The organism is Falsiroseomonas selenitidurans, assembly GCF_012103215.1.
GTDB lineage: Bacteria > Pseudomonadota > Alphaproteobacteria > Acetobacterales > Acetobacteraceae > Falsiroseomonas > Falsiroseomonas selenitidurans.
The window spans coordinates 1-54,013 of sequence record NZ_JAAVNE010000019.1 but is presented as its reverse complement, the minus strand read 5'-3'; the positions used below and the strand labels follow the sequence as shown (position 1 = coordinate 54,013).

Genomic DNA, 54,013 nt, shown 5'->3' with positions numbered 1-54,013 from the left:
TCAGACATGGGCAATGGTGCGCTGCACCTGCTCGCCCAGCCCCTGGATCGAAAGCTTCATCGTCTGCCCGGCCTTGAGGAAGACCGGCGGCTTCTGGCCCAGGCCGACGCCCGGCGGGGTGCCGGTGGAAATCACGTCGCCCGGATGCAGCGTGATGAAATGCGAGACGTAGGAAACCAGGTGCCGCACGCCGAAGATCATGGTGCGGGTGGAGCCGTCCTGCATGCGCTGGCCGTCCACATCCAACGTCATCGCCAGGTCCTGCGGGTCCGCTACCTCATCCTTGGTGACCAGCCAGGGGCCGAGCGGGCCGAAGGTGTCGCAGCCCTTGCCCTTGTCCCAGGTGCCGCCGCGCTCGATCTGCCATTCGCGCTCGGAGACGTCGTTGCAGATCGCGTAGCCGGCCACATGCTCCATCGCCGTGTCTTCGGAGACGCATTTCGCGGTGCTGCCGATGATGACGGCCAGTTCGACTTCCCAGTCGGTCTTCACCGAATCCTTCGGGATCATCACCTCGTCATTCGGGCCGCACAGGGCGCCGAGCGACTTCAGGAACACGATCGGCTCCTTCGGGATCGCAGCACCGGTTTCCGCCGCGTGGTCGGCGTAGTTCAGGCCGATGCAGACGAAGTTCTTCATGCCCGTCACCGGCGGGCCGAGGCGCGGCGTGCCGGTCACGGCCGGCAGGCTCGCCGGATCCAGCGCCGCGATCTGCGCCAGCCCGGCGGCCGACAGCGCCACGCCGGCCAGGTCCGGCACCACGCCGGACAGGTCGCGAATGGTGCCGGAGGCGTCCAGCAGGCCGGGTTTCTCCTGGCCCGGGGGGCCATAGCGCAACAGCTTCATGGGGACTGCCTTTAGTAGATGTTCACTGATACGCGAAGGGGGGCGCCGCGCCTACAGTGTCCAGCCGCCGTCGATGACGATGGCCTGGCCGGTGACGAAGGCGCTTTCGTCGCTTGCGAGGTAGAGCGCCAGCGCCGCCATCTCCTCCGCCGTCGCCAGCCTTCCCATCGCCTGGCGGGCGACGAAGGCGGCGCGCGCCGCGGCCTCGCTGCCGGCGGCGGCCGCATTGGCGGCGATGCGCTCGCCCAGGCTCGGCGTGTCCACCGTGCCGGGGCAGATGGCGTTGCAGCGGATGCCCTGGGAGACGTATTCGGTCGCCACCGACTTGGTCAGCCCGATCACCGCGGCCTTGGTGGTGCCGTAGACGAAGCGATTCGGCGCGCCCTTGATCGAGGAACAGGCGGAGGACATGTTCACGATGGTGCCGCGCTTGCGTTCCAGCATGCCGGGCAGAACCGCCTGCACCATCTTCCACATGGCGCGGACGTTCAGCGCGAAGCCGAAATCCCATTCGGCGTCGGTGGCCGTCAGCACCGTATTCTGGTGCACGAAGCCGGCGCAGTTGAACAGGATGTCCACCGGCCCGGCCGCCGCGACCGCGGCCGCGATGGCGGCATCGTCCAGCACATCGAGGCCGCGCGTGGTCAGGCCCGGCGCCGCCAGGTCCGCCAGCTTCGCCACGTCGCGGTCGGTGGCGATCACCTCCGCCCCTTCGGCGGCGAAGGCGAGCGCGGTGGCGCGCCCGATGCCCTGCGCCGCCGCCGTCACCAGGCAGCGCTTGCCCGCCAGACGTCCTGCCATTTCGCCGCTCCTCAATGGTTGTGCCGGCTCTCGCCGCGCGTCTCCAGGATGTTGAGGAACAGCGTCGCCGGCTCCAGGCAGCCGCCGGTGCCGAGCTGGCCGACCATGCTGCGGTAGATCTCCTCCCACGGCGTCTTGTGCACCAGGTCGGGCGCCTTCCAGGCGGCGCGGCGGGCTTCCAGCTCCGCCGCCGGGATCAGCACGTCCACGCGCCGGGTCTTCAGGTCGATGCGGATGGGGTCGCCATGCTTCAGCAGCGCCAGCCCCCCGCCCACCGCCGCTTCCGGCGTGACGTTGAGGATGGAGGGGCTGCCGGAGGTGCCGGATTGCCGCCCGTCGCCCATGGTCGGCAGCGCCATGATGCCCTGCTTGATGAGGGCCGCCGGCGGCTGCATGTTCACCACCTCCGCCGCGCCGGGGTAGCCCACGGCGCCGCAGTTGCGCACCACCAGCACGGTCCTGTCGTCGATGCCGAGCGAGGGGTCTTCGATGCGGGCGTGATAGTCCTCCGGCCCCTCGAACACCGCCACCTTGCCCTCGAACACGTCCGGGTTCTCCGACAGGAAGCGGTCCCGGAAGGCCTTGTCGATGACGCTGATCTTCATCACGGCGCTGTCGAACAGATTGCCGTTCAGCACGATGAAGCCGGCATGTTCCTTCATCGGCTTGCCGAAGCTGCGGATCACTTCCCGGTCCGGCGCACCGAGCCCTTCCAGGTTCTCCGCCACGGTCTTGCCGGTGACGGTCATGACATCGCCATGCAGGATCCCGGCATCGAGCAATTCCTTCATCACCGCCGGCACGCCGCCGGCACGGTAGAAGGCCTCGCCCAGGAAGCGGCCGGCCGGCTGGCAATCGACCAGCAGCGGGACCGCCGCGCCCATGCGCTGCCAGTCGGACAGGTCGTGCTCCACGCCCATGTGCCGCGCGATGGCCACCATGTGGATCGGGCAGTTGGAGGAAGCGCCGATCGCGCTCGCCACCATCACCGCATTCTCGAAGGCCTTCTTGGTCATGACATCGGAGGGGCGGAGATTGGCCTTCACCATCTCCACCGCCCGCACGCCGGTCATGTAGGCCATCTGCGCCCGCTGCCGGTACGGCCCGGGGATGGCGGCGGAGCCGGTGAGCGTCATGCCCACCGCTTCCGCCAGTGAGTTCATCGACAGCGCCGTGCCCATGGTCGAGCAATGCCCGACCGAGGTGGAGCTGGCCGCCACCATCTCGATGAAACCCTCGTAATCAATCTCACCGGCGGCGAGCTTCTTCCGCGCCTCCCAGACGATGGTGCCGGAACCCGCCAGGCGGCCATGCCACCATCCATCCAGCATCGGCCCGCCGGGCAGCGCCACGGCGGGGATGTTCATGGTGGCCGCGCCCATCAGCATGGCCGGCGTGGTCTTGTCGCAGCCCGTGGTCAGCACGACGCCGTCGATCGGGTAGCCGTGCAGGATTTCCACGAGCGACAGGTACTGGAGATTGCGGTCGAGCGAGGCGGTCGGCCGCTTCAGCGTTTCCTGGATCGGGTGAACCGGGAATTCCAGCGGCACGCCGCCGGCATCGCGGATGCCCGCCTTCACCCGCTCCGCCAGCGCCAGGTGGTGGCGGTTGCAGGGCGAGATGTCGGAACCGGTCTGGGCGATGCCGATCATCGGCCGGCCGGACTGCAGCTCGGCCCGCGTCATCCCGAAATTCAGCTGTCGCTCGATATACAGCGAGGTCATCCCCGGATCCTGGGGATCGTCGAACCAGCGCTGGCTGCGCAGACGGAATGGCTTCTTCGTCTGGTCGTGATCGTCCATGGCACCCTCCCCCGGCTGCCGCCGTTGGAGGGAGTGAGGCGCCGCCGCGCCCTTTCGTCAACCTCTCCCCGGCCCGGCGGGGTCGCGCAGCGGCGGGAATCCCAGCGCCACGGGGTTCAGCCAGGTGGCGGGGGCCGGGGCGGGCGCGGCCGCCTGGGCCGGGTCCGGCGCCAGCCAGAGGCGGCACAGCCGCAGCCACAGGCTGGCTTCGGGGGGCCGGGGGGCGGGGCGGGGCATGGCGGGTTCCTCGGCAGCGCCCCCCGCTTTTGCCGCGGCCGGGTTTCGCGCCGGTTTCGCGCCGGATGCGCCGCGTTGTGCTTCATTTCATCACCGGTCGTCGCCATGCTGGTTCTGCAACAGCCGCGAGTCGCACCGCCCATGGCGGACCAACCCGCCATCATCGTCTGCGATGACGAGACCGATCTGCGCGAAGCGGTCGCCGAATACCTGACGCGCCGCGGCTTCGACGTGCGCCAGGCCGGCGACGGCGCCGAGTTGCGCCGCCTGCTGGCGGAGCGGATGGCCGACCTCGTGGTGCTGGACATCGCCCTGCCGGCCGAGGACGGCCTTTCGCTCGCCCGCGCCCTGCGGGCCGAATCCGACATCGGCATCGTCATGCTGTCCGCCGCCGGGGATGTGGTGGACCGCGTGGTGGGGCTGGAGGTTGGCGCGGATGACTACATCGCCAAGCCGGTGGATCTGCGCGAGTTGCTGGCCCGGCTGCGCGCCGTGCTGCGCCGGCGCGAAGCCACCGCCGCCGCGCTGGGCGCGGCCCCGGCCGCGCCGCCGGCCGCCGCCCCCACGGCCGCGCCCGGCCGGCGCATCCGCATGGGCGGCACCTGGCTCGACCTCGATGCCCGCCGCCTGACCGGCGCGGATGGGCGGGAGATTCCGCTGGGTCCCTCGGAATTCGCCCTGCTGCGCGCCTTCGCCGAGCGCCCCGGCCGTGTGCTGACGCGGGAGGCGCTGCTGGAACTGGCGCATCCGCGGGGCGAGGAGCATTTCGACCGCTCCATCGACGTGCGGATCGCCCGCATCCGTCGCAAGGTGGAGGCAGTGCCGGACCGCCCCGCGGTCATCCGCACCGTCCGCGGCTCCGGCTATGTCTTCGATCCCGCCGCCGAGGGCTGACGCCGGCTCGGCCGAGGCCGACCTGGCGCTGCTGCGCGGCGTGCTGGACGCGGCGCCGACGCGCGTCTGCGTCGTCTCCCGCGATCGCCGCTACCTCTATGTGAACCGGGACTTCGCCGACTTCGCCGGCCGCCCGGCCGAGACCATCCTGGGCCTGACGACGCGGGAGCTGGTGGGGGAAGCGGTGGCGGCGCAGCTCGACCCGCATGCCGACCGTGCCCTGGCGGGCGAGGTGGTGACGATCGAGGGCTGGATCGACTACCGCCGCAACGGCCGCCGCTTCATCGCCTGGACCTTCACCCCCTTCGCCGGCCCCCTGGGCGCCGCCCTGGCAGAAGCCGGCCGGGGGCCGGAGCAGCCGCATGGGGCCTTCATCCTGTTCATGCGCGATCTGACGGAATCGAAGCAGCGGGAGGAGGAGGCGGCGGCCAATCGCGACCGGCTGCGCGCCATCCTGGAAGGCGTCGCGGACGGGGTGAACATCGTCGGCGCCGATGCCAGGCTGGTGCTGGCCAATGCCGGATTCCTGCGGATGTACGACTTCCCGCCCGAGCTTGGCCGCCCCGGCACGCCGCTGGCCGATTTCGTCCGCAACCGCCTGCACCGCGCCGACCTGCGCCCGGACGAGGACCCCGCCGCGGCGGAGGAAGCGCTGGTGCAGGCCCGGGTCGCCGCGATCATGGCCCGCCCGCCGGGGCGGTGGGAGGAAGCGCGGCCGGATGGCAGGGTGATCGAGGGCCGCACCGAACGGCTGCCCGACGGCACGCTGGTGAACACCTACAGCGACCTGACCCTGCGGCGGGAGGCGGAGCGCGCCCGCCGCGCCAGCCGCGACGCGCTGCGGCGCCACGAGCGGCTTTCCGCCATCGCCTCGCTGCTCGGCGGCGTGGCGCATGAGATCAACAACCCGCTCGCCGTCGTCGCCGCGCAATCCCTGCTGCTGGCCGAGGAGGCGGAGGGCACGCCGATGGCCGCAAGGGCGGAGAAGGTGCGGCTGGCGGCGGAACGCTGTGGCCGCATCGTCGCCAGCCTGCTCGCCTCCGCCCGGCAGAAGCCGCCGAAGCGGGACCGGGTGGACATGGCCGATGCCGTGGAGGCGGGGCTGGACCTGGTGGCGGAGGTGGCGCAGGCGGCCGGCATCCTGGTGACGACCGAGATCGCCCCCGGCCTGCCGCCGATCCGCGGCGATGCCGACCAGCTGGCGCATCTGGTGGGCAATCTGGTGGGCAATGCCCGCGCCGCGCTGGCCGGCCAGGCCCGGGATGCGCCGCCGGCGATCCGGGTGCGGCTGCAGGAGGTGGCGAAGGGGCTGGAATTGCGGGTGGAGGATAACGGCCCCGGCGTGCCGCCGGCCCTGCGGGAACGCATCTTCGACCCCTTCTTCACCACCCGCCAGGATGGGGGGGGCACCGGGATCGGCCTCGCGCTGTGCCGGACCATCGCCAAGGCGCATGGCGGCAGCATCGCGGTGGAAGCGGCGCCCGGCGGCGGCGCAGCCTTCGTCGTGCGACTGCCAGTGGCGGGACCGGGTCGGTAGCCACAGCCTGGGCCAGGGGCCTCGGCTTTGGGGTTGTCTTCAAGGCGCCCTGAAAGCCGCGCCCATGGGGGCTCGCGGGCTGGCTGCGGCCAACCCGCGTCGCCCCCACCCCGCCCCGGTCAGCCCGCCGCTTCCTCCAGGAACACCTGCACCGCCTGGAACAGGGCGCCGCGGTTGCGCTCCATCCACATGTTGTGGGTGCCTTCCGCCAGCACCACCATGCGCTTGCCCGGTGACTGGGACAGCGCCTCGAACACCGCGAAGCCCAGCGCGGGCGGCGTCGTGCGGTCCCATTCGCCCAGCACCACCAGCGAAGGCGCCGTCACCTGCGCCGGCGCCCACCAGGGCTTGCCGGCATTCCAGAACTCCCGCCCATCCGCCACCGGCCCGTTCGGCACCCGGAGCTGGGAGGGCGAGCTGCGGATCCCCACCGGGTCCAGCGCCCAGGTCACGCCGGCGAAATGCTCGAACCAGCCGGGCGGGATCAGCCCGGCGCGCTTGCCCTCCGGCGCCTGGCTGAGGATGGAGTCGCGCACCGCGCGCTGCACCAGCGGCCGCCAGGCGCCCAGCGGACCGCCGCCGGGGTCGGTGCGGCTCGGCCCCTCGCGCAGCCAGGGCGGCGCGTACAGCACCAGGCGTTCCACCTGGCCCGGCTGTTCTGCGGCGAAGCGGCCGACCAGCTTGGTGCCCCAGCTATGGCCCAGCAGCACCAGCTTCTCGAGGCTTCGCTGCTGGCGGATGAAGGCCACCGCCGCCGCCAGGTCCACCATCGCCTCCGCCCCGCGGGCCACCGGCGGGTTCTGGTCGGCGGGCTGGGACAGGGCCGGCGGGCGGGTGGCGCGGCCGAAGCCGCGGATGTCCAGCGTCCAGACATCGAAGCCGCGGCCGGCGATGTAGTCCATCCAGGACAGGCCGGCGAAGGGCAGGTCGAAGGTGGTGCTCGCGCCGAAGCCGGCGCCATGCACCATCAGCAGGGTGCGGGAGGGGCCCGTCGTCGCGCCTTCCGGCCGCTTGTTGCGCAGGAAGACCTCCACCCCCTCCGCGCTCGGCACCGAGAACTCCTCGGTCACGATGGCGGCCTGGGCCCGCGCCGGCGCCGGCAGCGCCGCCGTGGCGGCGACCAGCGCGGGGGCGGCGAGGAGATGGCGTCGCAGCATGGGCGGAACTCCGGAGCTTCCGGCGGAAGATAGCGGCGCCAGGGGCGCGGCCCAAGGGTCTCCTTGCCTCCCGCCCTTGTGAGGGCGGAACAGCCGCGCCGGATGGTCATGCGACGGCGCCGCCGATCCGCGCTAAGGCCTGCCCGCCATGGGAACCGCCGCCACCGGAAGAATCACGCTGCGCGCCGAATGGGGGCCGGAAATCCGGACCACGCTGGCGCTCGCCTGGCCGCTGGTGCTGACCAATCTCAGCCAGTTCGCGCTGTCCCTGACCGATGCCCTGTTCCTCGGCCGCGTCTCGACCGAGGCGCTGGCGGCGGCGACGCTGGGCGGCAACCTGTTCTTCGCCACCCTGGCCCCGGCCTTCGGTCTGGCGCTGGCGGCGGGGCCGATGTGCGCGCAGACCCGCGGCCGCGGGCGCGGGCACCTGCGCGGCATGCGGCGGGACGTGCGGGCGGCCTTCTGGGCGGTGGCGGCGGCCACCGTGCCGATCTGGCTGCTGCTGTGGCACACCCAGGCGTTGCTCGGCCTGCTGGGGCAGGAGCCGGCGCTGGCGGCGCTGGCCGGCCAGTATGTGCGGGCGCTGATGTGGGGGATGCCGCTGTTCTGCGGCTTCGTGGTGCTGCGCGGCTTCCTGGCCGCCGAACAGCGGCCGCTTTCCGCCCTGGTGGTGTCGTTTGCCGGCGTCGCGCTGAACGTGCCGCTGAACTACTGGCTGATCCATGGCGGGCTGGGCGTGCCGGCGCTGGGCGCGGTGGGCGCCGGCATCGCCTCCTCGCTCTGCAACCTGGCGATGTTCGCAGGGCTGGTGGGGGTGATCGCGCGGGACCGGCATCTGCGCCGCTACCATCTGTTCGGCCGGCTCTGGCGCTACGATCTGGCCCGGCTGCGGGAGGTGGCGCAGATCGGCCTGCCGATCGCCGGCTCCATGGCGCTGGAGATCGCCGTGTTCGCCTTCGCCGCCATCGCCATGGGCTGGTTCGGCGCCATCGCCGTGGCGGCGCACGCCATCGCGGTGCAGATCGCCTCCGCCACCTTCATGGTGCCCATGGGCATCGCCCAGGCGGCCACGGCGCGCGTCGGGCTGATGACCGGGGCAGGCCGGGTGACCGCGGCGGCACGGGCCGGGTGGATCGGCATCGCGCTCGGCGCCGGCTTCATGGCTGCCTCCGCCGGCGCGCTGGTGCTGCTCTCCGGCTCCCTCGCCTGGCTGTTCCTGGCGCCCGGCAATGCGGGGGCGGCGGAGACGGCGGCGCTGGCCGCGACCATGCTGGTCGTGGCCGGCCTGTTCCAGCTGGCGGATGGCGTGCAGGCGGTGGCGTCCGGCGCGCTGCGCGGGCTGAAGGACACCACGGTGCCGATGCTCCTGGCCGGCTTCGGCTACTGGGTCATCGGGTTGCCGCTGGGCCTGGCGCTGGCGCTGCCAGGCGGGTTCGGCCCCATCGGCCTCTGGGTCGGGCTGGCCACCGGGCTGTTCCTGGTGGCGGGTCTGATGCTGGCGCGCTGGGTGCGGCTTTCGGCCAGCGGCGGGTTGACGCTGCGCCGCCGCCTGGGATGATCCTCACGGCAGGAAGGGGTCGGGCATGGGGCTGTGGAAGCGCGACTGGACGCCGGCGCAGATCAACGCCCGCATGGCGGACAACATGGCCGGGCTGCTCGGCATCGCGGTGACGGAGATCGGCGCGGAGGCGCTGCACGCGACCATGCCGGTGGATGCCCGCCACGCCCAGCCCTTCGGCCTGCTGCATGGCGGCGCCAGCGTGGTGCTGAGCGAGACGCTGGGCACGCTGGCCTGCATCATGACCCTGCCGGAACACCAGCGCGCCGTGGGCATTGAGGTGAACGCCAACCACATGGCGGGCGTGAAGCAGGGCCAGTCGGTCACCGCCATCTGCCGCCCGCTGCACACCGGCGCCCGTACCCATGTCTGGCAGACCGAGATCCGCCGCGCCGATGGCAAGCTCGCCTGCGTCTCCCGCCTCACCTGCGCGGTGGTGGACGCCTGATTTCCGGGAAGAAGATCCGACCATGACCAAGCCGAAAGTCGCGGTGATCGGCACCGGCGGCACCATCGCCTCCCAGGGGCTCCACCCGCTGGACACGCAGGACTACGCCTCCTCCGGCCGTCCGATCCTGACGGCGGACGAGCTGGTGGCCGGGGTGCCGGATCTGGCGCGGGTGGCGGAGGTGATCGCGGTGCCCTTCACCGCCATCCCCTCCACCGCCATCGGCTGGGCGGAATGGCGCGCCCTGGTGGCGAAGATCGTCGAGCTGGAGGCGCAGCACCCCGACCTGGCCGGGGTGGTGGTGACGCATGGCACGGCGACGCTGGAGGAAACCGCCTACCTGCTGTCGCTGACCCTGCCCACCGACCTGCCCGTGGTGGTCACCGGCGCGCAGCGGCCCTTCACCGGCCTGTCCAGCGACGCGGCGATGAACCTGGTGGCGGCGGTGCGCGTGGCGGGCGACCCGGCTTCCCGCGGGCTGGGCGTGCTGGTGGTGCTGAATGACGAGGTGCATGCGGCGCGGGAGGTGACGAAGACCTCCACCGGGCGGCTGCAGACCTTCCGCAGCCCGGATGTCGGCGTGCTGGGGCATGTGGATGCCGACCGCATCAGCCATTGGCGCCGCCCGACGCGCCTGCTGCCGGTGGCAGGCCGCTTCGACATCCTGGGGCAGGAGCGCGCGCCGCGAGTCGACGTGGTCTATTCCGTGGCGGGGGGCGATGGCGTCGCGGTGCATGCCTTCCTGGCCGCCGGCGCGGCCGGGCTGGTGGCGGCCGGCCTGGCCCCGGGCTTCGTCACCCCGGCGGAGCGCACGGCGATGGCGGAGGCGATCGTGCATGGCTGCGCCGTGGTGCTGTCCTCCCGCGCCGGATCCGGCCGCACCTTCCCGACCCGCCGCTATGGCGAGGAAGGCTTCATCAATGCCGACAACCTGAACCCGCAGAAGGCGCGCATCCTGCTGATGCTGGCGCTGACCCGCACCCGGGACCGGGCGGAGATTGCCGGGTTGTTCCGCACCGCCTGAAGCGGGGGCCTCAGCGCCCGTGCCCGCCAGAAGGCCGGGGGCTCAGCAGCCCCCGGGCAGCGGCGTCAGTTCCAGGGCCTGGCCGGTGACGGAGAAGTCGCCGAAATCCATCACGATCTCATCCGCCACGCCATTGTCGAAATAGCGCAGCCCCACCTCGTATTCCGGCTGCGAGGCGCCGCCGGAGGCCGCTGCGCCGCGCTCGAAGAAGGCGATGCGCATCTGGCCGGCGGCCTGGCCGTCCAGCAACGGGAAGCGCGGATTGGGGGCCCCGGCGGTCCAGGCCGTCACCACCGTGGTGGTGTCCTGCGCGCCCTCATCCGTCGTGCCGTCGAACAGCGGCGCCGCCAGGATGCGGCGGCCGGCGCGGGCGGCTTCCACCGCCAGCACGGTGTGGCGCATCGGCAGCAGCGTGCCGGGGGGCAGCGTCTCCTCCTGCCCCGCCGGTTCGGAGAAGCGGACCGTGCCGGACCCATCCGGCTGCAGCGACGCCTCGCCCGAGACGCGCTGGCTGACGGCGCCCTGGGTGGATTGGGTCAGGGAGAAGCGGAGGCTGGAATTGTCCTTCGCCTCATAGGTCGCATAGTCGGAGACGGTCTCGATCTCCTGCCCCTCGCGGTCCGTCACCGTCATGGTCATGCGCTGGCGGGTGGCCCAGCCCTCGCAGGCATCGGCGATGTCGAACACCATGGCGCCGCGCACCGCGCCGATGCCCGAATTCCGCGCCTCGCCCAGGTCCAGCCGATAGGCCGCGCGGTGCGACGCCATGCGGGCGATGCCGGCCGAAAGCGCCGCCTCCGGCAGGCCGGCGCGCGGCCCCGCGGTCACCGGCTCCGCCGCCGCGGCCGGCAGCGCGAACAGGGCGAAGGCGGCGGCAAACTGGATCAGGCGACGGTTCGGCTGCATGAAGGCTCCGGTCCCAGGGATCAGACCCATCTAGGAAGCCTTGGCGCCACCTGCACCACCTTTCGGCGGCGGCAGGTCCAGCTTGATCGAAAGTTCCTTGAGCCGCGCCGCGTCCACCGGCGCCGGCGCCCCCATCATCAGGTCTTCCGCCTGCTGATTCATGGGAAACAAAATGACTTCACGAATATTCGGCTCATCGGCAAGCAGCATGACGATGCGGTCGATGCCGGGGGCGGAGCCGCCATGGGGCGGGGCGCCGTAGCGGAAGGCGTTCAGCATGCCGCCGAAGCGCGCTTCCACCACATCGGCGCCGTAGCCCGCGATCTCGAAGGCGCGGAGCATGATGTCCGGGCGGTGGTTGCGGATGGCGCCGGAAGAAAGCTCGATGCCGTTGCAGACGATGTCGTACTGGTAGGCCTTGATCTGCAGCGGATCCATGGTGTTCAGCGCCTCCAGCTCCCCCTGCGGCATGGAGAAGGGGTTGTGGCTGAAGTCGATCTGGCCGGTATCCTCGTTCAATTCATACATGGGGAAGTCGGTGACCCAGCAGAACCGGTAGGAATCCTTCTCGATCAGGCCGAGTTCATGGCCGAGCCGCGTGCGGGCCTGGCCGGCCAGCTTGGCGGCGGCGTCCACCTTGTCGGCGGCGAAGAACACGGCGTCGCCGTCCGCCAGGCTGCAGGCGGCCTTGATCGCGGCCACGCGCTCCGGCTGCAGGTTCTTGGCGATCGGGCCGCCGGCCTCCCCGTTGGCGAAGGTGATGTAGCCCAGGCCGCCGGCGCCCTGTTCGCGGGCCCATTCGTTCATCTTGTCGAAGAAGCTGCGCGGGTTGCCGGCGGCACCCGGCGCCGGGATGGCGCGGACCACCGCGCCCTTGTCCACCGCGCGCGCGAACAGCCCGAAGCCGCCGCCGGCGAAATGCTCGGTCACGTCCGCGATGCGGATCGGGTTGCGCAGATCCGGCTTGTCGGAGCCGAATTCCAGCATGGACTGGTCATAGGGGATGCGCGGGAAGGGCGCCGGGGTGACCGACCGCCTGGTGCCGGAGAAATCGGCGAATTCCTCGAAGACGCCGGCCAGGACCGGCTCGATGGCGGCGAAGACATCTTCCTGGGTGACGAAGCTCATCTCGAAGTCGAGCTGGTAAAATTCGCCGGGCGAGCGGTCGGCGCGGGAGGCTTCGTCGCGGAAGCAGGGGGCGATCTGGAAATAGCGGTCGAAGCCGGCCACCATCGCCAGCTGCTTGAACTGCTGCGGCGCCTGCGGCAGGGCGTAGAACTTGCCGGGATGGTTGCGCGCCGGCACCAGGAAGTCCCGCGCGCCTTCCGGGCTGCTGGCCGTCAGGATCGGGGTCTGGAACTCGGTGAATCCCTGGTCGATCATGCGGCGGCGGATGCTGGCGATGACCGCGCTGCGCAGCATCAGGTTGCGGTGCTGGCGTTCGCGCCGCAGGTCGATGAAGCGGTAGCGCAGGCGCAGATCCTCGGGGAATTCCTGCTCCCCGGCCACCTGGATGGGCAGCACCTCGGCGGCGGATTGCACGGTGACGGCCTGCACCCGCAGCTCGATCGCGCCGGTCGGCAGCTTCGGGTTGATGGTCGCCCCTTCGCGCGGCACCACCTCCCCGGTCACGGTCACCACCGATTCGGGGCGGGCGCCGTCCAGTGTCGCGAAACTCGGCGAACCCTGGGCGACAACGCATTGCGTCAGCCCGTGATGGTCGCGCAGATCGACGAAAAGCAGCCCGCCATGGTCGCGCTTGCGGTGCACCCAGCCCGAGAGGCGAACGGTCTTGCCGGCGTCGGCGGCGCGGAGCGCGCCGCAATGGTGGGTGCGGTAGGCGTGCATGATATAGGGCCTGCGGGGGTTCTGAGAGGGGTCAAACCGCCCGAGCCGGCGCCCGATGTCAAGGCCGCGCCTTTCGCCAAATCCCGCCGGGCGCTACAGACGGGGCATGAGCCGCCGCAACGCGGGCGCCGAAGCGGTGCCCTACCTGATCACCGACACCGAGGCCCTGGCCGCGCTGTGCACGCGGCTGCGCGCGGAGCGCTTCGTCACCGTCGATACGGAGTTCATGCGGGAGCGCACCTACTGGCCGGAGCTGTGCGTGGTGCAGCTGGCCGGGGAGCGCGAGGTGGCGGTGGTGGACGCGCTCGCCCCGGGGATCGAGCTGGACTCGCTGGGCGAATTGCTGGCCGACACCGCGGTGATGAAGGTGTTCCACGCCGCCCGGCAGGATGTGGAAATCTTCCTGCTGCGCTTCGGCGCGGTGCCGACGCCGATCTACGACACGCAGATTGCCGCGACGGTTGCCGGCTTCGGCGATCAGGTGAGCTACGACCAGCTGGCGCGGTCGCTGGCCAATGCGCAGATCGACAAGGCGCACCGCTTCAGCGACTGGGCGGCGCGGCCGCTGTCCCCGGCGCAGATCGCCTATGCGGCGGCGGATGTGACGCATCTGCGCCGCATCTACACCGCGCTGACCGGGAAGCTGGAACGCGAAGGCCGCGGCGCCTGGGTGGCGGAGGAGATGGCGGCGCTGGCCGAGCCCGCGACCTATCGCCAGGACCCCGAGACCGCCTGGGAACGGTTGCGCCCGCGCACCAGCAACCGCCGCTTCCTCAGCCTGCTGCGCGCCGCCGCGGCGTGGCGGGAGCGCGAGGCGCAGCGGGTGAACATCCCCCGCCAGCGGCTGGTGAAGGACGAGACGCTGCTGGAGATTGCCGCCACCGCGCCGGACAGCATCACCGAGCTGGCGCGCGCCCGCGGCATCAGCGAGGGCTTCGCCAAGGGCAAGTCCGGCGTCTCCCTCCTCGCGGCCATCGAGGCGGCGAAGGCACTGCCGGAGGAGGCGCTGCCGGACGCGCCGAAGGAGCGTGCGAACGGCGCCAACCCCTCCCCCGCCCTGGTGGCGCTGCTGAAGGTGCTGCTGGCGGCGAAGAGCGAGGAACACCAGGTGGCGCCCCGCCTGCTGGCCAATGCCGAGGAGTTGGAGCGGCTGGCGGCCGGGGAGACGGAACTGGCCGCGCTGCAGGGCTGGCGGCGGGAGGTGTTCGGCGCCGCGGCGCTGGATCTGCGCGCCGGGCGCGTGGCGCTGGGCGTCGATGGGCGGCGGGTGCGGCTGATCCAGGCCTGAACGCGCCCAGGGCAAGGCGGCGGCGTGAAAGCCGCGTGGCAGTCTGCAACCGCGGTGGCGACGCCGCGTTCCGGCCGCATCCACCGATGCGGAGACACCAGACCATGCCGATCGATCGCCGGACCCTCGCCCGCCACGCCGCCCTGGCCATGACCGGGGGCAGCCTGCTGTCCACCCTGCCCGTCGTCGCCCATGCCGCGACGCGGGCCGAGATCGCCGCCAATGTGGAGTCCGCGCTGGGGCTGCTGCGCAGCCAGCCGGGCCTGGCGCCGCTGTTCGACAACGCCAAGGCCATGCTGATCTTCCCCCGCATCGTCAGCGGCGGGCTGATCGTCGGCGGGCAGTATGGCGAGGGCATCCTGTTCCGCGGCAATGAACGCCAGGGGTTCTACCAGATCGCCGGCGCGTCCTTCGGCCTGCTGGCCGGGGCGCAGGTGGCGGGGCTGGCGATGTTCTTCATGACGGACGAGGCGCTGCGCGCGCTGCAGGCCGCCAATGGCTGGGAGATCGGCACCGGGCCTTCCGTGGTGGCGCTGGACCGCGGCCTGCAGGCGAATGTGACGAGCACGACGCTGCGCGAGCCGGTCTATGCGGTGACCTTCGGGCAGCAGGGGCTGATGGCGTCGCTGTCCATCAACGGGACGAAGATCACGCCGATCAACCCGGTCTGAGATGCCGCCCCGCCCCGCGGCGCCCTGTGCGGCGCGGGGCCATTTCCGATATCGATCGAGCCCGAACCCGGCCGGGCGGCGCCACAGCGCCGTCCGGTGGGAAGAGGGTCAGGCAACCAGAGTGGGCTGAGGCGGCATGGGGTTCTGGGGCGCGACATTCCCTGGGCCGGCAGCGTCGCCACCCTCCCCCAACCCTCTCCCCCCGCTGGGGGGAGAGGGCTTTTGGCCTCAGACCGCCGCCACCTCCACACTCGCCACCAGCCCCAGCGCGGCCGCCAGCACGTCGAGCCGCCGCTGCACGCTTTCGCCGGCGAAGACGCCGCTGCCTTCCACCAGGCGCAGCACCAGCTCCTCCCCCCGCCGGTGCAGCGCGGTGCCGGCCAGCAGGATGGGGGTGCCGCCCGAGAGGGTGAAGGCCAGGCGCAGCGCGGCGCCGAGTGCCTCCGCCCGCTTCACCGCCGTGGCGTCCAGCAGGGATCGCGCCGTGGCCAGGCAGGGGGCGAGCGGCTCGGCCTCGTAGCGCAGCGCCACCACCAGGGCCAGGAAGGCGCGCTGGTGGTGGTCCAGCCCCACGCCGGGCTGGCGCAGAACCCGGAAAAAGGCCTGTTCGGCGCGGTAGTCCGGGTGGTCGTGGCTGCCGATATCGGCGATCCAGCAGCACGCCTCCCGCAGCGCCGCCTGGTCCGGGGGCTCGGCCTCGAACAGCGGGGCGGTCCAGGCCTGCAGGGCCGTGGGCAGGTCCGGGTCGCGGCCCCAGCGCAGCGCCAGGTCGCGGCCGGCTTCCAGCATCGGGTCGGCGCGGCGCACCGCTTCCGGCAGCAGGCGGGCATACCAGCCCTCCCGCAGCCCGTTGGCGGAAAACACCACGCGGCGGGCGCCGGTGGCGCGCAGCAGGCGGCGCAGCACCACGGCGGCAAAGGGCATGTCCCCCAGCCGCTTGGCCGGGGCGCCGGGCATGCGTTCCAGCATCCGCCGTTCGGATTTCGCCACGACCCCGGCGAGGTCCCGCGCCTCCTCCCGCCGCAGCACGTAGTGGTGGACGATGGAGAGCGGGTAGTCGGTCTGGGCGATGTGCATCCGCGCCAGGGCCCGCCAGGCGCCGCCCACCAGGTAGAGGTCCCGCCCCTCGCCGCGCTTCAGCCAGGGCACGCGGGCCAGGTCCGCCTCGACGATGGCGCGGGCGCGCGCCGGGTCGCCGCCGGCGCGGTCGGCCAGGCGGATGGCGCCGATGGGCAGCGAGGCGGCGGCCCCGGCGCGGCCGCGGTCCAGTTCCACCACCTCCAGCGAGCCGCCGCCGAGGTCGCCCAGGATGCCGTCGGCGTCCGGGAAGCCCAGCAGCACGCCATCGGCGGAGAGGTTGGCCTCCTCCTCCCCCGTCAGCACGCGCACCGGCATGTCCGGGTGGCGGTCCCGCAGGGCGGCGATGAAGTCCGGGCCGTTCTCCGCATCCCGCGCCGCGGCGGTGGCCACCACCTCCACCGTCTCCGCCCCCATGGCGCGGGCGACGGCGGCGTAGCGGCCCATCACGGTGAGCGCCGGGCCGATCGCGGCCTCGTTCAGCAGGCCGGTGTTCTGCAGGCCGCGACCGAGGCCGAGCACCGCCTTCTCATTGAAGATGGTCAGCGGGTTGCGGGACAGGCCCTCGAACACCACCAGCCGGACGGAGTTGGAGCCGAGGTCGACCACCGCCAGGCGCGGCGGCGGCTCGGTGATGCGGGTGCGGGGCATGGAGGAAAGGGGGAGGTCCAAAACGGGGGGCTAGTCCTGCAACACGCGGTCCTGCCGGCGCCGGGCAGGGCCCGCCTGCCGCTGCAGCGCACTGCCGCGGCCGGAGAGCGAGGGGTTGGTCATGAAGTACTCATGCGCCGAGACCGGCTTCGTGGCGCCTGATTTGCCACCGGTCGCGTGGCGGCGATAGGTGCCATCGGGCTTCAGGTGCCAGCTTTGCAGCGTGTCCTGCAGGTTCACCGCCATCACCTGGTCCAGGATCTGGGTGTGCACGGTGGGATTCTCGATCGGCACCATCGTCTCCACCCGCCAGTCCATGTTGCGCGCCATCAGGTCGGCGCTGCTGATGAAGACGCGGGCGCGGCGGGATGGCAGGCGGTGGCCGTTGCCGAAGACATAGACGCGGCTGTGCTCCAGGAAGCGGCCGACGATGGACTTCACCCGGATGTGCTCGGACAGGCCGGGGATGCCGGGGCGCAGGCAGCAGATGCCGCGCACCACGCATTCCACCCGCACCCCGGCCTGGCTGGCGCGATAGAGCGCGTCGATGATCTGCTCATCCACCAGGGAGTTCATCTTGAGCCAGATGCCGGCCGGTTTGCCTTCCTGCGCGAAGGCGATCTCGCGCTCGATCAGGCCGAGCAGGGCGGGGCGGATGGTGAGCGGGGCGAAGGCCAGGCCTTCCATCGTCTCCGGCCGGGCATAGCCGGTCATGTAGTTGAACAGCTTGGCGGCATCGCGGGTCAGCGCCGGATCGGCGGTGAAGAAGGAGAGGTCGGTGTAGATGCGGGCCGTGATCGGGTGGTAGTTGCCGGTGCCGAAATGCGCGTAGCTGCGCAGGATGTCGCGTTCGCGACGGACCACCAGGGATACCTTGGCGTGGGTCTTCAGCTCGACGAAGCCGAACACCACCTGCACGCCAGCGGCCTCCAGCTCCCGCGCCAAGGCGATGTTCCGTTCCTCGTCGAAGCGGGCCTTGATCTCGACGATGCCGGTGACGGATTTTCCGGCCTCCGCCGCCTCGATCAGGGCGCGGGCGATCGGGCTGTCGCGGGAGGTGCGGTACAGCGTCTGCTTGATGGCGACCACGTTCGGGTCGCGCGCCGCCTGGCGCAGGAACTGCACCACCACGTCGAAGCTCTCATACGGGTGGTGGACGACGATGTCCTTGGCGGCGATGGCGGCGAAGCAGTCGCCGCCGAAATCCAGGATGCGTTCGGGGAAACGCGGCGTGTAGGGGGTGAACAGCAGGTCGGGCCGGTCATCCACGATCAGCTGGCGGATGTCGGCGATGCCGAGCAGCCCGTCCACCTTCACCACCCCGGCGCGGTCCGAATCCAGCTCCTCCGCCACCAGATCCACCATGTCCGCGGCCATGCGCACATCGACGGTCAGCAGGATGGCGCGGCCGCGGCGGCGGCGCTTCAATGCGGTCTCATAGGAGCGGACGAGGTCCTCCGCCTCCTCCTCGAACTCCACGTCGGTGTCGCGGATCAGGCGGAACAGGCCGTGTTCGGCGGCGATGAAGCCGGGGAACAGGCGGTGCAGGAACAGGACGATCAGGTCCTCCAGCATCACGAAGCGGATGCGGCCGCGCTGGTCTGGGTCTGCCGGCAGGCGGATGAAGCGCTCGATCTGGGGCGGCAGGGGCAGCAGGGCGCGCATGGTGCCGCCATCCTCCTCCCGCACCAGTTTCAGGACCATGCACAGCGCCAGGTTGGCGATGAAGGGGAAGGGGTGCGCCGGGTCCACCGCCAGCGGGGTGAGCACGGCGAAGACCCGGTCCATGAACCAGCCTTCCAGCCAGCTGCGGTCGGCTTCCGTCAGGTCCTTGATGTCGCACACCGTCACGCCGGCGCCGTCCAGCAGCCCGCGCAGCTCGTGCCAGGCGGCCTGCTGGCCCTCGATCAGCGCCTGCGCGGCGGTGTTCACGGCGGCGAGCTGCTGGCTCGGGGTCAGGCCATCGGGCGAGGCGGCGGTGATGCCGGCGCGTTCCTGGCCGATCAGGCCCGCCACGCGCACCGAATAGAACTCATCCAGGTTGGAGGCGGAGATCGCCACGAAGCGCAGCCGCTCCAGCAGCGGGTGGCGGCGGTTGGCGGCTTCCTCCAGCACGCGGGTGTTGAAGGCGAGCCAGGATAGTTCGCGGTTGATGAAGCGCGCCGGGCTGTCCGGCGCGATGGCGGGCGGGCGCGGTGGCTCCGGACGGGCGGGCTTCGGCACGGGCGGGGCGGGCGCTTCCTGGGGCGGGGGCAACGTTTCCATCCGCGCAGCCTAGCCCGGCGCGGGCCGGGTGGGGGAGGCGGTTTGCGGCGCCGTCGCCGAAGGATCATCCGCGCCGGGATCCTCCCGGACCTGCAGGGCCAGGACCTGGCGGGCGAAAGGCCGGGTGATGGCGCCGCCGCCGGCGAGCGAGGCGGCATCGAGCGCGGCCACCGCCGCGGCGATGGCCGCGGCCTCACGCGGCAGGCGGGCCAGCAGGAAGGCCTGCACCCCGGGCTCCACCCGCAACTGCCGGTCGGCGATGTGCTTGGCCAGCAGCGCCGCCAGCAGCGGCGCCTCCGGCCGGGCGATGGCCACCGCCTGGGTGGCGCGCAGGCGGCTGGCGAGGTCGGGCAGCGCCGTGGCCCAGCGGGCGGGCGGCGCGCGGGCGGCCAGCAGCAGCGGCGCGCCGCTGGCGGCGGCCTGGTTGATCAGGTGGAACAGCGCCACCTCCGGCGCCGCATCGGCGCGGTCCAGCGCGGTGCCGGCGGCTTCGGCCAGCGCCGCCTCCATCACCAGCCCCGGCCCCTGCAACAGGCGCCAGCCATGGCGCTTCGCGGTGGCGTGCAGCATGTGCGACTTGCCCACCCCCTCCGGCCCATGCAGCGCCAGGCGGCGCTGCGGCCAGTCGCCCGGCCTCTCCAGCCAGGCGAGCGCCGCGGCGTTGGAGGCATCCGGCACCAGATCCGCGGCATCCGCGGAGGGCAGCGGCGGCAGCGGCAGGGACAGCTGGACGGGGTGCGGCGACATGGCCGCCCCGGCATAGCGGAAGCCCGGCGGCAGCGCGAATGCCGGGACGCGACGGCGGGGCTGATCCGCCGGGCCTGCTCCCCCGGGCCGTCTCCGGCGGCCGGGTCCCGGCGGTTCGGCCCGCCCGGCTCAGCTGCCGCTCCCCGTCCGCGGCGGGTCCAGGTAGAGCGGGCTTTCCAGGTAGCGGCGCAGCCAGAAGCGGGCCAGCACGCCGATGGCGGCGGCCATCGGCACCGCCAGCAGCACGCCGAGGAAGCCGAAGGCGACGCCGCCGGCGAACAGGGCGAAGATCACCCACACCGCATGCAGCTCCACCCTGTCGCCCAGCAGGCGGGGGTAGATGACGTAGCCCTCCACCACCTGCCCCACCACGAAGACGGCAACCACCAGCCCGACCTCGTTCCAGGTGCCGAACTGCGCCATGGCCAGCACCACGGCGGTGACGAAGCCGGTCATGGAGCCGACATAGGGGATGAAGGAGAGCAGCCCGGCCATCAGCCCCACCGTCAGCCCCAGCTCCAGCCCCACCGCCGACAGCCCCGCGGCATAGAAGGCGGCCAGGATGGCGCAGCACAGCAGCTGGCCGCGCAGCCAGGCGGACAGCACGCGGTCCGTGTCATGTGCCAGTTGCCGCAGCACCTGGGCGGAACGCCGCGGCAGCCAGCTTTCGATCCGCGCCATCATCCGCTGCCAGTCGCGCAGCAGGTAGAAGCCGACGATCGGCGTCACCACCAGCAGCGCGAAGACATTGAACAGCGCCACGCCGCCGCCGATCAGCCGGGCCACGGCGGTGCCGAGGAAGGTGACCACCTGCCCCGCCTGGCCGATCACCAGGTCGCGCAGCTGGGCGTCCACCACCTCCGGCCCGAAGGCGTTCTGCGCGGCTTCCAGCGCCTGGCGCACCGCCTGGCCGATGCCGGTGACATAGGCCGGGGTGCGCACCACCAGCACGCCGATCTGCGCCACCAGCAGCGGGTACAGCAGCAGCATGGCGAGCAGCGCCAGCGCCGTCAGCCCCAGCACCAGCAGGAAGGCGGCCACCGCCCGCGGCACGCCCAGCCGCGCCAGGCGGGTGGTCGGCGGGTCCAGGAAATAGGCGATGCAGGCAGCCAGGACGAAGGGCGTCAGGATGGCGGAGAACAGCCAGATGCAGAACAGCAGCGTGGCCAGCCCGCCGGCCACCAGCGCCCAGCGCTCCCCGCGCGTCGCACGCCGGCCGGGCTGCACCGGCGGCGGCAGCGGCTGGATGGCGGGCGGGCGCGGCGGCGGCAGCGGGCCCTTCGGCGGCGGCACCGCGGGCGGCAGGGCGGGTGGCCGGCCGCTCATCGCCGCCGCGCCGCCTGCACGACATACAGCCCGCCGGAGGCGAGCGTGGTGGCGGTGACGACCGCGATGCCGGCCTGCAGCGCCCAGGCCGGGCCCAGCCCGTAGCCCGCCTGCAGCAGCGCGCCTGCCGCCAGCACGATCTGCGCCGCGGTGTTGAGCTTGGAGATGAACAGCGGCTGCAGGAAGGGCCGCAGCCCCAGCATGTACAGCACCAGCACCCCGCCGACGATCACCAGGTCGCGGAACACCACCAGGATGGCCAGCCAGTCCGGCAGCACGCCGAGCACGGCCAGCGTGATGTAGACGGACACCAGCAGCGCCTTGTCCGCCGCCGGGTCCATCAGCGCCCCGAGGGCGGAGCGGCTGTTGCGCACCCGCGCCAGCCAGCCATCCAGCCCGTCCGAGATGCCGGCGGCGACGAAGACCCAGAAGGCGAGGTCGAGCCGCGCCTGCAGCATCAGCCAGATCGCCCCCGGCACGGCGCAGAGCCGGGCGAAGGTGATGGCGTTGGGCAGGGTGAACAGGCCGGCATCGGGCGGCGTATCCCCGCCCCCGTCACCGGCCGGCTTCGGGTCAGCGCGCCCCGGCAAGGCTGAGGCGCCATCCTTCGCCAGGACGGGGCGTGCCGAAGCGCGGGTCGGGCGGGCCCGGCTGGGCAGGGCTGAGAGACAGGCCGCCGGCCGCCAGTTCCTGCGCCGCATCCGGCGCCGGGCTGCGCAGCGCCAGGCGCAGCCGGGCGCGGTCGCCGGCCACGGTCAGCACATCCACCCGCGCCACCGGCGCCGCAGAGCCCAGGCGGCGGGTGATCTCCACCCATTCGCCAAAGCTGCGGTAGCTGGCCATCGCGTCCACGGTGGTGACCGCCGGGCCGGTGGCGGCAGCCGGCGGGGCCGGCGCGCCAGGGGCCGCCGGCGCGGCATCGGGCGCGGCGGGCAGCCGGCCGCCGGCGGCGGCGACCCGCTGCGGGTTGAAGTTCACCGTGATGCGGGCGGTGTAGGCGCGGGCGGTGATCCGCTCCGACTCGATGACCAGGGAGCGCACCAGGGATTCGATCTGCGCGGCGGAGGCGTTGGGGTTGAGCCCGAGGGTCGCGGCCATGCGCTCATAGGCCAGGCGCTGCCCGGCGTTCAGCGCCTGCTCGCGCGCCAGCACCGCGCTCTCCGCCGTGGCTTCGGCCGGCACGCCGCGCTGCACCAGCGGATCCTCGCCGGTCTGCGCAAGGGCGGCGGCGGAGCAGGCCAGCATCAGCGCGAGCGCCAGGGCACGCATTGCCGCGAACCCGGCCGCGTGGTTGTTTCCGCGCCTCATCATGCCGCACATGGGGGCGGGCCGCAGGCTGACCGGCATCGCACCATCCTTTTCCATTCTCAGCCGAATACCCGATCGGGGGCCGCCATGACCAGCCTGACCTACCGTGACGCGGGGGTGGATATCGAAGCCGGCGATGCGCTGGTGGAGGCCATCAAGCCGCTGGCACGCCGCACCGACCGGACCGGAACGATGGGCGGGCTCGGCGGTTTCGGCGCGCTGTTCGACCTCAAGGCCGCGGGCTTCCGCGACCCCATCCTGGTCTCCTCCACCGATGGCGTCGGCACCAAGCTGAAGCTCGCCATCGATTCCGGCATCCACGGCTTCGTCGGCCAGGACCTGGTGGCGATGTGCGTGAACGACCTGGTGGTGCAGGGGGCGGAGCCGCTGTTCTTCCTGGACTACTTCGCCACCGGCAAGCTGGAGGTGGCGCAGGCCGCTTCCGTGGTGGGGGGCATCGCGGAAGGCTGCCGGATCGCCGGCTGCGCCCTGGTGGGTGGCGAGACGGCGGAGATGCCGGGGCTCTACAGGGGCGGCGACTACGACCTGGCCGGCTTCACCGTGGGCGCGGCGGAACGCGACGCGCTGCTGCCGCGACCGGATGTGGGCCCCGGCGACGTGCTGCTGGGGCTGGCCAGTTCCGGCGTGCACTCCAACGGCTTCTCCCTGGTGCGGCGCATCCTGGAAGGCACCAACCTGAGCCTGGCCGCGCCCGCGCCCTTCGCCCAGGGCCAGTCCGTGGCGGAGGCGCTGCTGGTACCGACGCGCATTTACGTCAAGCCGGTGCTGGCGCTGCACAAGGCGGGGCTGGTGAAGGCGGCGGCCCACATCACCGGCGGCGGCCTGCCCGGCAACCTGCCGCGCGTGCTGCCGGATGGCGTGGTGGCGGCGCTGGATGCCGGGGCCTGGACCCTGCCGCCGGTCTTCGCCTGGCTGGCGCGCCACGGCAACGTGGCGGCCGAGGAGATGCTGCGGGTGTTCAATTGCGGGCTCGGCATGGTGCTGGTGGTGGACCCGGCGCAGGCGGAGGCGGCGACGGCGATGCTGGAGGCGGATGGCGAGACGGTGTTCCGCATCGGCACGCTGGAAGCCGGCGAGGGCCGCGCCGCGGTGCGGGTCGACGGAATCGGCGCCGGCTGGCCGGGATGAAGCCGCGCACCGCCATCCTGATTTCCGGCCGCGGCAGCAACATGGCGGCGCTGCTGCACGCCGCCGCCGACCCGGCCTATCCGGCCGAGGTGGCGCTGGTGCTGTCGAATCGCGCCGATGCCGCGGGGCTGGCGGTGGCCCGGGCCGCCGGGGTGCCCACCGCCGTGGTGGAAAGCCGCGCCTTCAAGGGCGACCGGGCGGCGTTCGAGGCGGCGATGATGGCGGAGCTGGTGCGCCACGAGATCGGCCTGGTGGCGCTGGCCGGCTTCATGCGGGTGCTGACGGAAGGCTTCTGCGCGGCCTGGCGGGACCGGATGATCAACGTCCACCCTTCCCTGCTGCCGTCCTTCCGCGGGCTGGACACCCATGCGCGGGCGCTGGCGGCAGGCGTGCGGCTGCATGGCTGCACGGTGCACCTGGTGCGGCCGGGGGTGGATGAGGGGCCGATCCTGGCCCAGGCCGCCGTGCCGGTGCTGCCGGGTGACGATGCCGGCAGCCTCGCCGCGCGGGTGCTGGCGCAGGAACACCGCCTGTATCCCGCCGCGCTGGCCTGGCTGGCCGCCGGGCAGGTGGCGGTGGAGGGCGAGGTGGCGCGGATTGCGGCGCCGGCGGCGGCCGGCGCGCTGGCCAACCCCTTGCCGCTGGCCGCGCCGCTTTCTACAAGCGGCGACTGAGTTTGGATGCGGATGGAACAGCCATGGCCGAGCAGGCGCCGACCTACGAAATGGTGGAAGTGAAGGCCGAGGACATCATGGCGGAGCGCCAGGCGCTCTACGCCGGCTTCATGGGCGCCACGAAATGGGCGATCGGGGTGACCGCGGCGCTTCTGGCGCTGATGGCGATCTTCCTGGTCTGAGCACGGCGCGGGGGGCGCCCGGCCCCCTGCCCCGGCTTCATCCCGCCGCGGAAGGGGTTCGCCCCTCCGTGGCGGTCGGCCTTCGTCAGTTCAGCCGACGATCTCGGTGCCGGCGAAGAAGTAGGCGATCTCGATCGCGGCGTTCTCCGGGCTGTCGGAGCCGTGGACGCTGTTGGCCTCGATGCTCTCGGCGAACATCTTGCGCACGGTGCCTTCCGCGGCATTGGCCGGGTTGGTGGCGCCCATGACTTCGCGGTGCCTGGCCACGGCATTCTCGCCTTCCAGCACCTGCACGACGACCGGGCCGGAGATCATGAAGCTGACCAGGTCGTTGAAGAAGCCGCGCTCACGGTGCACGCCGTAGAAGGCCTCGGCCTGGGCGCGGGACATCTGGATGCGCTTCTGCGCGACGATGCGCAGGCCGGCATCCTCGAACACGGCGTTGATCTTGCCGGTCAGGTTGCGCCGCGTGGCGTCCGGCTTGAGGATGCTGAAGGTGCGCTCGATGGCCATGGGCATGATCCTTGGTTGATGGCGCGCCGGATAGGCGGGGATGGGCCGTGGCGCAAGGGTCGCGCCGGTTACGGCGCGGTGGCGCGCCGGTTCAGGGCCGTGCCGCCCAGGCCTCCAGCACCCCCACCGCTTCCGCCACCAGCGCGCGGCGCGCCTTCATCCGATGCGTGCCGATGGGCGCGGAGGTCTCCAGCCGCAGCGCCGCGCTGTCCACCCGCACGCGGCGCGCCGGCCCGACCCCGGCCAGCACGCGGGCGCTGTCGGCCATGGCCGCGGCATAGACCACCGAGTCCACCTTCGCGATCTGCATCGCGGCCACACACAGCGCGCAGGGCTCGCAGGAGGTGAAGACGGTGCAGCCGCTGAGGTCCAGCGTGCCAAGCCGGTTGCAGGCATCGCGCATCGCTTCCGTCTCGCCATGCGAGGTGGGGTCGAGCTTGCCGAGCGCCTGGTTGAACCCCTCCCCCACCACCGCGCCATCCTTCACCACCACGGCGCCGAAGGGCTGCGCGCCGGGGGTGGCGGCGGCCTGGGCCGAGAGCGCGATCGCGCGGCGCATGAAGGTTTCGTCGTCCATCGGGTTCTCCATGGGGGTCTCGCCTCCAGGCGTGAGCACCCGCACAGAGTGAGGCCCCTACGCCGCCGGGGAAAGCCCGGCTATGAAGCTCTCCATGACGGTCCTCCTCATCCGCGACCTCACCATCCGCTTCGGCGGGCGGGAGCTTCTCAACGGCGCCGAGCTGACGCTCGACACCGGCCACAAGCTTGGCCTGGTGGGGCGCAACGGCGCGGGCAAGTCCACCCTGCTCAAGGCGATCACCAGGGAACTGATCCCGGATGGCGGGGAGATCCGCCTGGCCGCCCGCGCCCGCATGGGCGTGGTCGCGCAGGAGGCGCCGGGCGGCGAGTCCAGCCTGCTGGAGGCGGTGCTGGAGGCGGATACGGAACGCGCCCAGCTGCTGGCGGCGCTGGAGCGCGACGACCAGGCGCATCGCGCGGCGGAGATCCATGAGCGGCTGATGGCGATCCAGGCCGATGCCGCGCCGGCCCGCGCGGCGACGGTCCTCGCCGGCCTCGGCTTCGATGCGGAGGCGCAGGCGCGGCCGCTATCCTCCTACTCCGGCGGCTGGCGGATGCGCGTGGCGCTGGCCCGGGCGCTGTTCCTGGAGCCGGACCTGCTGCTGCTGGACGAGCCGACCAACCACCTCGACCTGGAAGCCACGCTGTGGCTGGAGGGCTGGCTTTCCCGCTTCGCCGGCGCCGCCATCATCGTCAGCCATGATCGCGGGCTGCTGGACCGGGCGGTGGACGGCATCGCGCATCTCGATCGCGGCAAGATCCTGTACTACCCGGGCAATTACGAGCGCTTCGTCCGCGTGCGGACCGAACGCGCGGCGCAGGTGGAGGCGCAGCGCGGCAAGATCGCCGCCCAGCGCGCCCACATGCAGGCCTTCGTCGACCGCTTCCGCGCCAAGGCCAGCAAGGCGAAGCAGGCGCAGTCCCGCATCAAGGCGCTGGAGAAGCTGCCGGTGCTGGATGCGGTGATCGAGGATGCCTCCACCACCTTCGCCTTCCCGGAGCCGGAGGAGCTGGCGCCGCCCGTGCTGGCGCTGGAGCAGGTGGATGTGGGCTATGGCGGCGCGCCGATCCTCAGGGGCCTGGACCTGCGGATCGACCAGGACGACCGCATCGCGCTGCTCGGCGCCAATGGCAACGGCAAGTCGACCCTGGCCAAGCTGCTGGCCGGCCGGCTTGGTCCCTCTCGCGGCACGGTGAAGCGGGCGCCGCGGCTGCGCGTCGGCTTCTTCGCGCAGCACCAGTCGGAGGATCTGGACGCCTCCGGCACGCCGCTGACGCATATGCAGGCGGCGCTGCCCAATGCCACCGTCAGCCAGTGCCGCAGCCAGCTGGCGCGCTTCGGCCTGACGGTGGAACGCGCCGAGACGCGCATCGCCAATTGCTCGGGCGGCGAGAAGGCGCGGCTGCTGCTGGCGCTGTGCACGCGGGACGCGCCGCAATTGCTGATCCTGGACGAGCCGACCAACCACCTGGACATCGATGCGCGGGAGGCGCTGGTGCGCGCGCTGGCGGACTACCAGGGGGCCGTGCTGCTGATCACCCACGACCCGCATCTGGTGGAGCTGGTGGCGGACCGGCTTTGGCTGGTGGCGGATGGCCGGGTGCGCAGCTTCGACGGCGACATGGATGAATACCGCACCCTGCTGGCGGACCGCGCCCGCGCCCCGGGACGGGCGGCGGAAGCGGATGCCGGCGGCGGCAAGGGCCCGCCGGAACGCCGCCGCACCGCGGCATCCCGCGCCGCGCTGGCGCCGATGCGCACCCGGCTGAAGGAGATCGAGAAGCAGATCGAGAAGCTGGCGCTGGAGGCGAAGCTGATCGAGAAGCGGCTGGCCGATCCGGAGACCTACGCCAGGCGCAAGGCGGAGGACATCGCCTGGGCCACCACCCGCCAGGTGGTCATCGGCCGCCAGACCGCGGCGCTGGAGGAGGAATGGCTGCAACTGTCGGAGCAGTTGGACGCGGCATAGCCGTGCCAGGCGGCGGCGCCAGCGTTTCCTCGGCCAGCGTCCGGCGCAGGAAGGTCGGCCAGAGCGCGCGCGCGGTGCCCGGCTCCATGGTCGTCCTTTCGGATGCGGTCTGAACTTCGGCAGGCATGATCTTGACCTGAAGGGATTCCGGGGTGGGTGGGCTTCAACCGGAGGTACCCTGGACCGGGGCGCCCCCGGGATGCAAAAGCCTTCCGTCGCGGTGCCGCAGAGGTGATCGCTTGACGGCCCCGGAAGCCGTTGCGACACCTGCCGGACCAAGGGGGAAACCAAGATGATCCGTCGCCGCAGCCTTGCCGCCGCCCTGCCCGCCCTGCTCGCCGCCCCGGCCCTGGCGCAGTCCGACCGGCCGATCCGCCTGGTGGTGCCGGCGCCGCCCGGCGGGCCGACCGACATCCTGGCCCGCGTCACCGGCGAACGCGCCGCCGCCGCGCTGGGCCAGCCGGTGGTGGTGGACAACCGCGCCGGCGCCGGCGGGGTGATCGGGGCGGAGGCGGCGATGCGCGGCGCGCCGGACGGGCTGACCCTGATCCTCGGCCACAACCAGACCCATGCCTCGAACCAGGCGATGATGCCGCGCCTGCCCTATCATGTGGTCAACAGCTTCACCCCGGTGGCGAAGCTGGCGACGGTGCACCATGCGACGGTGGTGCCGGCCGGTTCGCGGGCCCGCACCATGGCGGAGCTGGTGGCGCTGGGCCGCGACGGCGGGCGGCTGAGCTATGCCTCCTCCGGCGCCGGTTCGGCCAGCCATGTGATCTCGGAGACCTTCGTGCGGCGCTCCGGCATGAGCGCCACGCATGTGCCCTATCGCGGCGCCGCGCCGGCGGCGACGGACACGGTGGCGGGGGTGGTGGATTTCTACACCTCCACCTTCCCGACCGTGGCCGGGCTGATCCGCGACGGGCGACTGCGGGCCTTGCAGGTGGGCGCCCCGGCGCGGCTGGCGGGCTTCCCGGACCTGCCGACCTCGGCGGAGGCGGGCGTGCCCTTCATGGCGGTGGATGCCTGGTTCGGCCTGTTCGCCCCGGCCGGCCTGCCGGCGCCGATGGCGCAGCGCATCGCCGATGCGTTCCTGGGCGCGCTGCGCGATGCGGAGGCGCAGCGCCGCCTGGCCGCCGCCGCCTTCACGCTGGACCCGCTGGGCCCGGAGGCCTTCGCCGCCTTCCAGCGGGCGGAAGTGGCCCGCTGGGCGGAGATGGTGGACCTGACCGGGGTGAAGCTGGAAGGCTGAGGCGGCCGCGCCCCCCTTCCGCCAGCCCTCTCCCGCCGAAGCGGGAGAGGGCCTTTGTTCCGAGGCGTTTCCCGGGTCGTCAGGCGGTTCCGCCTGAGCTGGGACGGCGCCGGGTCACGCGGCGATGCGCCGCAGATAGGCGCCGTGGACGAAGCCGTCCGGCACCGCGTCGCCCTGCAGATCCACCTGGCGCCAGGCCCCATCCTCCCACAGCACGCGCAGCCTGGTCCGCGGCGGCAGCGTCGCCTTCACCTCGAAGCCCGGGCCGGGCCCGCCGCGCAGGTTCAGGCCGTCCCGCGCCACCACCTCGAACAGGCCGAGGTCGTTGTCCGCCAGCGTGCCGGAGCCGGCCGCGCCGCCCAGCTGCTGGAAGCGGGCGACGGGGAAGGCCGGGCCGGGGTCCTGCTTGCGGCGCGGCGCGATGTCGTCATGGCCCACCACCTCCTGGATCGTCGGATAGGCGGCGCGGATCGCCAGGGTCAGCGCCGCCACCGCCTGCAACTGCGCCTCCGGATAGGCTTCCCAACCCATCACCGGGCCGCCCTGGCGGTGGGCGCAGACCAGCACCTGGTCTTCCGCCAGGCTGCGGCCGAGCCCGGCCCGGGTCCAGCCGCCGGCCTCACGCCGGTCCAGCCAGCCGAGATTGGCGATCTCGACGCCGATGGAGCAGGTGTTCAACCCGACATGGCCGCGCCATTGCGACGGCCCGGCATGATGCGCCAGGCGGTCGCAGGGCACCGTCTGGATGATGGTGCCGTCGCGGTCGACGAAGAAATGCGCCGAAAGGCCGCGGTCGCGGATCGCCCGCACCGAATTCAGCGCGGCGCCGCCCGCCGTGTAGTGCATGACCAGGAAGCGCGGGATGATGACGCCACCCAGATGCGGGCTGGCGTCGAAAGGCACGTCATCGAGCCGATGATCCGTGATGTGCATTGTCCGGTTCCTCCGCAGGACCCGAACACAATAGGAACATTATCCGCACACGGCAAGGATTTTCCCCGTCAGGCCTTCTTCTCCCAACCCCGCGCGCCCTGTTGCCAATAGGTCAGGGCATGGCCGGCGGCCTTCGCCTGGCGCCAGCGCTCCCGCGCCTTCGCCACGGCCTCGGCGTCGCCGCCATCGAAAAGGTCCAGCACGCGGTCGAAGGCCGCCAGCTGTGCGCTCTGCGTGTTCTCCAGCAGGAACAGGAAGCGCGCCCCGTTCGGCGCGCCCTCCGGCCCGGCATCCTCCGTGGTCAGCCAGATCGGCTGCAGGGCGGCGTGGCCGCTGCGCGGCGTGCCATGCGGCAGCCAGTCCGGGTCCGGGCAGGTCCACAGCGCGGCATCCAGCGCCTCCAGCCGCGCCGGCTCCGCCACCCGCACCATCGCCCTGCCGCCGCCGGCCAGCACCCGGCCCAGCAGCTTCGGCAGCGCCTGTTCCAGCGGCGTGCGCGTCAGGTGGTAGAAGCCGTATTCCGCCATCAGGCGCGCCCCGCCGGCGGCTCCGGCGGTTCCTCGAACTGGGTCGCCACCAGCCGGTCCAGCAGCCTCGCGCCGAAACCGGTGGCCCCGGCCGGACCCAGCGCATGCGGCCGCGCCTGCGTGTCCACGCCGGCAATGTCCAGATGCGCCCAGGGCACCGCCTCCGGCACGAATTCCGCCAGGAAGGCCGCGGCATGGCTGGCATCCGGCTGCAGCCGCCCGGTGCCGGCCGGCACGCATTGCCGGATGTCGGCGATGTCGGAGGCCAGGTCCGCCCGATGGGCGGCGCCGATCGGCATCGGCCAGACCCGCTCGCCCACCGCCTCCCCCGCCGCGGCCACGGCGGCCAGCAGCGCCGCATCGCGGCCGAACAGCCCGGCCCGGTGATGCCCGAGCGCGGTGACGATCGCGCCCGTCAGCGTCGCCGCATCCACCACCGCCCGCGGCCGCAACACCCGCACCGCATGGTGCAGCGCATCGGCCAGCACCAGCCGCCCCTCCGCATCCGTGTCCACCACCTCCACCGTGCGGCCCGAGCCGGTGCGCAGCACATCGCCCGGACGATAGGAGTCCGCCCCCGTGGCATTCTCGGCAATCGCCAGCACCGCCGCCGCCGGCGCCGGCGAGCCCCGCAGCGCCAGCGCCAGCAGTGCCCCGGCACAGGCCGCCGCGCCCGCCATGTCCGCGCGCATCGCCTCCATGCCCTTGGCCGGCTTGATCGAGATGCCGCCGGTGTCGAACACCAGCCCCTTGCCGACGAAGACCACCGGCGGCGCATCGAAACTGCCGCGCCAGCGCAGCACCGCCAGCCGCGGCGGATGCGCCGCCCCGCCACCCACCGCCAGCAGCGCCCCATACCCCGCCCGCGCCAGGCGCTTGCGGCCCAGCACATCGACATGGATGCCGAACTCGGCCAGGCCCTCCAGCCGCCTGGCGAAGTTGCGCGTCGTCAGGTGGTTCGCCGGCTCCGCCACCAGGTCACGGGCGAACAGGCAGCCGCGGACCGCCGGCTCCGCCATTGCCCAGGCCGCACGGCAGGCCGCCGGATCCGCCACCAGCAGCGTCACCCGCTCCAGCCCCGGCGCCACACCCTGGGTGCGATGCGCGTCGAACCGCCAGGCGCGCAGCGCCATGCCGGCGATGAACCCCGCCACCACCGCCGGCGCCAGACCCTCCGCCATCACCACCACATGCGGCACAGCGCCCGGGCCCGACCCCAGCGCCGCCACGGCCGCCGCCCCGGCCTCCTCCGGCACGCCGAGCCCCACCAGCAGCCGGTCCGGCCCCAGCCGCAACACCTCCGCTGGCCGCGCCCGGAACCCGGCCGCCTCCGCCACCCCGCGCCAGACCTCCGGCACCTCACCCGGCACCGGCCAGACCTGGGGCAGCGCCGGATCGGCCGGGGGGCGCTTGAAGCGTGGCTTCAGCATGGGGGGGGTGCGAGTGGCCCGCCGGGAGGGCGCCGCCCTGCCCGCACCCTCCCGCCAAGGGCCAGCGGGCCCGCGGAACCCAGGCATTGAGGGGTGGGAGGGAGGAGGGGCATAGCCGCACCGCCGGACCAGCGCGCGCGCGGTGCCCCTCCTCCCTCCCGCCCCTGACCGGGTTTCCAAAGGGCCGCCGCCCTTTGGCAGGGGGTGCAGGGGGACAGCGTCCCCCTGCAAGCCACCCGCGCCACCTTCATGCTCAGGCCTCGTCCCAATCCGCCACCAGCCGGTCGAGCAGGCGAACGCCCCAGGCGGTGGCGCCCTTCGGGATCGTGGGGTGGTCCTTGCTGGTCCAGGCCGTGCCGGCGATGTCGAGGTGGGCCCAGGGCATGGGCCCGTTCTTGATGTTGACGAAGCGCTGGATGAACTGCGCGGCGGTGACGGCGCCGCCGGGGCGGCCGCCGACATTCTTCATGTCCGCGATCTCGGAGCGCAGCGCCTTGTCGTAGGCGTCGCCGAGCGGCATGCGCCAGGCGGCCTCGCCGACCATCTGGCCGGCGGCGAGGATGCGCTGCGCCAGGTCCTCGTCATTGGCGAAGAGGCCGGCATGTTCGTGGCCGAGCGCCACGATGATGGCGCCGGTCAGCGTCGCCAGGTCGATCATGCAGCGCGGTTCGAAGCGTTCCTGGCAGTACCAGAGCAGGTCGGCGAGGACGAGGCGGCCTTCGGCGTCGGTGTTGATCACCTCGACGGTCTGGCCGGAATAGGTCTTCACCACGTCGCCGGGGCGCTGGGCGGTGGCGGAGGGCATGTTCTCCACCAGGCCGAGCAGGCCGATGGCATCCACCTTGGCGCGGCGCCCGGCCAGCGCCGCCATCAGCCCGGCGACGGTGCCGGCGCCGGCCATGTCCCATTTCATGTCCTCCATGCCGCCGGCCGGCTTGATGGAGATGCCGCCGGTGTCGAAGGTGACGCCCTTGCCGATGAAGGCCAGCGGCTTGCGCGCCGCTTCGCCCTTGCGCGGCTTCGGCGCGCCCTTCCACTGCAGCACCACCATGCGCGGTTCCTGGGCGCTGCCCTGGGCGACGCCGAGCAGGGCGCCGAAGCCCAGCCGCTTCATTTCCTTCGGGCCGAGGACTTCCACCTCCACCCCCAGCTTTTCCAGCCCCCGGCAGCGTTCGGCGAATTCGGCGGGGTGCAGGATGTTGGCCGGCTCGCTGACCAGTTCGCGGGTCAGGAAGACGCCGTCGGCGATGGCGCGCAGCGGCGCGAAGGCCTGCTTGGCGGCGGTCGGCTCGGCGGTGGCGAAGGCCAGGCGTTCCAGCTTCGGCTTGTCTTCCTCCTTTTCCTTCGTCCGGTAGCGGTCGAAGCGCCAGGCGCGCAGCAGGGCGCCCATGGCGAGGGAGGCGACCAGCGCCGGGGCCAGGGTATCGGCGGCGACGGTGGCTTCGCGGTCCTGCGCCAAGGTGGGGATCATGGCGCCGCCGGCGGCCTCGGCGGCGAGCGCGGTGAGGTCGACGGGCTTGCCGAGGCCGATCGCGACGATCTTGGTGAAGCCGCCGCCGGGCGCCCAAAGCGTGGTGGCCTGGCCCTTGCGGCCCTTGAAGCCCGCCGCCTCCAGTGCCCGGGCCAGGGCGCCGCCGGTCGCGGCATCGGCCTCGGCGAACAGGCCGGCCCAGGGCGAATCGGCTTCGGGAAGCGGCAGGACCAGCGTGCCGTTGCGCGGCAGGGCGGGCTTCACGAAGGCGATGTCGGGCATGGGGCGCGTGATCCGTGTTGCTGGCCTGCCAGCCTATCACCCGCGATGGCCGGCGCCGCAACTGCGGCGCGCCCGGCGCGGCCGGGGGCCTCGCCTCCCGGGGGTGCAGACGCTATGCCCGGGGCATGGACCAGGATGCGCTGATGGCGCTGGCGGAGCGGCTGGCAGGGGCGGCGGCGGCGGCGATCCTCGCCGTGCGCGCGGCCGGCTTCGTGGTGGAGCGCAAGCGCGACCATTCGCCGGTGACGGTGGCCGACCGGGTGGCGGAGGCGCTGATCGTCGAGGGGCTGCGCCAGGCGGCGCCCGCCATTCCCGTGGTGGCGGAGGAAGCGCATGAGGCTGGTGCCCTCGCGGTGCCGGCCGGGATGTTCTGGCTGGTGGACCCGCTGGACGGCACGCGCGACTTCGCCGCGGGGCATGACAGCTTCGCGGTCAATATCGGCCTGGTGGCGGAGGGCCGGCCTGTGCTGGGGGCGGTGGCGCTGCCGGCGCATGGCGAGGTCTTTGCCGGAATCGTCGGCCGCGGTGCCTGGAAATCCGATGCCGCCGGTCGCCGGCCGATCGCGGTGCGGCCGGTGCCGGCCTCGGGCGCGGTGGCGATGGTCAGCCGGCAGCATGACCGGGACCCGCGCATCGGCGATTTCCTGGCCGCGCGCGGCGTGGCGCGGGTGGTGTCGCTGGGCTCGGCGGAGAAGCTGTGCCGGGTGGCGGAGGGCGCGGCGGATCTCTATCCGAGCCGCGGCCCGACCATGGAATGGGACACCGCGGCGCCGGAGGCGGTGCTGCGGGCGGCCGGCGGCGCGATGGCGGATTGGGAGGGCGCGCCGCTGCGCTACGGCAAGGCGGGCTGGCGCAACCCGGGCTTCCTGGCGACGGGGCGCGCATGACCCGGCTGCTCGATGATCCGGCGGAAGCCGCGGCGCTGCTGCGCGATGGCGCGCTGGTCGCCTTCCCCAGCGAAACGGTCTACGGCCTGGGCGCCGATGCCTGGAACGGCGCGGCGGTGGCTGCCGTGTTCGCGGCCAAGGGGCGGCCGCATTTCAACCCGCTGATCTGCCACTTCGCGAGTGCCGATTCCGCCTTCGCCGAGGTGGTGGCGGATGCGCGGGCGCAGGCGCTGGCAGAGCGGTTCTGGCCGGGGCCGCTGACGCTGGTGCTGCCGCGCCGGCCGGAATGCCGGGTGAATCTGCTGGCAGGCGCGGGGCTGGATACGCTTGCGGTGCGGGTGCCGGCGCATCCGCGCACGCTGGCGATGCTGGGCCTGGCCGGCCGGCCCATCGCCGGCCCTTCCGCCAACCGATCGGGGCAGGTGAGCCCGACCAGCGCGGCGCATGTGCTGGCGGGGCTGGAAGGTCGGATCGCGGCGGTGCTGGAGGGTGGCGACTGCCCGGTGGGGGTGGAGAGCACGGTGCTGGACCTGACCGGGCCGGGGGCCGTGCTGCTGCGCCCGGGCGGCGTGCCGGCGGCGGCGATCGAGGCGGTTGTCGGCCGCCTCGGCCGGCCGGTGCCGCTGGCTGCCGCGGCGGCGACGCAAAGCCTGCGCAGCCCCGGGATGATGCTGTCCCACTACGCGCCCGACCTGCCGCTGCGGCTGGCGGCGCAGGCGGTGCGGGCGGATGAGGCGCTGCTGGCCTTCGGGCCGCGACCGCTGCCGGGCGCGGGGGCGCTGTGGAACCTCTCGCCTGCGGGGGATGTGGCGGAAGCGGCGGCGCGGCTGTTTGCCGGCCTGCGCTGGCTGGATGCGGCGGGCCGGCGGCTGGGGCTGCGCGGCATCGCGGCGATGGACGTGCCCGCGGAGGGGCTGGGCGAGGCGGTGCAGGACCGGCTGTTGCGGGCGGCGGCGCCGCGGGGCTGACATCCTGTCGCGCGCCGTTGCGCGCCCATGGATGCGCCGCCGCACGCGGTCAGGCGGTGCTGCTGCTATACGCCTTCAGCGCCCGTTCCAGCATGGCGCTGAGCTGGCCGGCGACATCCGCGGCCTGCTCCCCTTGCAGTGGCGTCGCGCCACCGGCGGAATCCTGGGCGGCGAACAGGACGCCCAGCATCGCGTCGCTCAGGCTGCCGGCCGGCTGTGGCCCAGCCTGTGGTCCAGGCGGTGGTCCACCCGGCGGCGGACCGGGCGGGCGGCCCGCCCGCTCGGCAGAAACCGCCCCCTGCCCGGCAAGGTCTGCCGGGCCTCCGGCAGGGGCTGCCGGGCCGGCCGGCCCCTCCTCCTCCTGCGCCGGGCCGGCGCGAGAGGCTGTTTCGGCGCGGGACATCAGCCTGTCCCGCCATGGTTGCGGCAGGGCGGCGTTGCCAGCGCCGCCTGCCCCTGACATCTCCATCATGGAGTCCCTATCCGCCCGCCGGCATAGCGCCGGACGGGTTGTCCGCCCGCCGGCGGGATTGCCGGCGGTGCGGCGGCCCGTTCAAGCGGTGTGCCGCGGCGGCGGCCGCCCCTCGCCGGGCGCAAGGCTGGCGCTATGAGGACCAGAGGCAGGATCTTGTCCCTGCCCCTGTCGCAATGCTGCTACTGCGGGCGGACCAGAAGGAGGATGCCCATGGCCGACAGCAAGATGATGCCTCTCGACGAATCCGCCCTCACCAAGGTGACAGGCGGCGCCTTCCAGCAGGGCACGGCCGGCAACGACACGCTCGGTGGCAGCACGAATGCCGATGTCATCTTCGCGGGCGGCGGCAACGACCAGGTCGCCGCCGGCGCGGGCAACGACCAGATCTACAGCGAGGGCGGCAACGACTACATCCAGGCCGGGTCCGGGAACGACTTCGTCTACGGCGGCACCGGGCAGGACACGCTGTACGGCGGCGCGGGCAGCGACCAGCTGCACGGGGAAGACGGCAATGACCACCTGGATGGCGGCGCGGGCGATGGCGCGGCCGATCTTGCCCTGGGCGGCGCCGGCAGCGACAACTTCATCTGGGGGCCGGGCGACGGCAATGACGAGTTCCGCGGCGGCGACGGGACGGACACGCTGCAGGTCGTCGGGATGAGCATGGAGCAGCTGGTGGCGTCGCTGGCGCTGGACGCCCAGGGCCTGCAGATGCAGGTCAGCGACAACATCGTCAGCTTCGTGGATGCGGCGGGCAACCCGGCGACGCTGAGCGGCACCGTGACCTTCGGCGGCGAGACCCTGCGCTTTTCCGAGGTGGAGCGGATCCGGCTGGGCTGAGGCGCCGCCGGGCCACCCTCTCCGCCCGACCGGCGGAGAGGGCCTTGCCGACTGCCTGGACGGCGCCAGCCTGGACGACCGGCGCCGGGATTACCGATGCAGGCCCTTGGCGGCCAGCCAGTCCTGCACCAGCTGGGCGACCCGGTCGCTGTTGCGGTCCATCATGACCATGTGGCTGTTGCCGCGGATGCCGCGCTCCGGCAGGTCCACCACATCGACGCTGCCGCCGGCCGCCCGCACCGCCTCCGCGAAGCGCACGCCATTGCCGCGGATGGTCGGCCAGCGGCTGTCCTGGGCGATGTAGTCGCCATAGACCATCAGCACCGGGATGTTGCGCAGCGCCGCCACCTTGGCGATGTCGCCGATCGCGGCGGGCTCGATCAGCACCAGGGCGCGCACCTTGTCCGGGCGTTCCTGCGCCGCGCGCCAGCCGAACAGCCCGGCCTGGCTGTGGGCGACGACGACCGAGGGGCCGACGCGGTCGAGCAGGGCGAGGTAGGCTTCCAGCGTCAGCCCGTCCGTGGTGGTGAAGCGCGGCACGATCTGCCGCATGAAGTTCATGTAGCTGTCGCGTTCGGCGGGGAACTGGTTGCCCGGCAGCACCTCATTCCGCTGGAAGCTGCCCTGGCCGGCGCCGATGCGGAAACGCTCGAAGGGGTTGTCCACCGTCAGCAGCAGGGGCTGGCCGCCGGTCTGCTCCGGGATCATGGTCCAGCCGGCGCGGCCGCGCTCCACCGCGTCCGAGACATAGGTGGGCCAGCCCTGGCGCAGGAAGAAGTTCTGCCAGCCTTCGCGGCCATCCGGCGTCGTCTCCCAGGTCACGCCGGTCAGGCCGCCGCCGTGCCACAGCAGCAGCGGCGCCTGGCCGCGCGGATTCGCGGGGATCATGTACTGGGCATACATGCCGCCCATCAGGTAGGTGCCGTTGGGATCGACGCGGGCGGGCACGCCGCCGGGGGTGAACAGCACTTCCCGCACCGGCTGGCCGGAGATCACCACCTCCCGCCCCCCGACATGGAAGCTGCCCCAGCTCTGCAGGCTGACGGGCGGCGGGGTGGGGGCGGATGGCTGGGCGGAGGCCGGCATGGATGGCCCCGCCACCACGGCGGCGAGCGCCATGGCGAGGATGGTCTTGTGCATGGTTTTCTCTCCCTCGAGTCCCGGTCGTGCCGGGTGCGGGAGTGGATCATGCGGCGCGGCGTCGCACCATGTGCCGGCCCGACATGGCAGGGTGCCGCTTCGGGCGGACTCACGGCCCGGCGGGCCGCGTCGCCTCCCGCACATAGCGCCCCGGCGCGCATCCCATGCGGCGGGCGAAGGCCGTGCTGAAGGCATTCTCCGAGGTATAGCCGAGCGACAGGGCCACCTCCGCCACGCTGCGGCGGTCCTGCACCAGGCGCTCCGCGGCCAGGGTCATGCGCCAGCGGGTCAGGTAGCCGATGGGCGTCTCGCCGACCCTGTCGCGGAACCGCCGGGCGAAGACCGAGCGCGACATGCCCGCCCGCCGGGCCAGATCCGGCAGGGTCCAGGCGAAGGCGGGGGCCGCGTGAATCGCGACGATCGCGGCACTGATCTGCGGATCGGCCAGCGCGGCCAGCCAGCCGATCTCCCTCTGCGCCCCGGACGCCAGGTGCAGGCGCAGCGCCTGCACCAGCATCATGTGCGACAGCTGCTGCGCGATCAGGAAGGCACCGGGCCGTGCCTCCCGCATCTCCTGCATCATCAATTCGATGGACCAGCGCAGCCGCGCCTGGTCGCCGGAGGTTTCGACCTTGATGATCGGCGGCAGGCTCCGCAGCAGCGCCCCGGCGTGGCGGCCATCGACGTCGAAGCGGCTGCCCGCCAGGTAGACATCGCCGCCGCCATTGCAGGTGACGACCGCGCCGCTTCGGTTCGGATCCAGCACCTCCCGCGCCGGTCGCGCCGGCACGGCGGGATCGCTGCCGATGCAGACGGGCCGGCCGCTCGGCAGCACGAAGCAGTCGCCCGCCTGCAGCCGGACCGGCGCCGCGCCACCCTCGAGCCAGAGCCAGCAGGCGCCGCGGATGACCGCGTAGCATTTGATGCGGCCGGCAAGGTCGTCCAAGGCCAGCGCCCAGGCGCCGCCGGCATCGAACCCCGCGGTGATGGCGCTGCGCGGCTTGAGCAGCGCCAGGATCTCGGAGAGCGGGTCCATGGGCACCCCGGACGATCACGGAGGAATTCGGGATGATCGCGCATAGATCATCCCCGCCCCCGGGTCTATCCCGCGCCCCGGCCGGTCTCGCGGCGGGACCGGCCTGGCAGGCGGAGAAGTCGGATGAAGGCAGCGATCATACAGGCTTTCGGCCAGGCGCCGGCGCTGGGCAGGTTCCGGGAGCCCGAGGCGGCCGAGGGCGAGACCCTCGTGACGGTGACCGCGGCGCCGCTGAGCCCGATCGTGAGGATGCTGGCCGCCGGCCGGCACTACACGAGCGGCGGCACGGCGGGCTTCGTGCCGGGGGTGGATGGCGTGGGCCGCACGGCGGATGGCCGCCGCGTCTATTTCCTGTTTCCCCGGGCGCCCTTCGGTTCCATGGCGCAGCAATCGGTCGCCGCGCACGGCTCGACGGTGCCGGTGCCCGAGGCAATCCCGGACGACCTCGCCGCCGCGATCGCGACCGCCGGGCTCGCCGCCTGGGTCGCGCTGACGCGGCGGGCGAGGCTGCGGGCCGGGGAGACGGTGCTGGTGACCGGCGCGAATGGCGCCGCGGGGCGGATGGCCCTGCAGGTCGCCCGCCACCTGGGCGCCGCCCGGACCATCGCGGTCGCCCGGAGCCGGGCGAAGCTGGAGGGCATCGCGGCAGATGCAAGGATCGCGCTGGACGAGGACGGGGACACCGACCTGCGCGCGGCCTTCGACCGTGGCGTCGATATCGTCCTCGATTTCGTCTGGGGCCCGCCGGCCGGGCGCATCCTGCGGGCGGCGGCCGCCAACCGGGGCGCGCGGACGGGCGAGCCGCGGCTGCGCTACGTGCAGATCGGCACCGTGGCGGGCGAGGAGATCCCGCTGCGCGGCGACCTCCTGCGCGGCTCGGGGCTGGAGCTGATGGGCAGCGGCCTCGGCAGCCTCGCCCTGGCGGCGCTGGTGGCCGGGGCCGGCGAATTGCTGGCCGCCGCCCCGGAAGCCGGCTTCACGCCGGCCTTCATCAGCCTGCCGCTGGACCGGATCGCGGAGGCCTGGAACGGCAATCCGGCGGTGCGCTACATCCTCCAGCCCGACCAGAGTTGAACCGCCGGTCGGGCCGGAGCCGGCGGCTGTCAGTCCACCGTGATGCCGGCCTGGCGCACCACGGTGGCCCAGCGCTCGCGCTCCCACTTGATCAGCGCGGCGAAGCCGGCGCCGTCGAGGCTGGAGGGCTCGGCGCCCTCGTCGCGCAGGCGGCGCACCACGTCGGGGTTGGACAGCGCGGCGCGCATGGCGGCGAAGATGCGCGCGCGCACCGGCTCCGGCGTGCCCTTCGGCGCCAGGACGCCGTACCAGGCGGTTGCCTTGTAGGTCGGGATCGTCTCCGCCACCGTCGGGATGGCGGGGAACAGCGCCATGCGCGCCTCGCCGGTCACCGCCAGCGGCCGCACCGCATTGCTGGTCATCAGCCCGACCACGGAAGGCAGGGTGGTGACCATGAAGTGCAGGTGGCCGGCGACCACGTCGGTCAGCGCCGGGGCGGCGCCACGGAACGGCACGTGTTCCGCCTGCAGCCCGGCCATCTGCAGCATCAGCGCCGCCGCCAGGTGGCTGGCGGAGCCGTTGGAGGCGCTGGCATAGGTGATGTCGCCGCGCGCGGCGCGGATCTCGGCCAGCAGTTCCGGCAGGGTGGTGGCCTTGGAGCGCGGGCCGACGACGACGATCAGCGGCGCATCCGCGACCAGGCCGATCGGCTCCAGCGCCGTCTCCGGGTTCACGCGCATGTTGCGGAACAGGGAGACATTGACGCTCATCGGGCCGTGATTGCCCATCAGCAGGGTGTAGCCATCGGCCCGGGCGCCGGCCACGACCTCCGTCGCAATGTTGCCGCCGGCGCCGGGCCGGTTTTCCACCACCACGGTCTGGCCCAGTGGCTGGGTCATGGCCGCGGCCAGGGTGCGGGCGATGAGGTCGGTGCCGCCGCCGGGGGCGAAGGCCAGCACCAGGCGCACCGGGCGCTGCGGGTAGGCTTCCTGCGCCCGGGCGGGGCGGTGGGCGAGCAGCGGGGCGGCGAGGCCCGCGGCGATCAGGGTGCGGCGATGTGTCATGCGGCAAGTCCGGTGGCTGGGTCCGCGCCTTCTCCCGCCGCCGGGGCCGCCGCACAAGCGGCGAATCCGGCGGGGCTGCCACGGCGGGAACGGGGGCTTGATCCGCCGCGCCGGCGTGGCCCCTATGCGGGAATGGCAGACAATCCGCCCCAGGAGTCGGAACCGGCCCCGCCCGCGCGCCCGCGGCCCGGGGTGGCGGCGCTGTTCCTCACCTACCTCAGGATCGGCCTGATCGGCTTCGGCGGCGTCAATGCCTGGGCGCGGCGGGTGCTGGTGGAGGAGAAGCGCTGGGTGACGGAGCAGGAATATGCCGAGGTGCTGGGCCTCGGCCAGGTGCTGCCGGGCCCGAACGCGCTGAACGTCGCCATCCACCTGGGCGAGCGCTTCCGCGGCGGCCCCGGCGCGCTGGCCGCCAGCGTCGGGCTGTTCGGCGGGCCGATGCTGGTGCTGCTGGGCCTGGCCATGCTGCACGACCAGTATGGGGAGGTGCCGGTGGTGAAGGCCGTGCTGGCCGGCATCGCCGCCGCCGCCGCCGGGATGATCCTCGGCACCGCGGCCAAGATCACGGAAAAGCTGCGCCCGGCCTGGCCGATCCTGGCCGTCGGGCTGGCGGCGCTGCTGGCGGGGGCCGTATTGCGGCTGCCGCTGCCGGCCATCGTGCTCGGCCTCGCCCCCTTCGGCATCGCCGCCGCCTGGTGGACGCGGCGATGAGCGAGGATCCGCTCTGGCAGCTCGCGGTGGGCTTTGCCGGCATCTCCATGATCGCCATCGGCGGCGGCATCGCCGTGGTGCCGGAGATGAACCGGCTGGTGGTGGACGTGCATGGCTGGATGACCGATGCGCGCTTCGCGCAGCTGTTCGCCCTGGCCCAGGCGGCGCCGGGGCCGAATGTGCTGGTGGTGGGGCTGATCGGGTGGCATGTGGCGGGGCTGGCCGGCATGCTGGCGGCGGTGCTGGCGATGTGCGGCCCGGCCGGGCTGCTGGCCTACGGCTTCGCGCGGCTGCGCACGCGGCTGGCGGGGGCTGCCTGGCTGCGGGTGGTGGAGCGGGGGCTGGTGCCGGTGGCCGTCGGCCTCATCTTCTCCTCCGGCATCATCCTGGCGCAGGCGGCGGCGGTGCGTTGGCTGGCGGTGGTGGTCTCCGTCGGCTCCACCCTGTTCGTCTGGCGCACCGAAGCCTCGCCGCTCTGGGTGCTGGGGGTGGGGGCGGTGCTGGGGGCGCTCTTCCTGTAGTGTAGCAACCTTGTTCGTGAAGCGGGACCATGCCTGACACCTCCGCCACCCCCTCCCCCGGCCTGATCGAGGCGCTGGGCAACCTGCTCGGCCCGCGTGGCCTGCTGACGGCGCCGGAGGATCTGGCGCCGCACCTGTCCGACTGGCGGGCGCTGTACCGCGGGGCGACGCCCTGCGTGGTGCGCCCGGCGGATACGGCGGAACTCGCCGCGGCGGTGAAGCTGTGCGCCGCCGCCGGCGTCGCCATGGTGCCGCAGGGGGGCAATACCTCCATGGTCGGCGGCGCGGTGCCGGACGAGACGGGGCGGCAGGTGGTGGTCAGCCTGGCCCGGCTGAACCGCATCCGCGCGCTGGATCCGGTGGACCTGACCATGACGGCGGAAGCCGGCGTGGTGCTGAAGGCGGCGCAGGTGGCGGCGGCAGAGGCCGGCTGCCTGTTCCCGCTGAGCCTCGGCGCGGAAGGCACCGCCACCATCGGCGGCGTGCTGTCCACCAATGCCGGCGGCAACACCACGGTGCGCTACGGCAATGCCCGCGAATTGATGCTGGGGCTGGAGGTGGTGCTGCCGGACGGGCAGGTGTGGGACGGGCTGCGCCGGCTGCGCAAGGACAATACCGGCTATGCGCTGCGCCACCTGTTCGTGGGCGCGGAGGGCACGCTGGGCTTCATCACCGCCGCCGTGCTGCGGATGTATCCGCGCCCGCGCGACACTGCGCTGGCCTTCTGCGCCGTGGCCGACGAGGATTCGGCGCTGGCCCTGTTCCGCCGCTTCCGCGACCGCGACGAGAGCGCGGTGCGCGCCTTCGAGTACATGTCCGGCACCGGCGTGGATTTCTGCCTGCGGCACATCGAGGGGGTGACCCTGCCGGTCTCCACCCGCGCCGACCACTACGTGCTGGTGGACCTCGCCTCCCCCCGCCCCGACGCGGCGCTGCGCGACATGGCGGAGGCGCTGCTGGCAGAGGCGATGGAGGCGGGCGAGGTGCTGGACGCCGTGCTGGCCGAATCCGAGGCCCAGGCGCAGAAGCTGTGGAAGATCCGGGAGGAACATCCGGAAGCACAGAAGCGGGAGGGGGCCTCGGTGAAGAACGACGTCTCCGTTCCCGTCTCCCGCGTGCCGGAGATGATCCGGCGCTGTTCCGAGGCCCTGGTGCGGATGATCCCGGGCAGCCGGCCGGTGCCCTTCGGGCATATCGGCGACGGCAACATCCACATGAACCTGGAACAGCCACCGGGCATGGACGCTGGCGCCTTCCTGGCGCGCAGCCACGATATCATGGACTGCGTGAACGACATCGTCCGTGAGATGGACGGGTCGTTCAGCGCGGAACACGGCATCGGCCGGCTGAAGACCGACATGATGCCGGCATGGCGCGGCGGGGCGGAGCTGGATGCGATGCAGCGCATCAAGGCGGCGCTCGACCCCTGGGGGCTGATGAACCCGGGCAAGGTCTTCCCCGCGGGCGGCAACCACCGCGCTTGAAGGCCGGCCTGGCCCTCGCGGCGCTGCTGGCGCTGGCCGGCTGCGCCGCGCCGCGGCCGCGCGCCGTGGACCCGGCGCTGGCCGCGGCCGGCGCGGTGGCAGCGGTGCAGTCCGGCGAATCGGTGCGCTGCCGGGCCACCGGGGGCGCGGTGCATCTGGGTGGCGGGCGCTTCGTGACGGCGGCGCATGTGGTGGATGGCTCCGTCCAGCTGTCCCGCGGCGTCTGCCCTGCGGGGGCGGGGCCGCTGGTGCTGGCGGTGGCCGGCAGCCCGGCGCCGGCCCGGCTGGTGCGCGCCGGGCAGGACCGCATCGATCGCGGCATCGGCCAACGCTATCTGGGCGGGGAAGATGTGGCGCTGCTGCGCCCGGCCCGCGCCCTGCCCCGGCTGGGCGCGGCGGCGCTGTGCCCTGCCCTGCCGCCGCCCGGCACGCCGGCCCTGCTGGTGACGCCGCGGCGCTCGCTGCGCACCCGCATCCTGGCCCCGGTGGCGGACCCCGATGCCCGATTCGGCGCCTATCTGGAGATTCCGGAGAGGCTGATGCCCGGCGAATCGGGCGGCGCGGTGTTCGAGGCAGGGTCGGGCTGCCTGGCCGGGCTGGTCAGCCACCGGGATGAGGGGCCGGGGCCGGCGCGAACGCGGCTGGTGCCCGCCCCCGTCATTGCCCGCTTCCTTGCCGCCATTGTGGGGCCATGAGGGTGGGCCGCTTTGCAGGGGATGCCCCCGGGCTGGTAGAAGCCAGCGGATGACCCGCATCGACCGCTACATCCTGCGCCAATTGATCGGTGGGCTGCTGGCCGTGACCTTCGGCCTGGCGGCCCTGGTCTGGCTGACGCAGTCGCTGCGCTTCATCGAGCTGGTGCTGGACCGCGGCCTGTCGCTGGCCGTCTTCGTGCAGCTTACCGGGTTGATGCTGCCGGGCTTCTTCGCCGTGATCCTGCCGATCACCACCTTCGTCGTGGTGCTGTTCGTCTATGTGCGGATGAACACGGATCGGGAGCTGGTGGTGATGCGCGCGGCCGGCCTGTCCCAGCTCCGCCTCGGCCGCCCGGCCTTCCTGCTGGCCCTGGCCTCGGTCGGCATCGGCTACCTGCTGAACCTGTGGCTGGTGCCGATGTCGCACACCGCCTTCCGCATCTGGCAATACGAGATCCGCAACGAGATGGCGGCCATCCTGGTGCAGGAAGGCGTCTTCTCCTCGGTCGGCGGGGATCTGACGGTCTATGCGCGGCTGCGCGACCGGGACGGCACGCTGCGCGGGATCCTGGTGCATGATGCGCGCGAACGCGGGGCGCCGGCCACCATCCTGGCCGAGGTCGGCCGCATCACCAACGGCCCGCACGGCCCGCGCGTGACGCTGCAGAACGGCGTGCGCCAGCAGATGGAGCGGGTGCCGCCGCCGGCCGATGCGCCGCCGGGCACGCCCCCGCGGATGCGGCTTTCGGTGCTGAGCTTCCAGGAAAACAGCGTCGACCTGGCCCGCGCCACGCGGCAGGAGGAGGTGCGGTTCCGCGATTCCCGCGAACGCAGCGTGGCGGAGCTGCTGCATCCGGACCCTGAGGAGCATTTGCGGCCGCGGGAGATCGCCCGCTTCGTGGGCGAGGCGCATCAGCGCCTGTCGGCGCCGCTGACGGCGATGACCTTCGCCCTGGTCGGTCTGGCGGTGGCGCTGACCGGCCAGTTCCGCCGGCATGGCGGCGGGCTGCGGCTGGCCTCCGGCGTCGGGCTGGTGGTGGGTCTGCTGGCGGTGGGGCTGACCATCGGCAACCTGGCGACGCGCGACAACAGCTTCGTCTGGCTGATCTGGCTGCATGCCACCCTGCCCGGCGTGGTGGCGGCCTGGTGGCTGGTGGGCGCGCCGGGCCTGCCGCGCTTCCGCGCCCACAGCCCCGCCGCGGCGGGCTGAGCCCGTGCGGATGATTGCCCCGAAGGGCCCGAATCCCCCTACCATCCCGATCATGCCGACGGGTCTTGATTCCCAAGCCCGATCCTTTCACAGGCCCTGAGGCGCATGGTCGTCACCCCCACCCTGACGCTGTATGTGGCGCGCAACTTCCTGGCGAGCACGCTGATCGTCATGGCCGGGCTGATCGGGCTGGTGGCGCTGTTCGACTTCATCGAGCTGCTGCGCCGCGCCGCCACCCGCCCCAATGTCGGCTTTTCCATCCCGCTGGAGATCGCGGCGATGCGGCTGCCCTTCGTGGCGCTGCAGATCCTGCCCTTCGCCATCCTGCTGGGCGGCATCGTCGCCTTCTGGCGGTTGACCCGGTCCTCCGAGCTGATCGTGGCGCGGGCCGCCGGAATCTCCGCCTGGGGGTTCCTGACCGGGCCGCTGACGGTGGCCGTGCTGCTCGGCATGCTGGGCACCTTCGGCATCTCGCCCATCTCCTCCGCCCTGCTGGCGCGGGCGGAACGGATGGACCAGAATTTCCTGCGCACCGGCGGCGGGCTTTCCTCCCTGGCCGGTGGGCGGCTTTGGCTGCGCCAGGCGGACCGGGCGTTGGACCCGCAGGGGGTGGCCATCATCTCCGGCCGCCCCGTCGCGATGCGCGACAGCGAGCCGGTGCTGCGCGGCGCCCCCCGATTCGAGCTGCAGGAGGTGACGGTCTGGCGGCTTTCCGCCGATGACCGGCCGCTGGCGCGGATCGAGGCGCCGGTGGCACGGCTGGTCGATGGGCAATGGGTGATGGAGGCCGCCGTCAGCTTCGGCGCCGACCGCCTGGCCCGCCCGCCGATGCGCCTGGCGCTGCCGACGGAGCTCACGCCGGACCGCATCCAGGACAGCTTCGCCTCCCCCGAAACCCTGGATTTCTGGGCGCTGCCGCGCTTCATCGCGGTGCTGGAGGAAGCCGGCTTCTCCGCCGTGCGGCACCGCATCCAGTTCCAGTCGCTGCTGGCCCTGCCGGCGCTGGCACTCGGCATGGCGCTGCTGGCCGCCGGATTTTCCATGCGCCAGACGCGGCGCGGCGGCGTGGCGCAGATGATCGGCGGCGGCGTGGCGGCGGGATTCGCCCTGTTCGTCCTCGACAAGGTCAGCAATGAAATGGGCGAAGCCGGCTCGCTGCCGGTGATCCTGGCGGCCTGGGCGCCGACGCTCGCCGGGCTCCTGCTGGCGCTGGCCCTGCTGCTGCACCTGGAGGATGGCTGATGCCGCCGACCGCGCCGTCCCGGCCCGGGACCCTGCCGCCGCCGCGGCCGCGCGGCAAGCTGCCGCCGGCCCTGCGGCCGGTGCTGCAGCCCGTCGCCCTGGCCCCGGCCAGGCCCCGGCGCGCCCGCCACGGCGCGCTGGCGCTGCTGCTGGCGCTGGCCGCCGGCGTCCTGGTGCTGGCCCCGGCCGGGACCAGCGCCCAGCAGGGTCTGCCCGGCCTCGGCAACCGCGCCGTGGGCGACGGGCCGGTGACCTTCACGGCGGAGGAGGTGGAATACGACCAGCGCAGCAATGTCGTCACGGCCCGTGGCCGGGTGGAGGCCTGGCAGGGCGACCGGGTGCTGCGCGCCGATGAGTTCACCTATGATCGCGATACCGGCATCGCCACCGCCACCGGCAATGTCGCGCTGATCGAGCCCGATGGGCAGACGCTGTTCGCTGACCGGGTGGAGCTGGCCGGCGGCATGCGTGACGCGGCGATCGAGGGGCTGCGCGGGCTGCTGACCTCCAACGCCAGGCTGGCCGCAGCCGGCGCAAGGCGTACCGGCGGCACCGTCACCGACCTGGCGCGGGTGGTCTATTCCTCCTGCGACCTTTGCGCCGAGGACCCGACGCGGCCGCCGCTGTGGCAGTTGCGCGCCCGCATCGCCACGCTCGACAGCGTCGAGCAGCGGGTGCGCTACCGTGACGCGGCCGTCGAATTCGGCGGCTGGCCGCTGCTCTACACGCCCTATTTCAGCCATGCCTCGCCGGATGCGCCACGCGCCTCCGGCTTCCTGTCGCCCACCTTCGGCACCACCCGCTTCCTCGGCGCCTTCCTGGAGGTACCCTATTACTGGGCGATCGACGACCATTCGGATGCGACCATCAGCGTCACCGCCTCCTCCGAGCAGGTGCCGAACCTGGGTGGCGTCTATCGCCGGCGCTTCAACAATGGCGAGGTCAGCTTCGAGGGCTCGCTGGGCAGCCTGGAGGGGACCGACGCGGACGGCTTCGGCGGCCACATCTTCTCCCGCGGCCGGTTCACGCTGGATGAGAACTGGCGCGCCGGCTTCGCGCTGAACCGCGCTTCATCGCGCGAATACGTCCAGGCCTGGCGCTACGGGGCGCCGCGGGTGCTGACCAGCACCGCCTATGCCGAGGGGTTCTGGGGGCCGGAGGGCTATGCGCGGATCGACACGCTGCTGTACCAGGGCCTCGACGCGGCCAATTCCACGGCGCTGACGCCCTTCGTGCTGCCGCGCTTCTTCGCCGACTACGTTTTCCCGAATGACAGCCTGGGCGGGCGCTTCAGCATCGACGCCTCGGCCTACAGCCTGTTCCGCAGCGCCGGCACGGATACGCGGCGCGCCGGAACCCGTGCCGCCTATGAATTGCCGCTGGTGGGCGACCTGGGCGAGATCTGGACCTTCCGCACCCATGCCGACCTGATCGGCGGCTGGGTGGACGGGCTGGCCCTGGCGCCGACCTATGGCGATGCGGCCGGCGACGGCTTCTACGGCCGCGCGCATCTCCGCAGCGCGCTGGACTGGCGGCTGCCGCTGGTGCGTGGCGCCGGCGAATACGGATCGCAGTTGATCGAGCCACGGGTGCAGTTCGTCACCGGGCCCTCCACCGGGTCCCAGGTGCGGTTCCCGAACGAGGACAGCCTGGATTTCGAGTTCACCGACGCCAACCTGTTCAGCCTGAACCGCTTCCCCGGCCGGGACCGGCTGGAAGGCGGCACGCGGGTGGACTACGCGATGCGCAGCGCCTGGCTGTTCCCGAATGGCGGGCAGGTGGAAGGGCTGGTCGGCCAGTCCGTTCGCATGGCCACCGACGAGACCTTCGCCGAGGGGTCCGGCCTGGAAGGCCGTCGTTCGGACTATGTCGGCCGGCTGCGGCTGGCGCCGGTGCCGTGGTTCGAGATGGTCGGGCGGGCGCGGCTGGACAAGGAATCCGGCGAGGGCCGTCTGTGGGACGGCACCGCCACCGTCTATGGCGGGCCGTTCAGCCTTTCGGGCGGCTATCTGCTGACCAACCCGGCGCCCAACGTCACCACCAGGAAGCGGGAGGAGTATTCGCTCGGCGCCAATGTCCGGGTAAACGAATACTGGCGCGTCGGCCTGTTCGGCCGCTACGACATCGGCCTGGACCGCCCGGTTTCCGCCCAGCTTTCCGCCACCTACGAGGATGAGTGCTTCATCTTCGAGACCCGCTTCGTGCGCAGCTGGGCGGAAGACCCCACCACGCTGGCGGACTACACCGGCGGCACGCTGCTGCTGTTCCGCATCGGGCTGAAGACCATCGGCGATTTCGGGCTGCGGGCGCTGTGACGCGGGCAAATCCGTTGCGCGCCGCGATTGCCGGCGGCCGGGTGATTTCGCCCCGGCCGGCTTTGCTCTAGGAAAGCGCGATGCGTCATCCCGCCCGTGCCCTGCTGCTGCTGTCCGCCCTGGCCGGCAGCGCCCTCGCCACCCCGCCGGCCCTGGCCCAGGGCAGCGCGCGCCCGGCCGTGCAGGGCGCCGCCGGGGCGAACGCCCCCTGGGTGAATTCGATCGTCGCCGTGGTGAACGGGGACATCGTCACCCGCGCCGATGTCGATGGCCGGCGCCGGCTGTTTGCCCTCAATGCCGGGCTGACCATCACGCCGGAGGTGCTGCAGCGCCTGACCCCGCAGGTGACCCGCCTGCTGGTGGATGAACGCCTGCGCATGCAGGAGATCCAGCGCCGCCGGATTCCCGTGCGGGACGCCGATATCGCCCAGGCGGTGGAGGAGCTGGAACGCCGCAACGGCCTGCCCGCCGGCGGGCTGGTGGCGCAGCTGCGCCGCGCCGGGGTGGAACCGCGGGTGCTGTATGACCAGATCCGCGTGCAGATCGGCTGGGCGCGGCTGATCCGCCAGCTGCTGGGCCCGCAGGCGAACCCGGCGGAGGCCGCGGTGGCGGAGCTGATCGCCAGCCAGCGCGCCCGCACCGGGCAGCCGGAATTCCTGGTCAGCGAGATCTTCATCCCCGTCGACGACCCGGGCGAGGAGGCGGAGGTCCGCAGCTTCGTGGACGAGGTGGTCAGCCAGCTGCGCCGCGGCGTGCCCTTCCCCGTGGCGGCGACCCAGTTCAGCCAGGCCCAGACCGCGCTGCAGGGCGGCGACCTGGGCTGGGTGGGGGCGGAGGCGCTGGACCAGGAGGTGGCGGCCATCGTCACCCAGATGCCGCCCGGCGCCGTCAGCAATGCCATCCGCGTGCCCGGCGGCTTCCAGATCGTGGCGCTGCGCCAGCGGCGGGAAGTGGGGCGCGACATGGCGACGATCCTGACGCTGCGCCAGGCCTTCTTCCCGTTCAGCCAGCCGCTGAACCCGAACAGCCCGACGCCGCAGCAGGTCCAGACGGTGGAACGCGCCCGCAACCTCGCCGGTTCGGCGCGGGGCTGCGAGGCGGTGGAGGCCGCGGCGCGCGCCGCCGGCAGCGGCCGGGACCCGAATCCGGGCGAGGTCCGGCTGGAAGCGATCCAGCCGCCGCCGCTGCGCCAGCTGATCGCCGGCCTGACCCCCGGGCGCGCCAGCCAGCCGGTGATCGCGCCGGACGGCGTGGCCGTCATCATGGTCTGCACGCGGGAAACCCGGAACCAGGCGGAGCTGACGCCGGACGCGGCGCGCCAGCAGCTGGTGCGGGACCGCGTGGAATTGCTGTCGCGCCAGTTGCAGCGCGACCTGCGGCGACGCGCCCAGATCGAGATGCGTAGTTGAGGCTTCTGCCTGGATCAGCCTTTCCAGACCCTCGGGCGCCGGGCGCCGCCTCCGGCCGCCTGGCTCGCCGCCCTGGCGGCGGGCGCCGTTCGGCGCCCCGGCGGCCCATGGCCGCCGCAGGGCCGTCCATGGCTGCCGCGAGGGCGGGCGTGGGCCGGCATGTCTGAGCTTCCCCCGCTGCCCTCGCTCCGCGACACGGTTCGCGAATACGGGCTGGATGCGCGCAAGTCGCTCGGCCAGCATTTCCTGCTGGACACGGCCATCTGCACCCGGATCGCAGCGCTCGCCGGGGATCTGACGGGCCGGCATGTGCTGGAGGTGGGGCCCGGACCCGGCGGGCTGACGCGTGCCCTGCTGGCGACGCCGGCCGCGCAGGTGCTGGCGGTGGAGCTGGACCGGCGGGCGATCGCGGCGCAGCAGGCGCTGGCCGCCCACCACCCCGGGCGCCTGACGGTGCTGGAAGGCGACGCGCTGGAACTGGACCCGCTGGCGGCCCTGCCGGCCCCGCGCCGCATCATCGCCAACCTGCCCTACAATGTGGCGACGCCGCTGCTGGTCGCCTGGCTGCGCCAGGCTGCGGGCATCGAGGGCATGACCCTGATGTTCCAGCAGGAGGTGGCGGAGCGGATCTGTGCCGCCCCGGGCAGCGACGCCTACGGCCGGCTCGGCGTGCTGGCGCAATGGCGGTGCCGCGCGCAATTCCTGCTGAGCCTGCCGCCCGGCGCCTTCAGCCCGCCGCCCAAGGTCTTCTCGGCCATGGTCGGCCTGACGCCGCACGCCGAAGACCCGGGGCCGGCGCTGTTTGCCGCGATGGAACGCACCACCGCCGCCGCCTTCGGGCAGCGGCGCAAGATGCTGCGCGGGTCCTTGAAGCAGCTCGGCCAGGCGGAGGCGCTGCTGGACGCCGCCGGCATCGATGGGGAGCGGCGGGCGGAGACGCTGACGATCGCGGAGTTCGACCGCCTGGCCCGCGCCCTGCTGGCCCGCGAGGCCGCCGACGGGGTTGCCTGACGGCGCGGCTGGCTGTCTTGTCGCCTGCCCAACCCGGAGATTGACCGATGCTGCCGCCGGACGACCAGCTCACCCTCTGCTTCGCCCATGTCGCCTACCGCTTCGCCGAGCGGTACGCGCAGCGCGGCGGCCGGCTGCAGCATTTCGAGGTGCGCAGCCTGGACGAGCTGGAAGCGCGGATCGGCGAGGCGGATGTGCTGCTGGTCTCCGGCATGTGGCGCAACCACCTGGCGGCGAAGGCGCCGCGGCTGCAATTCATCCAGTCCATCAGCGCCGGCGTGGACCAGTACGACAGGGCCGTGCTGGGCAGCGCCGGCATCCGCCTGGCCTCCGCGCAGGGTGCCAACGCCAATGCGGTGTCGGAACACGCCATGGCGCTGATCCTGGCGCAGGCCCGGCTGCTGCCGCAGGCGCGCGACAACCAGGTGCGGAAGCATTGGCGCGGCATGATCGGCGACCTGACGCAGCGCGAGGATGAACTCGGCGGCAAGACGCTGCTGGTGGTGGGCATCGGCCGCATCGGCGGGCGGCTGGCGCGCCTGGCCAAGGCCTTCGGGATGAACGTGATCGGGCTGCGCCAGGACCCGGCCAAGGGGGCGGAAGGGGCGGATGAGATCCACGGCATGGAGGCGCTGATGGCACAGCTGCCGCGGGCCGACATCGTCGCGCTGACCTGCGCGCTGACGCCGGAGACGCGCGGCCTGATCGGCGCCGCGGCGCTGGGCGCGATGAAGCCGGGGGCAAGCCTGGTGAATGTGGCGCGCGGGGCGGTGTGCGACGAGGCGGCGCTGGTCGCGGCGCTGGCCTCCGGCCAGCTCGGCCAGGCGGCGCTGGACGTGACGGCGGAGGAACCGCTGGCCGAATCGAGCCCGCTCTGGAGCCTGCCCAACGTCCTCATCACGCCGCATACCGGCGGCGAGACGCGGGCCTATGAGGGCAATGTGCTCGACCTGCTGGAAGCCAACCTGCCGCGGCTGCGGGCCGGGCAGGCGCTGGTCAACCAGGTGGTGTGACGGCGCGGCGCCTTCACCCGGCCCTCTCCCCCCATTGGGCGGAGGGGGCTTTCAGTCCAGGTTGGTGCTGCCGCGGGGGCGGGCGCTGGCGTTCCAGGCGGCGCGGATCGCCTCGCTGACCGCGACCGGGTCAGGCACGCCGCGCAGCGTGTGCGTCTCCTCCGCCCTGCCTTCGGTCGCCTTGATGACGACGTCGCCGATGCCCAGCAGCCGGTGCCAGATCGCCTGCTTCGAGACCACGTCGCGGATGCGGAAGACCTCCACATCGTCGCGCACCTTGGTCCAGAAGCCTTCCTCCACGATCACGCGCTCCGACGTCACGCGGATGCGCTGGCGGCCGAGGAAGGGCAGACCGAGCATCAGCAGGGCCAGCCCACCGCGCAGCAGGCCGAAGGATCGGCGGGATTCGCGGGTCACCAGGATATCGGTCTCGGCCATCGCCATCTCCTCAGGCAGGGTCATGCTGCGGCGCCGCCAGGGCGGGGGCAAGCCAAGCGTGCAGCAGAGCGTTCACCGCCGGAGGATCCTCCATCGGCGGCAGGTGGGCGGTGCGCGGGATGCGGTGCAGGCTGGCGCCGGGGATGCCGGCGGCGATCTCCGCCGCCAGTTCGGGCGGCGTCAGCACATCGGCCTCGCCCACCGCGACCAGGGTGGGCACGCGGATCGCGCAGAGGCCCGGGCGGCTGTCCGGGCGCGCCAGGATGGCGCGCTGCTGGCGGGCGAAGGCCTCGCGGCCCAGGCGCTCCGCCATCGCCCGCACCTCCTCGCCCAGCGGGCCCGCCAAGTGCTCCGGGTGCAGCAGCTGCGGCAGCAGGCGGGGGGTGACGCCGCGGAACTGGCCGGACCGCGACAGCGCCAGCAGGCCGCGCCGGCGCCGCGCCTGTTCCGGCGTGTCCGGCCGGGCGGAGGTGTCCATCAGCGCCAGGCGGGCGATGCGCGACGGCGCGCGGCGCATCACCTCCAGCGCCACATAGCCGCCCATGGACAGGCCGAGGAGGCAGATGGGCGCGTCACCCGGCACGGCATCCAGCGCGCGGGCCGCCATCGACCCGAGATTGTCATCCAGCGCCAGGTCGGCGACGACGCAGCGCAAGGAAGGGGAGAAGGCCGCGACCTGGTCGCGCCAGAGCCTGGAATCGCAAAGCAGTCCGGGAAGCAGCAGCAGCACGGGCGGAGCGGTCATGCGCCGTCCCTATGGCGGGGCGGCGGCGGCGTCCAGGCCGTCTTGCCTTGATTTCCGGCGCATTGCGGCGCATATGGCCTGCATCCCGCCCGGCCCCGCCAAGCGCCTGTTGCCGCGCCTGTGGGGCGCCCCCGCCGAGTACGCGTCCCGGTTCATCCGGGGGGCAAGCAGGTGGCGGGCTGGTCCGAGGCATGCAGAGAACCAAGCACGTTGAGCGATCATAGCGACGCGACCGCCCCGCGCGCGGCCGAGACCGAACACACCGAGGCTCCGACGGACGCCGCCCCCGCGGCGGTGACGGCGGAGGCATCGGCCGAGACCGCGCCCCCCGCCGAGACCGCCGCGCCGGCGCCGCGCCGCAAGCGGGCGCCGAGTGCCAAGACGCTGGCGGCCCGTGCCGCCAAGGCCGAGGCGGCCAAGCCGAAGCTCCCCAAGGCCAAGC

At 72.9% G+C, this 54,013-nt stretch carries 51 protein-coding genes and 1 pseudogene; 27 read left to right on the top strand and 25 right to left on the bottom strand.

The annotated features are described in order from the left end of the window. The 4 genes from HEQ75_RS13255 to HEQ75_RS13240 are packed head-to-tail and all read right to left on the bottom strand — an operon-like array spanning position 1 to position 3,686. On the bottom strand, positions 1-846 hold the full coding sequence (locus tag HEQ75_RS13255; protein ID WP_168031246.1) for a fumarylacetoacetate hydrolase family protein: 846 nt from the start codon (positions 844-846) through the stop codon (positions 1-3). 51 nt (positions 847-897) lie between these two features. Further along, positions 898-1,647 carry an SDR family oxidoreductase gene (locus HEQ75_RS13250; protein WP_168031244.1) on the bottom strand — a complete coding sequence of 250 codons (750 nt, stop codon included), beginning with the start codon at positions 1,645-1,647 and terminating at the stop codon, positions 898-900. Between the two features lie 11 nt (positions 1,648-1,658). Beyond that, positions 1,659-3,449: an IlvD/Edd family dehydratase gene (locus tag HEQ75_RS13245; RefSeq protein WP_168031242.1), complete on the bottom strand. Its 1,791-nt coding sequence runs from the start codon at positions 3,447-3,449 to the stop codon at positions 1,659-1,661. A 57-nt stretch (positions 3,450-3,506) separates the two neighbouring features. Continuing rightward, positions 3,507-3,686, bottom strand: coding sequence for a hypothetical protein (locus HEQ75_RS13240; protein WP_168031240.1), 180 nt, complete (start codon positions 3,684-3,686; stop codon positions 3,507-3,509). A 141-nt stretch (positions 3,687-3,827) separates the two neighbouring features. Between HEQ75_RS13240 and HEQ75_RS13235 the strand changes: the two genes are divergently transcribed. Both HEQ75_RS13235 and HEQ75_RS28785 read left to right on the top strand, forming a co-directional pair. After that, positions 3,828-4,580, top strand: a complete 753-nt coding sequence (locus tag HEQ75_RS13235) for a response regulator (RefSeq protein ID WP_168031238.1) — start codon at positions 3,828-3,830, stop codon at positions 4,578-4,580. Next, a complete protein-coding gene (locus HEQ75_RS28785) occupies positions 4,552-6,117 on the top strand; it encodes a sensor histidine kinase (protein ID WP_168031236.1) in 1,566 nt (521 codons plus the stop codon). The genes HEQ75_RS13235 and HEQ75_RS28785 overlap by 29 nt, the downstream gene beginning before the upstream one ends. Before the next feature lie 119 nt (positions 6,118-6,236). Here the strand turns inward: HEQ75_RS28785 and HEQ75_RS13225 are convergent, their stop codons facing one another. Beyond that, positions 6,237-7,274 (bottom strand): alpha/beta hydrolase, encoded by a 1,038-nt coding sequence (locus tag HEQ75_RS13225; RefSeq protein ID WP_168031234.1) that lies wholly within the window; start codon positions 7,272-7,274, stop codon positions 6,237-6,239. Between the two features lie 148 nt (positions 7,275-7,422). On the opposite strand from HEQ75_RS13225, the gene HEQ75_RS13220 reads away from it, so the two are divergent. From HEQ75_RS13220 to HEQ75_RS13210, 3 genes are read left to right on the top strand one after another with little or no spacing between them, the layout of a single operon-like run. After that, entirely contained in the window at positions 7,423-8,832 is a 1,410-nt protein-coding gene (locus HEQ75_RS13220) for an MATE family efflux transporter (protein ID WP_168031232.1), read from the top strand. Positions 8,833-8,857: 25 nt separating this feature from the next. Beyond that, positions 8,858-9,280 (top strand): hotdog fold thioesterase, encoded by a 423-nt coding sequence (locus HEQ75_RS13215; protein ID WP_168031230.1) that lies wholly within the window; start codon positions 8,858-8,860, stop codon positions 9,278-9,280. 22 nt (positions 9,281-9,302) lie between these two features. Continuing rightward, positions 9,303-10,304 carry an asparaginase gene (locus HEQ75_RS13210; protein ID WP_168031219.1) on the top strand — a complete coding sequence of 334 codons (1,002 nt, stop codon included), beginning with the start codon at positions 9,303-9,305 and terminating at the stop codon, positions 10,302-10,304. A gap of 42 nt (positions 10,305-10,346) precedes the next feature. On the opposite strand, the gene HEQ75_RS13205 is transcribed toward HEQ75_RS13210, so the two are convergent. Continuing rightward, positions 10,347-11,210 (bottom strand): EipB family protein, encoded by an 864-nt coding sequence (locus tag HEQ75_RS13205; RefSeq protein WP_235961580.1) that lies wholly within the window; start codon positions 11,208-11,210, stop codon positions 10,347-10,349. Between the two features lie 30 nt (positions 11,211-11,240). After that, positions 11,241-13,058: an aspartate--tRNA ligase gene (gene aspS, locus HEQ75_RS13200; protein ID WP_168031217.1), complete on the bottom strand. Its 1,818-nt coding sequence runs from the start codon at positions 13,056-13,058 to the stop codon at positions 11,241-11,243. Positions 13,059-13,164: 106 nt separating this feature from the next. On the opposite strand from aspS, the gene rnd reads away from it, so the two are divergent. Both rnd and HEQ75_RS13190 read left to right on the top strand, forming a co-directional pair. Beyond that, positions 13,165-14,346: a ribonuclease D gene (gene rnd / locus HEQ75_RS13195; protein WP_168031215.1), complete on the top strand. Its 1,182-nt coding sequence runs from the start codon at positions 13,165-13,167 to the stop codon at positions 14,344-14,346. A gap of 104 nt (positions 14,347-14,450) precedes the next feature. Then, positions 14,451-15,017: a lipid-binding SYLF domain-containing protein gene (locus HEQ75_RS13190; RefSeq protein ID WP_168031213.1), complete on the top strand. Its 567-nt coding sequence runs from the start codon at positions 14,451-14,453 to the stop codon at positions 15,015-15,017. Between the two features lie 228 nt (positions 15,018-15,245). Here HEQ75_RS13190 and HEQ75_RS13185 read toward each other — a convergent pair whose 3' ends face one another. The 6 genes from HEQ75_RS13185 to HEQ75_RS28260 form a co-directional block, all read right to left on the bottom strand. Beyond that, positions 15,246-16,745 carry a Ppx/GppA family phosphatase gene (locus tag HEQ75_RS13185; protein WP_168031211.1) on the bottom strand — a complete coding sequence of 500 codons (1,500 nt, stop codon included), beginning with the start codon at positions 16,743-16,745 and terminating at the stop codon, positions 15,246-15,248. Between the two features lie 30 nt (positions 16,746-16,775). After that, positions 16,776-19,010 (bottom strand): RNA degradosome polyphosphate kinase, encoded by a 2,235-nt coding sequence (locus tag HEQ75_RS13180; RefSeq protein WP_168031209.1) that lies wholly within the window; start codon positions 19,008-19,010, stop codon positions 16,776-16,778. 9 nt (positions 19,011-19,019) lie between these two features. Further along, on the bottom strand, positions 19,020-19,757 hold the full coding sequence (locus tag HEQ75_RS13175; protein WP_168031207.1) for an HdaA/DnaA family protein: 738 nt from the start codon (positions 19,755-19,757) through the stop codon (positions 19,020-19,022). A gap of 129 nt (positions 19,758-19,886) precedes the next feature. After that, positions 19,887-21,083, bottom strand: a complete 1,197-nt coding sequence (locus HEQ75_RS13170) for an AI-2E family transporter (RefSeq protein ID WP_168031205.1) — start codon at positions 21,081-21,083, stop codon at positions 19,887-19,889. Beyond that, on the bottom strand, positions 21,080-21,673 hold the full coding sequence (locus tag HEQ75_RS13165; RefSeq protein ID WP_235961576.1) for a CDP-alcohol phosphatidyltransferase family protein: 594 nt from the start codon (positions 21,671-21,673) through the stop codon (positions 21,080-21,082). The genes HEQ75_RS13170 and HEQ75_RS13165 overlap by 4 nt, the downstream gene beginning before the upstream one ends. Then, positions 21,657-22,352 carry a hypothetical protein gene (locus HEQ75_RS28260; RefSeq protein ID WP_235961574.1) on the bottom strand — a complete coding sequence of 232 codons (696 nt, stop codon included), beginning with the start codon at positions 22,350-22,352 and terminating at the stop codon, positions 21,657-21,659. The genes HEQ75_RS13165 and HEQ75_RS28260 overlap by 17 nt, the downstream gene beginning before the upstream one ends. 126 nt (positions 22,353-22,478) lie before the next feature. Here HEQ75_RS28260 and purM point away from each other — a divergent pair, with 126 nt between their 5' ends. The 3 genes from purM to HEQ75_RS13150 are packed head-to-tail and all read left to right on the top strand — an operon-like array spanning position 22,479 to position 24,396. Next, positions 22,479-23,540 (top strand): phosphoribosylformylglycinamidine cyclo-ligase, encoded by a 1,062-nt coding sequence (gene purM, locus HEQ75_RS13160; protein WP_168031200.1) that lies wholly within the window; start codon positions 22,479-22,481, stop codon positions 23,538-23,540. Then, positions 23,537-24,214, top strand: a complete 678-nt coding sequence (gene purN / locus HEQ75_RS13155) for a phosphoribosylglycinamide formyltransferase (RefSeq protein ID WP_168031198.1) — start codon at positions 23,537-23,539, stop codon at positions 24,212-24,214. The genes purM and purN overlap by 4 nt, the downstream gene beginning before the upstream one ends. 23 nt (positions 24,215-24,237) lie before the next feature. Beyond that, positions 24,238-24,396, top strand: coding sequence for an aa3-type cytochrome c oxidase subunit IV (locus tag HEQ75_RS13150; protein ID WP_168031196.1), 159 nt, complete (start codon positions 24,238-24,240; stop codon positions 24,394-24,396). 90 nt (positions 24,397-24,486) lie between these two features. Here HEQ75_RS13150 and ndk read toward each other — a convergent pair whose 3' ends face one another. Then, positions 24,487-24,909, bottom strand: a complete 423-nt coding sequence (gene ndk / locus HEQ75_RS13145) for a nucleoside-diphosphate kinase (protein WP_168031194.1) — start codon at positions 24,907-24,909, stop codon at positions 24,487-24,489. A 91-nt stretch (positions 24,910-25,000) separates the two neighbouring features. After that, positions 25,001-25,486, bottom strand: coding sequence for a nucleoside deaminase (locus HEQ75_RS13140; RefSeq protein ID WP_168031192.1), 486 nt, complete (start codon positions 25,484-25,486; stop codon positions 25,001-25,003). A 94-nt stretch (positions 25,487-25,580) separates the two neighbouring features. Between HEQ75_RS13140 and HEQ75_RS13135 the strand changes: the two genes are divergently transcribed. Both HEQ75_RS13135 and HEQ75_RS13130 read left to right on the top strand, forming a co-directional pair. Next, the gene (locus HEQ75_RS13135; protein ID WP_168031190.1) at positions 25,581-27,458 is read left to right on the top strand and encodes an ABC-F family ATP-binding cassette domain-containing protein; all 1,878 of its coding nucleotides are present in this window, start codon (positions 25,581-25,583) and stop codon (positions 27,456-27,458) included. Between the two features lie 292 nt (positions 27,459-27,750). Continuing rightward, entirely contained in the window at positions 27,751-28,710 is a 960-nt protein-coding gene (locus tag HEQ75_RS13130) for a Bug family tripartite tricarboxylate transporter substrate binding protein (RefSeq protein WP_168031187.1), read from the top strand. 114 nt (positions 28,711-28,824) lie between these two features. Here HEQ75_RS13130 and HEQ75_RS13125 read toward each other — a convergent pair whose 3' ends face one another. From HEQ75_RS13125 to HEQ75_RS13110, 4 genes are all read right to left on the bottom strand, one after another. Beyond that, a complete protein-coding gene (locus HEQ75_RS13125) occupies positions 28,825-29,643 on the bottom strand; it encodes an N-acetylmuramoyl-L-alanine amidase (RefSeq protein WP_168031185.1) in 819 nt (272 codons plus the stop codon). A 68-nt stretch (positions 29,644-29,711) separates the two neighbouring features. Beyond that, positions 29,712-30,170, bottom strand: a complete 459-nt coding sequence (locus HEQ75_RS13120) for a DNA polymerase III subunit chi (RefSeq protein WP_168031183.1) — start codon at positions 30,168-30,170, stop codon at positions 29,712-29,714. Beyond that, positions 30,170-31,600 (bottom strand): leucyl aminopeptidase family protein, encoded by a 1,431-nt coding sequence (locus HEQ75_RS13115; RefSeq protein ID WP_168031181.1) that lies wholly within the window; start codon positions 31,598-31,600, stop codon positions 30,170-30,172. The genes HEQ75_RS13120 and HEQ75_RS13115 overlap by 1 nt, the downstream gene beginning before the upstream one ends. A 253-nt stretch (positions 31,601-31,853) precedes the next feature. Beyond that, complete coding sequence (locus HEQ75_RS13110; RefSeq protein WP_168031179.1) at positions 31,854-33,353, bottom strand: leucyl aminopeptidase; 1,500 nt, start codon at positions 33,351-33,353, stop codon at positions 31,854-31,856. A 125-nt stretch (positions 33,354-33,478) separates the two neighbouring features. Here HEQ75_RS13110 and cysQ point away from each other — a divergent pair, with 125 nt between their 5' ends. Together cysQ and HEQ75_RS13100 are read left to right on the top strand one after the other, a co-directional pair. After that, entirely contained in the window at positions 33,479-34,240 is a 762-nt protein-coding gene (cysQ, locus tag HEQ75_RS13105) for a 3'(2'),5'-bisphosphate nucleotidase CysQ (RefSeq protein ID WP_168031177.1), read from the top strand. Beyond that, positions 34,237-35,208 (top strand): L-threonylcarbamoyladenylate synthase, encoded by a 972-nt coding sequence (locus HEQ75_RS13100; RefSeq protein ID WP_168031175.1) that lies wholly within the window; start codon positions 34,237-34,239, stop codon positions 35,206-35,208. Before cysQ ends, HEQ75_RS13100 begins: the two co-directional genes overlap by 4 nt. A 49-nt stretch (positions 35,209-35,257) precedes the next feature. On the opposite strand, the gene HEQ75_RS13095 is transcribed toward HEQ75_RS13100, so the two are convergent. Continuing rightward, complete coding sequence (locus HEQ75_RS13095; RefSeq protein ID WP_168031173.1) at positions 35,258-35,398, bottom strand: hypothetical protein; 141 nt, start codon at positions 35,396-35,398, stop codon at positions 35,258-35,260. A gap of 495 nt (positions 35,399-35,893) precedes the next feature. Here HEQ75_RS13095 and HEQ75_RS13090 point away from each other — a divergent pair, with 495 nt between their 5' ends. After that, positions 35,894-36,523, top strand: coding sequence for a calcium-binding protein (locus HEQ75_RS13090; RefSeq protein ID WP_168031172.1), 630 nt, complete (start codon positions 35,894-35,896; stop codon positions 36,521-36,523). A 90-nt stretch (positions 36,524-36,613) separates the two neighbouring features. On the opposite strand, the gene HEQ75_RS13085 is transcribed toward HEQ75_RS13090, so the two are convergent. Together HEQ75_RS13085 and HEQ75_RS13080 are read right to left on the bottom strand one after the other, a co-directional pair. Continuing rightward, positions 36,614-37,663 (bottom strand): alpha/beta hydrolase family protein, encoded by a 1,050-nt coding sequence (locus HEQ75_RS13085; RefSeq protein WP_235961572.1) that lies wholly within the window; start codon positions 37,661-37,663, stop codon positions 36,614-36,616. Positions 37,664-37,772: 109 nt separating this feature from the next. After that, positions 37,773-38,699 (bottom strand): AraC family transcriptional regulator, encoded by a 927-nt coding sequence (locus HEQ75_RS13080; protein ID WP_168031170.1) that lies wholly within the window; start codon positions 38,697-38,699, stop codon positions 37,773-37,775. 123 nt (positions 38,700-38,822) lie between these two features. Between HEQ75_RS13080 and HEQ75_RS13075 the strand changes: the two genes are divergently transcribed. Further along, the gene (locus HEQ75_RS13075; RefSeq protein WP_168031168.1) at positions 38,823-39,773 is read left to right on the top strand and encodes a quinone oxidoreductase family protein; all 951 of its coding nucleotides are present in this window, start codon (positions 38,823-38,825) and stop codon (positions 39,771-39,773) included. A 29-nt stretch (positions 39,774-39,802) separates the two neighbouring features. Here the strand turns inward: HEQ75_RS13075 and HEQ75_RS13070 are convergent, their stop codons facing one another. Further along, positions 39,803-40,777 carry a Bug family tripartite tricarboxylate transporter substrate binding protein gene (locus tag HEQ75_RS13070; protein ID WP_168031166.1) on the bottom strand — a complete coding sequence of 325 codons (975 nt, stop codon included), beginning with the start codon at positions 40,775-40,777 and terminating at the stop codon, positions 39,803-39,805. A 132-nt stretch (positions 40,778-40,909) separates the two neighbouring features. Here HEQ75_RS13070 and HEQ75_RS13065 point away from each other — a divergent pair, with 132 nt between their 5' ends. The 10 genes from HEQ75_RS13065 to HEQ75_RS13020 all read left to right on the top strand — a co-directional run bounded on the left by HEQ75_RS13065 (position 40,910) and on the right by HEQ75_RS13020 (position 52,388). Beyond that, the gene (locus HEQ75_RS13065) at positions 40,910-41,488 is read left to right on the top strand and encodes a chromate transporter (RefSeq protein ID WP_168031164.1); all 579 of its coding nucleotides are present in this window, start codon (positions 40,910-40,912) and stop codon (positions 41,486-41,488) included. Then, positions 41,485-42,009 carry a chromate transporter gene (locus HEQ75_RS13060; RefSeq protein WP_168031162.1) on the top strand — a complete coding sequence of 175 codons (525 nt, stop codon included), beginning with the start codon at positions 41,485-41,487 and terminating at the stop codon, positions 42,007-42,009. The genes HEQ75_RS13065 and HEQ75_RS13060 overlap by 4 nt, the downstream gene beginning before the upstream one ends. A gap of 29 nt (positions 42,010-42,038) precedes the next feature. Continuing rightward, positions 42,039-43,493, top strand: a complete 1,455-nt coding sequence (locus HEQ75_RS13055) for an FAD-binding oxidoreductase (RefSeq protein ID WP_168031160.1) — start codon at positions 42,039-42,041, stop codon at positions 43,491-43,493. Next, entirely contained in the window at positions 43,490-44,188 is a 699-nt protein-coding gene (locus HEQ75_RS13050) for a trypsin-like peptidase domain-containing protein (protein WP_168031158.1), read from the top strand. The genes HEQ75_RS13055 and HEQ75_RS13050 overlap by 4 nt, the downstream gene beginning before the upstream one ends. A 49-nt stretch (positions 44,189-44,237) precedes the next feature. Next, positions 44,238-45,398, top strand: coding sequence for an LptF/LptG family permease (locus HEQ75_RS13045; protein ID WP_168031156.1), 1,161 nt, complete (start codon positions 44,238-44,240; stop codon positions 45,396-45,398). Positions 45,399-45,503: 105 nt separating this feature from the next. Continuing rightward, the gene (gene lptG, locus HEQ75_RS13040; protein WP_168031154.1) at positions 45,504-46,640 is read left to right on the top strand and encodes an LPS export ABC transporter permease LptG; all 1,137 of its coding nucleotides are present in this window, start codon (positions 45,504-45,506) and stop codon (positions 46,638-46,640) included. Beyond that, entirely contained in the window at positions 46,640-48,955 is a 2,316-nt protein-coding gene (locus HEQ75_RS13035; protein ID WP_209318529.1) for an LPS-assembly protein LptD, read from the top strand. The genes lptG and HEQ75_RS13035 overlap by 1 nt, the downstream gene beginning before the upstream one ends. An 80-nt stretch (positions 48,956-49,035) precedes the next feature. Further along, the gene (locus tag HEQ75_RS13030; protein WP_168031152.1) at positions 49,036-50,364 is read left to right on the top strand and encodes a peptidylprolyl isomerase; all 1,329 of its coding nucleotides are present in this window, start codon (positions 49,036-49,038) and stop codon (positions 50,362-50,364) included. Between the two features lie 159 nt (positions 50,365-50,523). Further along, positions 50,524-51,375: a 16S rRNA (adenine(1518)-N(6)/adenine(1519)-N(6))-dimethyltransferase RsmA gene (gene rsmA, locus HEQ75_RS13025; protein ID WP_168031151.1), complete on the top strand. Its 852-nt coding sequence runs from the start codon at positions 50,524-50,526 to the stop codon at positions 51,373-51,375. Positions 51,376-51,422: 47 nt separating this feature from the next. Further along, on the top strand, positions 51,423-52,388 hold the full coding sequence (locus HEQ75_RS13020; protein ID WP_168031149.1) for a D-2-hydroxyacid dehydrogenase: 966 nt from the start codon (positions 51,423-51,425) through the stop codon (positions 52,386-52,388). A gap of 51 nt (positions 52,389-52,439) precedes the next feature. Here HEQ75_RS13020 and HEQ75_RS13015 read toward each other — a convergent pair whose 3' ends face one another. Both HEQ75_RS13015 and HEQ75_RS13010 read right to left on the bottom strand, forming a co-directional pair. Next, the gene (locus HEQ75_RS13015; protein ID WP_168031147.1) at positions 52,440-52,850 is read right to left on the bottom strand and encodes a PH domain-containing protein; all 411 of its coding nucleotides are present in this window, start codon (positions 52,848-52,850) and stop codon (positions 52,440-52,442) included. Beyond that, complete coding sequence (locus tag HEQ75_RS13010) at positions 52,837-53,571, bottom strand: alpha/beta fold hydrolase (protein WP_168031145.1); 735 nt, start codon at positions 53,569-53,571, stop codon at positions 52,837-52,839. The genes HEQ75_RS13015 and HEQ75_RS13010 overlap by 14 nt, the downstream gene beginning before the upstream one ends. A gap of 210 nt (positions 53,572-53,781) precedes the next feature. Between HEQ75_RS13010 and HEQ75_RS13005 the strand changes: the two are divergent. Beyond that, positions 53,782-54,013, top strand: a pseudogene (locus tag HEQ75_RS13005) (hypothetical protein); the annotation flags it as partial.

Coding starts and splice junctions, on each gene's coding strand:
- purM (WP_168031200.1), top strand. CDS start 22,479: ATGACCAGCCTGACCTACCGTGACGCGGGGGTGGATATCGAAGCCGGC.
- HEQ75_RS13075 (WP_168031168.1), top strand. CDS start 38,823: ATGAAGGCAGCGATCATACAGGCTTTCGGCCAGGCGCCGGCGCTGGGC.
- HEQ75_RS13250 (WP_168031244.1), bottom strand. CDS start 1,647: ATGGCAGGACGTCTGGCGGGCAAGCGCTGCCTGGTGACGGCGGCGGCG.
- HEQ75_RS13135 (WP_168031190.1), top strand. CDS start 25,581: ATGACGGTCCTCCTCATCCGCGACCTCACCATCCGCTTCGGCGGGCGG.
- HEQ75_RS13110 (WP_168031179.1), bottom strand. CDS start 33,353: ATGCCCGACATCGCCTTCGTGAAGCCCGCCCTGCCGCGCAACGGCACG.
- rnd (WP_168031215.1), top strand. CDS start 13,165: ATGAGCCGCCGCAACGCGGGCGCCGAAGCGGTGCCCTACCTGATCACC.
- HEQ75_RS13070 (WP_168031166.1), bottom strand. CDS start 40,777: ATGACACATCGCCGCACCCTGATCGCCGCGGGCCTCGCCGCCCCGCTG.
- HEQ75_RS13010 (WP_168031145.1), bottom strand. CDS start 53,571: ATGACCGCTCCGCCCGTGCTGCTGCTGCTTCCCGGACTGCTTTGCGAT.
- HEQ75_RS13115 (WP_168031181.1), bottom strand. CDS start 31,600: ATGCTGAAGCCACGCTTCAAGCGCCCCCCGGCCGATCCGGCGCTGCCC.
- HEQ75_RS13140 (WP_168031192.1), bottom strand. CDS start 25,486: ATGGACGACGAAACCTTCATGCGCCGCGCGATCGCGCTCTCGGCCCAG.
- HEQ75_RS13170 (WP_168031205.1), bottom strand. CDS start 21,083: ATGAGCGGCCGGCCACCCGCCCTGCCGCCCGCGGTGCCGCCGCCGAAG.
- HEQ75_RS13180 (WP_168031209.1), bottom strand. CDS start 19,010: ATGGAAACGTTGCCCCCGCCCCAGGAAGCGCCCGCCCCGCCCGTGCCG.
- rsmA (WP_168031151.1), top strand. CDS start 50,524: ATGTCTGAGCTTCCCCCGCTGCCCTCGCTCCGCGACACGGTTCGCGAA.
- HEQ75_RS13150 (WP_168031196.1), top strand. CDS start 24,238: ATGGCCGAGCAGGCGCCGACCTACGAAATGGTGGAAGTGAAGGCCGAG.
- HEQ75_RS13125 (WP_168031185.1), bottom strand. CDS start 29,643: ATGCACATCACGGATCATCGGCTCGATGACGTGCCTTTCGACGCCAGC.
- HEQ75_RS13130 (WP_168031187.1), top strand. CDS start 27,751: ATGATCCGTCGCCGCAGCCTTGCCGCCGCCCTGCCCGCCCTGCTCGCC.
- HEQ75_RS13060 (WP_168031162.1), top strand. CDS start 41,485: ATGAGCGAGGATCCGCTCTGGCAGCTCGCGGTGGGCTTTGCCGGCATC.
- HEQ75_RS13045 (WP_168031156.1), top strand. CDS start 44,238: ATGACCCGCATCGACCGCTACATCCTGCGCCAATTGATCGGTGGGCTG.
- HEQ75_RS13080 (WP_168031170.1), bottom strand. CDS start 38,699: ATGGACCCGCTCTCCGAGATCCTGGCGCTGCTCAAGCCGCGCAGCGCC.
- HEQ75_RS13215 (WP_168031230.1), top strand. CDS start 8,858: ATGGGGCTGTGGAAGCGCGACTGGACGCCGGCGCAGATCAACGCCCGC.
- aspS (WP_168031217.1), bottom strand. CDS start 13,058: ATGCACGCCTACCGCACCCACCATTGCGGCGCGCTCCGCGCCGCCGAC.
- HEQ75_RS13095 (WP_168031173.1), bottom strand. CDS start 35,398: ATGCTGGGCGTCCTGTTCGCCGCCCAGGATTCCGCCGGTGGCGCGACG.
- HEQ75_RS13030 (WP_168031152.1), top strand. CDS start 49,036: ATGCGTCATCCCGCCCGTGCCCTGCTGCTGCTGTCCGCCCTGGCCGGC.
- HEQ75_RS13205 (WP_235961580.1), bottom strand. CDS start 11,210: ATGCAGCCGAACCGTCGCCTGATCCAGTTTGCCGCCGCCTTCGCCCTG.
- purN (WP_168031198.1), top strand. CDS start 23,537: ATGAAGCCGCGCACCGCCATCCTGATTTCCGGCCGCGGCAGCAACATG.
- HEQ75_RS13020 (WP_168031149.1), top strand. CDS start 51,423: ATGCTGCCGCCGGACGACCAGCTCACCCTCTGCTTCGCCCATGTCGCC.
- HEQ75_RS13055 (WP_168031160.1), top strand. CDS start 42,039: ATGCCTGACACCTCCGCCACCCCCTCCCCCGGCCTGATCGAGGCGCTG.
- HEQ75_RS13085 (WP_235961572.1), bottom strand. CDS start 37,663: ATGCACAAGACCATCCTCGCCATGGCGCTCGCCGCCGTGGTGGCGGGG.
- HEQ75_RS28260 (WP_235961574.1), bottom strand. CDS start 22,352: ATGCGTGCCCTGGCGCTCGCGCTGATGCTGGCCTGCTCCGCCGCCGCC.
- lptG (WP_168031154.1), top strand. CDS start 45,504: ATGGTCGTCACCCCCACCCTGACGCTGTATGTGGCGCGCAACTTCCTG.
- HEQ75_RS13185 (WP_168031211.1), bottom strand. CDS start 16,745: ATGCCCCGCACCCGCATCACCGAGCCGCCGCCGCGCCTGGCGGTGGTC.
- HEQ75_RS13090 (WP_168031172.1), top strand. CDS start 35,894: ATGGCCGACAGCAAGATGATGCCTCTCGACGAATCCGCCCTCACCAAG.
- HEQ75_RS13225 (WP_168031234.1), bottom strand. CDS start 7,274: ATGCTGCGACGCCATCTCCTCGCCGCCCCCGCGCTGGTCGCCGCCACG.
- HEQ75_RS13190 (WP_168031213.1), top strand. CDS start 14,451: ATGCCGATCGATCGCCGGACCCTCGCCCGCCACGCCGCCCTGGCCATG.
- HEQ75_RS13065 (WP_168031164.1), top strand. CDS start 40,910: ATGGCAGACAATCCGCCCCAGGAGTCGGAACCGGCCCCGCCCGCGCGC.
- HEQ75_RS13220 (WP_168031232.1), top strand. CDS start 7,423: ATGGGAACCGCCGCCACCGGAAGAATCACGCTGCGCGCCGAATGGGGG.
- HEQ75_RS13035 (WP_209318529.1), top strand. CDS start 46,640: ATGCCGCCGACCGCGCCGTCCCGGCCCGGGACCCTGCCGCCGCCGCGG.
- HEQ75_RS13240 (WP_168031240.1), bottom strand. CDS start 3,686: ATGCCCCGCCCCGCCCCCCGGCCCCCCGAAGCCAGCCTGTGGCTGCGG.
- HEQ75_RS13175 (WP_168031207.1), bottom strand. CDS start 19,757: ATGTCGCCGCACCCCGTCCAGCTGTCCCTGCCGCTGCCGCCGCTGCCC.
- HEQ75_RS28785 (WP_168031236.1), top strand. CDS start 4,552: ATGTCTTCGATCCCGCCGCCGAGGGCTGACGCCGGCTCGGCCGAGGCC.
- HEQ75_RS13100 (WP_168031175.1), top strand. CDS start 34,237: ATGACCCGGCTGCTCGATGATCCGGCGGAAGCCGCGGCGCTGCTGCGC.
- cysQ (WP_168031177.1), top strand. CDS start 33,479: ATGGACCAGGATGCGCTGATGGCGCTGGCGGAGCGGCTGGCAGGGGCG.
- HEQ75_RS13210 (WP_168031219.1), top strand. CDS start 9,303: ATGACCAAGCCGAAAGTCGCGGTGATCGGCACCGGCGGCACCATCGCC.
- HEQ75_RS13015 (WP_168031147.1), bottom strand. CDS start 52,850: ATGACCCTGCCTGAGGAGATGGCGATGGCCGAGACCGATATCCTGGTG.
- HEQ75_RS13255 (WP_168031246.1), bottom strand. CDS start 846: ATGAAGCTGTTGCGCTATGGCCCCCCGGGCCAGGAGAAACCCGGCCTG.
- HEQ75_RS13120 (WP_168031183.1), bottom strand. CDS start 30,170: ATGGCGGAATACGGCTTCTACCACCTGACGCGCACGCCGCTGGAACAG.
- ndk (WP_168031194.1), bottom strand. CDS start 24,909: ATGGCCATCGAGCGCACCTTCAGCATCCTCAAGCCGGACGCCACGCGG.
- HEQ75_RS13245 (WP_168031242.1), bottom strand. CDS start 3,449: ATGGACGATCACGACCAGACGAAGAAGCCATTCCGTCTGCGCAGCCAG.
- HEQ75_RS13235 (WP_168031238.1), top strand. CDS start 3,828: ATGGCGGACCAACCCGCCATCATCGTCTGCGATGACGAGACCGATCTG.